This window comes from Limnohabitans parvus II-B4, assembly GCF_003063455.1.
GTDB classification, from domain to species: Bacteria; Pseudomonadota; Gammaproteobacteria; order Burkholderiales; family Burkholderiaceae_C; genus Limnohabitans_A; species Limnohabitans_A parvus.
The window spans coordinates 283,430-340,024 of sequence record NZ_NESN01000005.1; the positions used below are offsets into that span (position 1 = coordinate 283,430).

Annotated in this window: 53 protein-coding genes (2 of these 53 only partly in view); 36 read left to right on the forward strand and 17 right to left on the reverse strand. The window is 60.4% G+C overall.

The features are described from left to right. The 10 genes from B9Z37_RS13755 to aspS form a co-directional block, all read left to right on the forward strand. On the forward strand, positions 1–534 hold the final stretch of the coding sequence (locus tag B9Z37_RS13755) for a DUF3683 domain-containing protein (RefSeq protein ID WP_108313583.1). It extends 3,357 nt beyond the left edge of the window; 534 of the gene's 3,891 nt are visible here — the last part of the coding sequence; its start codon lies off the left edge, out of view; its stop codon occupies positions 532–534. Between the two features lie 42 nt (positions 535–576). After that, positions 577–993, forward strand: coding sequence for a gamma-butyrobetaine hydroxylase-like domain-containing protein (locus B9Z37_RS13760; protein ID WP_108313584.1), 417 nt, complete (start codon positions 577–579; stop codon positions 991–993). Positions 994–1,002: 9 nt separating this feature from the next. Continuing rightward, complete coding sequence (ubiE, locus tag B9Z37_RS13765) at positions 1,003–1,734, forward strand: bifunctional demethylmenaquinone methyltransferase/2-methoxy-6-polyprenyl-1,4-benzoquinol methylase UbiE (protein ID WP_108313585.1); 732 nt, start codon at positions 1,003–1,005, stop codon at positions 1,732–1,734. Positions 1,735–1,774: 40 nt separating this feature from the next. Then, a complete protein-coding gene (locus B9Z37_RS13770) occupies positions 1,775–2,755 on the forward strand; it encodes a Tim44 domain-containing protein (RefSeq protein ID WP_108313586.1) in 981 nt (326 codons plus the stop codon). Positions 2,756–2,801: 46 nt separating this feature from the next. Beyond that, positions 2,802–3,359, forward strand: coding sequence for a hypothetical protein (locus B9Z37_RS13775; protein WP_167394394.1), 558 nt, complete (start codon positions 2,802–2,804; stop codon positions 3,357–3,359). Further along, positions 3,356–4,921, forward strand: a complete 1,566-nt coding sequence (gene ubiB, locus B9Z37_RS13780; RefSeq protein ID WP_108313587.1) for a ubiquinone biosynthesis regulatory protein kinase UbiB — start codon at positions 3,356–3,358, stop codon at positions 4,919–4,921. The genes B9Z37_RS13775 and ubiB overlap by 4 nt, the downstream gene beginning before the upstream one ends. A gap of 38 nt (positions 4,922–4,959) precedes the next feature. After that, positions 4,960–6,405: a sodium:solute symporter family protein gene (locus B9Z37_RS13785; protein ID WP_108313588.1), complete on the forward strand. Its 1,446-nt coding sequence runs from the start codon at positions 4,960–4,962 to the stop codon at positions 6,403–6,405. Positions 6,406–6,491: 86 nt separating this feature from the next. Further along, positions 6,492–6,824, forward strand: coding sequence for an FmdB family zinc ribbon protein (locus B9Z37_RS13790; protein WP_108313589.1), 333 nt, complete (start codon positions 6,492–6,494; stop codon positions 6,822–6,824). A gap of 24 nt (positions 6,825–6,848) precedes the next feature. Continuing rightward, positions 6,849–7,520, forward strand: coding sequence for a DUF502 domain-containing protein (locus B9Z37_RS13795; RefSeq protein WP_108313590.1), 672 nt, complete (start codon positions 6,849–6,851; stop codon positions 7,518–7,520). A 66-nt stretch (positions 7,521–7,586) separates the two neighbouring features. After that, positions 7,587–9,401 carry an aspartate--tRNA ligase gene (gene aspS / locus B9Z37_RS13800; RefSeq protein WP_108313591.1) on the forward strand — a complete coding sequence of 605 codons (1,815 nt, stop codon included), beginning with the start codon at positions 7,587–7,589 and terminating at the stop codon, positions 9,399–9,401. Between the two features lie 247 nt (positions 9,402–9,648). Here aspS and B9Z37_RS13805 read toward each other — a convergent pair whose 3' ends face one another. Next, on the reverse strand, positions 9,649–10,062 hold the full coding sequence (locus B9Z37_RS13805; RefSeq protein WP_108313592.1) for an RNA recognition motif domain-containing protein: 414 nt from the start codon (positions 10,060–10,062) through the stop codon (positions 9,649–9,651). 166 nt (positions 10,063–10,228) lie between these two features. Next, complete coding sequence (locus tag B9Z37_RS13810) at positions 10,229–10,837, reverse strand: ABC transporter ATP-binding protein (protein WP_108313593.1); 609 nt, start codon at positions 10,835–10,837, stop codon at positions 10,229–10,231. A gap of 41 nt (positions 10,838–10,878) precedes the next feature. On the opposite strand from B9Z37_RS13810, the gene nudB reads away from it, so the two are divergent. From nudB to B9Z37_RS13840, 6 genes are all read left to right on the forward strand, one after another. After that, positions 10,879–11,346 carry a dihydroneopterin triphosphate diphosphatase gene (nudB, locus tag B9Z37_RS13815; protein ID WP_108313594.1) on the forward strand — a complete coding sequence of 156 codons (468 nt, stop codon included), beginning with the start codon at positions 10,879–10,881 and terminating at the stop codon, positions 11,344–11,346. Continuing rightward, complete coding sequence (locus B9Z37_RS13820) at positions 11,346–12,098, forward strand: endonuclease/exonuclease/phosphatase family protein (protein ID WP_108313595.1); 753 nt, start codon at positions 11,346–11,348, stop codon at positions 12,096–12,098. Before nudB ends, B9Z37_RS13820 begins: the two co-directional genes overlap by 1 nt. 2 nt (positions 12,099–12,100) lie before the next feature. Next, the gene (clsB, locus tag B9Z37_RS13825; protein WP_108313596.1) at positions 12,101–13,330 is read left to right on the forward strand and encodes a cardiolipin synthase ClsB; all 1,230 of its coding nucleotides are present in this window, start codon (positions 12,101–12,103) and stop codon (positions 13,328–13,330) included. 85 nt (positions 13,331–13,415) lie between these two features. Continuing rightward, entirely contained in the window at positions 13,416–14,144 is a 729-nt protein-coding gene (gene folE / locus B9Z37_RS13830) for a GTP cyclohydrolase I (protein ID WP_108286028.1), read from the forward strand. 2 nt (positions 14,145–14,146) lie between these two features. Beyond that, positions 14,147–14,569, forward strand: coding sequence for a BLUF domain-containing protein (locus B9Z37_RS13835; protein WP_108286027.1), 423 nt, complete (start codon positions 14,147–14,149; stop codon positions 14,567–14,569). 4 nt (positions 14,570–14,573) lie between these two features. Further along, positions 14,574–15,389, forward strand: a complete 816-nt coding sequence (locus tag B9Z37_RS13840; RefSeq protein WP_108313597.1) for a DUF429 domain-containing protein — start codon at positions 14,574–14,576, stop codon at positions 15,387–15,389. 23 nt (positions 15,390–15,412) lie between these two features. Here B9Z37_RS13840 and B9Z37_RS13845 read toward each other — a convergent pair whose 3' ends face one another. Continuing rightward, positions 15,413–16,693 (reverse strand): Y-family DNA polymerase, encoded by a 1,281-nt coding sequence (locus B9Z37_RS13845; protein WP_108313598.1) that lies wholly within the window; start codon positions 16,691–16,693, stop codon positions 15,413–15,415. A 322-nt stretch (positions 16,694–17,015) separates the two neighbouring features. On the opposite strand from B9Z37_RS13845, the gene B9Z37_RS13855 reads away from it, so the two are divergent. The 3 genes from B9Z37_RS13855 (at position 17,016) to B9Z37_RS13865 (ending at position 18,919) form a co-directional block, all read left to right on the forward strand. Continuing rightward, complete coding sequence (locus B9Z37_RS13855; RefSeq protein WP_108313600.1) at positions 17,016–17,354, forward strand: antibiotic biosynthesis monooxygenase family protein; 339 nt, start codon at positions 17,016–17,018, stop codon at positions 17,352–17,354. A gap of 130 nt (positions 17,355–17,484) precedes the next feature. After that, a complete protein-coding gene (locus B9Z37_RS13860; RefSeq protein WP_108313601.1) occupies positions 17,485–18,441 on the forward strand; it encodes a putative transporter in 957 nt (318 codons plus the stop codon). Between the two features lie 34 nt (positions 18,442–18,475). Beyond that, positions 18,476–18,919: an SRPBCC family protein gene (locus tag B9Z37_RS13865; RefSeq protein WP_108313602.1), complete on the forward strand. Its 444-nt coding sequence runs from the start codon at positions 18,476–18,478 to the stop codon at positions 18,917–18,919. A 6-nt stretch (positions 18,920–18,925) separates the two neighbouring features. Here the strand turns inward: B9Z37_RS13865 and B9Z37_RS13870 are convergent, their stop codons facing one another. The 4 genes from B9Z37_RS13870 to B9Z37_RS13885 are packed head-to-tail and all read right to left on the reverse strand — an operon-like array spanning position 18,926 to position 23,954. Then, positions 18,926–20,611, reverse strand: a complete 1,686-nt coding sequence (locus B9Z37_RS13870; protein WP_108313603.1) for a SulP family inorganic anion transporter — start codon at positions 20,609–20,611, stop codon at positions 18,926–18,928. Positions 20,612–20,634: 23 nt separating this feature from the next. Continuing rightward, a complete protein-coding gene (locus B9Z37_RS13875; protein ID WP_108313604.1) occupies positions 20,635–21,969 on the reverse strand; it encodes a sulfatase family protein in 1,335 nt (444 codons plus the stop codon). Positions 21,970–21,979: 10 nt separating this feature from the next. Beyond that, positions 21,980–22,951 (reverse strand): Bug family tripartite tricarboxylate transporter substrate binding protein, encoded by a 972-nt coding sequence (locus B9Z37_RS13880; RefSeq protein ID WP_108313605.1) that lies wholly within the window; start codon positions 22,949–22,951, stop codon positions 21,980–21,982. A 28-nt stretch (positions 22,952–22,979) separates the two neighbouring features. Beyond that, positions 22,980–23,954, reverse strand: a complete 975-nt coding sequence (locus B9Z37_RS13885) for a Bug family tripartite tricarboxylate transporter substrate binding protein (RefSeq protein ID WP_108313606.1) — start codon at positions 23,952–23,954, stop codon at positions 22,980–22,982. 115 nt (positions 23,955–24,069) lie between these two features. Here B9Z37_RS13885 and B9Z37_RS13890 point away from each other — a divergent pair, with 115 nt between their 5' ends. Further along, entirely contained in the window at positions 24,070–24,594 is a 525-nt protein-coding gene (locus tag B9Z37_RS13890) for a MarR family winged helix-turn-helix transcriptional regulator (protein ID WP_108313607.1), read from the forward strand. After that, complete coding sequence (locus B9Z37_RS13895; RefSeq protein WP_240606736.1) at positions 24,591–25,088, forward strand: thermonuclease family protein; 498 nt, start codon at positions 24,591–24,593, stop codon at positions 25,086–25,088. The genes B9Z37_RS13890 and B9Z37_RS13895 overlap by 4 nt, the downstream gene beginning before the upstream one ends. A gap of 80 nt (positions 25,089–25,168) precedes the next feature. Here B9Z37_RS13895 and B9Z37_RS13900 read toward each other — a convergent pair whose 3' ends face one another. From B9Z37_RS13900 to gpmA, 3 genes are all read right to left on the reverse strand, one after another. Further along, the gene (locus B9Z37_RS13900) at positions 25,169–25,927 is read right to left on the reverse strand and encodes a HesA/MoeB/ThiF family protein (RefSeq protein WP_108313608.1); all 759 of its coding nucleotides are present in this window, start codon (positions 25,925–25,927) and stop codon (positions 25,169–25,171) included. 30 nt (positions 25,928–25,957) lie between these two features. Beyond that, complete coding sequence (locus B9Z37_RS13905; protein ID WP_108313609.1) at positions 25,958–27,409, reverse strand: S41 family peptidase; 1,452 nt, start codon at positions 27,407–27,409, stop codon at positions 25,958–25,960. A gap of 106 nt (positions 27,410–27,515) precedes the next feature. Then, positions 27,516–28,259, reverse strand: a complete 744-nt coding sequence (gpmA, locus tag B9Z37_RS13910) for a 2,3-diphosphoglycerate-dependent phosphoglycerate mutase (RefSeq protein WP_108313610.1) — start codon at positions 28,257–28,259, stop codon at positions 27,516–27,518. Between the two features lie 125 nt (positions 28,260–28,384). Here gpmA and B9Z37_RS13915 point away from each other — a divergent pair, with 125 nt between their 5' ends. The 4 genes from B9Z37_RS13915 to B9Z37_RS13930 all read left to right on the forward strand — a co-directional run bounded on the left by B9Z37_RS13915 (position 28,385) and on the right by B9Z37_RS13930 (position 30,683). Further along, the gene (locus B9Z37_RS13915; RefSeq protein WP_108313611.1) at positions 28,385–28,786 is read left to right on the forward strand and encodes a rhodanese-like domain-containing protein; all 402 of its coding nucleotides are present in this window, start codon (positions 28,385–28,387) and stop codon (positions 28,784–28,786) included. A gap of 17 nt (positions 28,787–28,803) precedes the next feature. After that, entirely contained in the window at positions 28,804–29,064 is a 261-nt protein-coding gene (grxC, locus tag B9Z37_RS13920; protein ID WP_108313612.1) for a glutaredoxin 3, read from the forward strand. A gap of 137 nt (positions 29,065–29,201) precedes the next feature. Then, positions 29,202–29,663 (forward strand): protein-export chaperone SecB, encoded by a 462-nt coding sequence (gene secB, locus B9Z37_RS13925; RefSeq protein ID WP_108313613.1) that lies wholly within the window; start codon positions 29,202–29,204, stop codon positions 29,661–29,663. Between the two features lie 18 nt (positions 29,664–29,681). Continuing rightward, positions 29,682–30,683 (forward strand): NAD(P)H-dependent glycerol-3-phosphate dehydrogenase, encoded by a 1,002-nt coding sequence (locus B9Z37_RS13930; RefSeq protein ID WP_108313614.1) that lies wholly within the window; start codon positions 29,682–29,684, stop codon positions 30,681–30,683. 4 nt (positions 30,684–30,687) lie between these two features. Here the strand turns inward: B9Z37_RS13930 and B9Z37_RS13935 are convergent, their stop codons facing one another. From B9Z37_RS13935 to metG, 5 genes are all read right to left on the reverse strand, one after another. Further along, positions 30,688–31,524 carry a segregation and condensation protein A gene (locus B9Z37_RS13935; RefSeq protein WP_240606739.1) on the reverse strand — a complete coding sequence of 279 codons (837 nt, stop codon included), beginning with the start codon at positions 31,522–31,524 and terminating at the stop codon, positions 30,688–30,690. A gap of 83 nt (positions 31,525–31,607) precedes the next feature. Further along, positions 31,608–31,811, reverse strand: coding sequence for a DUF3460 family protein (locus B9Z37_RS13940; RefSeq protein WP_108313662.1), 204 nt, complete (start codon positions 31,809–31,811; stop codon positions 31,608–31,610). A gap of 75 nt (positions 31,812–31,886) precedes the next feature. Beyond that, a complete protein-coding gene (locus B9Z37_RS13945) occupies positions 31,887–33,566 on the reverse strand; it encodes a SulP family inorganic anion transporter (protein WP_108313616.1) in 1,680 nt (559 codons plus the stop codon). A 42-nt stretch (positions 33,567–33,608) separates the two neighbouring features. Continuing rightward, positions 33,609–34,346, reverse strand: a complete 738-nt coding sequence (locus B9Z37_RS13950) for a YoaK family protein (protein ID WP_108313617.1) — start codon at positions 34,344–34,346, stop codon at positions 33,609–33,611. Between the two features lie 27 nt (positions 34,347–34,373). Next, complete coding sequence (metG, locus tag B9Z37_RS13955; RefSeq protein WP_108313618.1) at positions 34,374–36,467, reverse strand: methionine--tRNA ligase; 2,094 nt, start codon at positions 36,465–36,467, stop codon at positions 34,374–34,376. Between metG and apbC the strand changes: the two genes are divergently transcribed. Then, positions 36,466–37,659 (forward strand): iron-sulfur cluster carrier protein ApbC, encoded by a 1,194-nt coding sequence (gene apbC / locus B9Z37_RS13960; protein ID WP_276308869.1) that lies wholly within the window; start codon positions 36,466–36,468, stop codon positions 37,657–37,659. The genes metG and apbC overlap by 2 nt on opposite strands. Before the next feature lie 122 nt (positions 37,660–37,781). After that, positions 37,782–40,193 (forward strand): response regulator, encoded by a 2,412-nt coding sequence (locus B9Z37_RS13965; protein WP_108313620.1) that lies wholly within the window; start codon positions 37,782–37,784, stop codon positions 40,191–40,193. A gap of 90 nt (positions 40,194–40,283) precedes the next feature. On the opposite strand, the gene B9Z37_RS13970 is transcribed toward B9Z37_RS13965, so the two are convergent. Next, positions 40,284–41,849, reverse strand: a complete 1,566-nt coding sequence (locus tag B9Z37_RS13970; RefSeq protein WP_108313621.1) for a benzoate-CoA ligase family protein — start codon at positions 41,847–41,849, stop codon at positions 40,284–40,286. 146 nt (positions 41,850–41,995) lie between these two features. Continuing rightward, positions 41,996–43,567 (reverse strand): 3,4-dehydroadipyl-CoA semialdehyde dehydrogenase, encoded by a 1,572-nt coding sequence (locus B9Z37_RS13975; RefSeq protein ID WP_108313622.1) that lies wholly within the window; start codon positions 43,565–43,567, stop codon positions 41,996–41,998. 192 nt (positions 43,568–43,759) lie between these two features. Between B9Z37_RS13975 and B9Z37_RS13980 the strand changes: the two genes are divergently transcribed. The 9 genes from B9Z37_RS13980 to B9Z37_RS14020 form a co-directional block, all read left to right on the forward strand. Continuing rightward, the gene (locus B9Z37_RS13980; RefSeq protein WP_108313623.1) at positions 43,760–44,674 is read left to right on the forward strand and encodes a helix-turn-helix transcriptional regulator; all 915 of its coding nucleotides are present in this window, start codon (positions 43,760–43,762) and stop codon (positions 44,672–44,674) included. Between the two features lie 144 nt (positions 44,675–44,818). Beyond that, the gene (gene boxC / locus B9Z37_RS13985) at positions 44,819–46,477 is read left to right on the forward strand and encodes a 2,3-epoxybenzoyl-CoA dihydrolase (RefSeq protein WP_108313663.1); all 1,659 of its coding nucleotides are present in this window, start codon (positions 44,819–44,821) and stop codon (positions 46,475–46,477) included. Positions 46,478–46,564: 87 nt separating this feature from the next. After that, positions 46,565–47,992, forward strand: a complete 1,428-nt coding sequence (boxB, locus tag B9Z37_RS13990) for a benzoyl-CoA 2,3-epoxidase subunit BoxB (RefSeq protein WP_108313624.1) — start codon at positions 46,565–46,567, stop codon at positions 47,990–47,992. Between the two features lie 303 nt (positions 47,993–48,295). After that, positions 48,296–49,618, forward strand: coding sequence for a benzoyl-CoA 2,3-epoxidase subunit BoxA (gene boxA / locus B9Z37_RS13995; protein WP_108313625.1), 1,323 nt, complete (start codon positions 48,296–48,298; stop codon positions 49,616–49,618). Between the two features lie 6 nt (positions 49,619–49,624). Beyond that, positions 49,625–51,346: an NADH-ubiquinone oxidoreductase-F iron-sulfur binding region domain-containing protein gene (locus tag B9Z37_RS14000; protein WP_108313626.1), complete on the forward strand. Its 1,722-nt coding sequence runs from the start codon at positions 49,625–49,627 to the stop codon at positions 51,344–51,346. A 96-nt stretch (positions 51,347–51,442) separates the two neighbouring features. Next, entirely contained in the window at positions 51,443–51,835 is a 393-nt protein-coding gene (locus tag B9Z37_RS14375) for a hypothetical protein (RefSeq protein ID WP_146179742.1), read from the forward strand. Then, positions 51,795–54,605 (forward strand): formate dehydrogenase subunit alpha, encoded by a 2,811-nt coding sequence (gene fdhF / locus B9Z37_RS14010; protein WP_108313628.1) that lies wholly within the window; start codon positions 51,795–51,797, stop codon positions 54,603–54,605. Before B9Z37_RS14375 ends, fdhF begins: the two co-directional genes overlap by 41 nt. Before the next feature lie 78 nt (positions 54,606–54,683). Then, positions 54,684–56,168, forward strand: coding sequence for a sensor histidine kinase (locus B9Z37_RS14015; protein WP_108313629.1), 1,485 nt, complete (start codon positions 54,684–54,686; stop codon positions 56,166–56,168). Between the two features lie 87 nt (positions 56,169–56,255). Beyond that, a protein-coding gene (locus B9Z37_RS14020; RefSeq protein WP_108313630.1) for a formate dehydrogenase accessory sulfurtransferase FdhD crosses the window boundary here: on the forward strand, positions 56,256–56,595 show its start. Its footprint extends 539 nt past the window's final position; only the first 340 of its 879 coding nucleotides appear in the window; its start codon is at positions 56,256–56,258; the stop codon falls past the right edge of the window.

Sequence of the window (56,595 nt, forward strand, 5' to 3'; positions counted from 1 at the left end):
TACGACCAGTTGCAGGGTTACGAGTTCGACAAGATCTTCCCCGGCTGCCGCATCATCGACATCCACGAGTTTTTGCTGGAAAAAGGCATGAAGCTCGACCCGGGCGGGGCTTATCTCTACCACGACCCTTGCCACAGCCCGATGAAGCTGCAAGACCCGATGAAGACGGTCAAAGGCTTGTTGGGTGAGCAGGTGCTGAAATCAGACCGCTGCTGCGGCGAGTCGGGCACTTTGGGCGTCACACGTCCCGACATTGCGACCCAGGTTCGTTTCCGCAAGGAAGAAGAACTGCTCAAGGGCGAGGCCGTTTTGCGTGCCAGCGGTGCCCTGGCCCCGCAAGCCAACGTCAAGATCCTGACCAGCTGCCCCAGCTGCCTGCAAGGCTTGTCGCGCTACGGCGATGACATGAAAAATGGCCTGCTCGAAGCCGATTACATCGTGATCGAAATGGCCAAGCACATTCTGGGCGAGAACTGGATGCCTGAATACGTTAGCGCAGCGAACGCCGGTGGCATTGAACGTGTTCTGGTTTAAGCCTGAACGCACACCTCGACATCAAGATTTCGAAAGCAAAAGATGGCCGGATTGAAAAAAGAAACCCCCACGCCCGAGTCATTGACCGTGCATGGCCAGACCAAGGTGCTGGAAATTGGTTTTTCTGACGGGGCGCAGTTTCGCATCCCATTCGAGCTGATGCGCGTGTACTCGCCATCGGCCGAGGTGCAGGGCCATGGCCCGGGCCAGGAAGTGCTGCAAACAGGTAAGCGCGACGTGACGATTGCCGAGATCGAGCCCGTGGGCAATTACGCGGTAAAACCCACGTTTTCAGACGGCCACGAGTCGGGCCTGTTCACTTGGGAATACCTGTACTTTCTGGGCGACCAGCAAGCTGCCTTGTGGCAACAGTACGAAGAGCGTCTGCAAGCTGCAGGCACCAGCCGCGATGCGCCCATGCCCGAAAAAGCAGGCAGCAGCTGCGGCCACAACCATTGAGAAGGTCGCATGAGCACCACCCATTTCGGTTTCAAGACCGTCGACGAAAAAGAAAAAGCCCAACACGTCCGTGGCGTGTTTGATTCGGTGGCGTCCAAATACGACGTCATGAATGACCTGATGTCGATGGGCCTGCACCGCGTGTGGAAGGCCTACACCGTGCAGCTGGCCAACCTGAAAGAGGGCGATCAGGTGCTGGACATCGCGGGCGGTACAGGCGATTTGTCGATGGCATTTGCCAAAAAAGTGGGCCCCACAGGTCGCGTGGTGCACACCGACATCAACGAAGCCATGCTGTCCACTGGGCGTGACCGCTTGGTGGACCACGGCCTGGCGCTGCCCACCCTGGTGTGCGATGCCGAAAAACTGCCTTTCCCTGACAACCATTTCAACGTGGTCAGTGTGGCCTTTGGTTTGCGCAACATGACACACAAGGATGTGGCGCTCAAAGAGATGTGCCGCGTGCTCAAGCCGGGTGGCAAATTGTTGGTGCTGGAGTTTTCCAAAGTGGCCAAGCCGCTGGAGAAGGTCTACGACTGGTACAGCTTCAAGATCTTGCCGCACATGGGCAAGCTGGTGGCGGGGGACGCCGACAGCTATCGCTACCTGGCCGAATCCATCCGCATGCACCCGGGCCAGGAAGAGCTGAAAACCCTTATGAAAAATGCAGGATTTGGCCATGTGGACTTTCACAACTTGTCGGCTGGGGTGGTAGCCTTGCATATGGGTATCAAATGTTGATGCCCAACTGATCAATTTTTGGACCGAAGTTGGAGACACCATGAACAAGTTGATGACACTGATGCTCGCAGGCGTGTTGGCCCTGGGCAGCCTCAATGCCGAAGCCGCCCGCCGTATGGGCGGTGGCAAGTCGATTGGTCAGCAATCGGGTCAGGTCACCAAGCGAGAGGCAGCAGCGCCCGCCGCGCCTGCCCAGAATGCGGCAGCCACCAATGCCGCCAAACCCGCTGCTGCGCCAGCCGCCGCTGCACCCAAGAAACCTTGGGGTGCCATGCTGGGTGGTTTGGCCGCAGGTTTGGGTCTGGCCTGGCTGGCCAACTCCTTGGGCATGGGCGGCGCCTTTGGCAACGTCCTGATGGCTTTGTTGATCGGTGTGGCTGTGATGGCCGTGATTGGCGTGTTCATGCGCTCGCGGCGCAATGCGGCATCGGGCAACCAGGGTGGTTTTGCTTACCAAGGTGCCGGTGCATCTGCCGATCAGCCTGCGTCTTTCAAGCAATACAACCCCGAAAAAGTCGGCAATGATGCTTCTGCCCGCCCATGGGAATCCCAAAACACCCGTTTTGACAGCTCGGGTGTCGAGGCCAGCAGTGGCTCCATGATCGGCTCCGCTTTGGAGGGCAGCCAGACCTGGGGCATTCCTGCCGGTTTTGACGTGGACAGCTTCGTGACAGCAGCCAAGCGCAATTTTGTGACTTTGCAAGACGCTTGGGACCGTTCGGATATTTCCACACTGCGCTCCATGATGACCGACACCATGGTGTCAGAGATCCGCAGCCAGCTGGCCGAACGCGAAAGCCAGTTCCCCGGTCAGCCCAACAAGACTGAAGTGGTCATGCTGGAAGCCCAACTGCTGGGCATCGAAGAGCAGGCCGATGCTTATTTGGCCAGCGTCGAGTTCAACGGCATGATCCGCGAAGACGCTTCGGCAGGTCCCAGCTCCTTCCGCGAAGTCTGGAACATGACCAAATCCAAGCAAGGCGGCGGCTGGTTGGTGGCTGGCGTGCAAGCGCTGCAATAAAGCCTGGCCCCGGATGGGGCTCCGCTTTCGGGAATAATCGGGGACTATGGCAACACAGTCCCCTTTTTCTTGGGCCGCTCAGGCGCTGCCCGACATGGTCAACCAAATGGCCGCGAATTTTCAGCCCCCAGCCTGGGTGGTCGACGAGTCGGTCAACCGCCTTGTCCTCTTCCTGAACCATGTGCTGATGAGTGAGCCCGAGGCCATGGCCCGTTTGGCCCGGCAAAAAGGCCAGCGCATCGAGCTGGTCTGGGACCGCATGCAACTCCAGCTCACACCCACCCCGGCGGGCTTGTTGGAGCGGGGTCGTTTTGACGGCTTTGATCTGCGCCTGTCGGTGACCGAAGAGTCGCCTGTGTCCTTGGTCTCGGCCTTGGCCAAGGGTGACAAGCCCAAGGTGCGCATCGAAGGCGATGTGCAATTGGCCGCCGAGGTCAATTGGTTGATCGACCATGTCCGTTGGGACGCTGAAGAAGACCTGGCCCGCTTGATCGGTGATGCACCGGCCCACACGCTGGCCCAAGCTGCCCGCAAAGCCATGGAAGCCCTGCGCGGTTTTGTGGCCCAGCGTGCACCTGGCACGTCGGTGGGTACCGCAGCATGAGCCGCATCGGTCGCGGCGCGTTCATCGTCTTTATTGTCCTGCGCTACGGCCTGGACGAGTTGGTGCTTTCGAGCTTTCAAAAACCCTGGATTCGCCTGCTTGCCCGCATTTTGTCGGTGGGCCGTGACCTGAGGTCTCCCCGTGCCGTGCGTTTGCGCGAGGCGTTGGAGCGCTTGGGACCGATTTTTGTGAAGTTTGGCCAGGTGTTGTCCACCCGGCGCGACCTGCTGCCGCTCGACATTGCTGAAGAGTTGGCCAAATTGCAAGACCGTGTGCCACCGTTTGCCTCGGACATTGCCGTGGCCACCATTGAGCGGGCGTTTCGCAAGCCGGTAGACGACATTTTTGAAAGCTTTGAGCGCCAGCCCGTGGCCAGTGCCTCGATCGCGCAGGTGCACTTTGCCACCTTGCGCAGCAAATCGGGCGCGCTGCGCGAAGTGGCCGTGAAGGTGTTGCGCCCTGGCATGCTGCCCGTGATTCAAAAAGACCTGAGCCTGATGCGCATGATGGCGGGTTGGGTTGAAAACCTGAGCGCCGACGGCAAACGGCTCAAGCCCCGTGAAGTGGTGGCGGAATTCGACAAATACCTGAATGACGAGCTGGACCTGGTGCGCGAAGCGTCGAATGCAGCGCAGTTGCGTCGCAACATGCAGGGCTTGGATCTGGTGCTGATTCCCGAGATGATCTGGGACTTTTGTCAGCCCGAGGTGATTGTGATGGAGCGCATGCACGGCGTGCCGATCAGCCAGGTTGATCGCTTGCGCGAAGCCGGGGTCGACATCCCCAAGCTGGCGCGCGATGGTGTGACGCTGTTTTTCACGCAGGTGTTCCGCGATGGTTTTTTCCATGCCGACATGCATCCGGGCAACATCCAGGTCAGCCTGGCCCCCGAGACATTTGGCCGTTACATCTCGCTGGACTTCGGCATCGTGGGCACCCTCACCGAATACGACAAAGAGTATTTGGCGCAAAATTTCACGGCTTTTTTCCGCCGCGACTACAAGCGCGTGGCCGAGCTGCACATTGAATCTGGCTGGGTGCCCGCAGACACCCGTGTGGATGAGTTGGAGTCGGCCATTCGTGCGGTCTGCGAACCGTACTTTGACCGCCCCTTGAAAGAAATTTCGCTGGGCATGGTGCTGATGCGCCTGTTCCAGACCTCGCGGCGCTTTCAGGTCGAGATCCAGCCTCAGCTGGTCTTGCTGCAAAAAACCCTGCTCAACATCGAAGGCCTGGGCCGCCAGCTCGACCCCGAGTTGGACTTGTGGAGCACCGCCAAGCCCTTCCTTGAAAAATGGATGCTGGACCAAATTGGCCCTAAAAAGTTGCTGGAGCAACTGAAGGACCAAGCACCTCATTACGCCAAGTTGTTGCCTCAGCTGCCGCGTCTGTTGCACGAGTACCTCAAGCAACCGCAACCCAGCGAGCATCGTCAGATCGCGCAATTGCTGGCCGAGCAAAGACGCACCAACAACCGGCTGCAAATTTTGCTTTATGTGGGCATCGGATTTGTCCTGAGCCTGCTGGCTTTGCAGGTCTGGTCGCACATGCAGCTGTATTGATTCCCCGCTTTTTTAAAAAATAAACAGGAGACATTGTCATGTTGCTGACTCTCGTGATCGCCTACCTGCTGGTGACCATCGCGATTGGCCTGGTGGCTGCCAAGCGCGTTAAAAACACCGCCGACTTCGCCATCGCCGGAAGGCATTTGCCTTTGGCCATGATCGTGACCACCACGTTCGCGACCTGGTTCGGCTCCGAGACGGTGCTGGGCATTCCGGCCAAATTCGTCAACAGCGGCTTGAATGGTGTGGTCGAAGACTCTTTTGGTGCGGGCAGTTGCTTGATCCTGGTGGGGCTCTTTTTTGCGGCCAAGCTCTACCGCATGACCTTGCTGACCATCAGCGATTACTTCCGTGAACGCTATGGCCGCAGTGTCGAGGTCATTTGCTCCGTCATCATCATGGTCAGTTACCTGGGCTGGGTGTCTGCTCAGGTCACGGCTTTGGGGCTGGTGTTCAATTTGCTGTCCGATGGGGTCATCAGCATGCCCTTGGGCATGGTGATTGGCGTGTTTTCCATCTTGGCCTACACCTTGTTCGGTGGCATGTGGTCGGTGGCCATCACCGATTTCATCCAGATGATCATTTTGGTGGTCGGTTTGGCGGTGCTGGCGGTGTTTGCCGGCAACCAGGCTGGTGGTGCAGACAAAGTGCTGGCACTGGCCGTGAGCCAGGACATGTTCAAGTTCTGGCCCGAGCCGAATTTCAAAGACATTCTTTTCTTTTTTGCCGGGGCCATCACCATCATGCTGGGCTCCATTCCTCAGCAAGACGTGTTTCAACGCGTCATGTCGGCCAACAGCGAGTACGCAGCCACCCGAGGCCCGGTGATTGGCGGCGTCTTCTACATCCTGTTTGCCTTTGTGCCCATGTTTCTGGTGGTCAGTGCCATGATCATCATGCCCGAGCAAGCGGCGACGCTGATCAAGGACGACCCCCAGAAAGTCTTGCCCGTCCTGGTCATGACCCAGATGCCTTTCATCATGCAGGTGCTGTTTTTCGGCGCCTTGCTGTCGGCCATCAAATCCTGCGCATCGGCCACTTTGCTGGCCCCCAGCGTCACGTTCACGGAGAACATCTGGCGCCAGTTTTTTCCACACCAAAGCGACAAACAAGAGCTCAAGGCCATGCGGGTGACCGTGTTGGTGTTCAGCATCTTGGTTCTGGGCTATGCCATTGCCATGCAGGGCACTTCGATTTACGAAATGGTCTCCGGGGCTTACCAGGTCACCCTGGTGGGCGCGTTTGTGCCTCTGGCCTTCGGGCTTTATTGGAAAAAAGCCACCACCCAGGGGGCCTTGTTGGCGATTGTTTTGGGCTTGATCACCTGGCTGGTGTTCATGTTGACGCCTGCCGGAGAGCAGTTCCCGGCCCAATTGGCGGGGGTGTTGGCCAGTTTGACCGGCATGGTGTTAGGCTCATTGGGCCGGCAGGCCATTCGCAACCAGCATGGCTCGCACCACAAAGTGGTCGGCCTGGCCTGAGCGGCCGTCAAGGCAGGGGGCTTGAAGCGGTGGCCCCCGCCTATAATTGAGGGTTTTGTGTTTCCAACCTGAAAAGAGCCCTCTTCATGCCCATTTACGCCTACAAGTGCGACGCCTGCGGCCATGCTAAGGATGTGCTGCAAAAAATGTCCGATGCCCCGCTGACCGAATGCCCCGCCTGCGGTGCGCCCAAGTTCAGCAAACAACTGACAGCCCCTGGTTTTCAGCTCAAGGGCACAGGCTGGTATGCGACCGATTTCAAGGGCGGTGGTGCCGCCAGCGCCCCCGCATCCACGGCAGCGGCCTCTGATGCCGCAGCACCAGCCACATCTGACGCCCCAAGCGCCAGTGCAGGTGCTGCCGAGTCCAGCGCACCCGCCGCCGCTGGTGGCTGTGCGCCGTCTTGCGCCTGCCATTGACCTGTCCACCTTGATCGTTCCCTCATGAAACAACGCAGCTTCAAACAGTATTTCATCACCGGTCTCCTGGTGTGGCTGCCCATGGGCATCACGGTTTGGGTGCTGAATTGGTTGGTGGGCTTGCTGGACGGCATTTTTCTGGCCGTGCTGCTGGCTGCCGACACCCTGATTCCCGGCATGCACAAGGTGGCCGAACTCCTGCGCGGAGTGCCTGGCCTCGGCGTGATGTTGGTGGCCTTGGTGATTTTTGCCACCGGCGTGTTTGTGGCCAACATGTTTGGTCAATGGTGGCTGCGCCAGTGGGACAGCCTGATGAACCGCATCCCGGTGGTGCGCAGCATCTACACCAGCGTCAAGCAGGTGGCCGACACCCTGTTTTCGGGCAGCGGCAATGCTTTTTCCAAGGCCTTGCTGGTGCAGTACCCGCGTCAAGGTTCATGGACCATTGCCTTTTTGACCGGCACGCCCGGCGGTGAGGTGGCCAAACACCTCGGCCAGCCCATGGTCAGTGTCTATGTGCCCACCACACCCAACCCGACTTCGGGCTTCTTTTTGATGATGCCTAAAGCCGATGTGATCGAACTCGAGATGAGCGTTGACGATGCACTCAAATACATCATCTCCATGGGGGTCGTGGTTCCAGTCGGACCCGATGCCTTGCCTGTCGTCCCGGCCGCCACCCAGCCGTCTTTGTGAGTTGATCGGTTCATTGCCCTTTAGCTTGCACGCCAAACGATTTCAGAATTAAGAAAGTCCAACAACATGTCCATGCGTTCCCACTATTGCGGTCTGGTGACCGAAGCCCTGTCTGGCCAAACCGTGAGCTTGTGCGGTTGGGTCAACCGTCGCCGTGACCACGGCGGCGTGATCTTTATCGACCTGCGTGACCGCGAAGGCTATGTGCAGGTGGTGTGTGATCCTGACCGCCCCGAGATGTTCAAAGTGGCCGAAGACGTGCGCAACGAGTTTTGCGTGCAGATCAAAGGCGTGGTGCGTGCCCGCCCCGACGGCACCACCAACGACAACATGAAAAGCGGCAAGATCGAAGTGCTGTGCCACGAGCTGATCGTGCTCAATGCCTCGGTGACGCCCCCTTTCCAGATCGACGAAGAAAACCTGTCCGAGACGACCCGCCTCACGCACCGCGTGCTGGACCTGCGCCGTCCGTACATGCAAAACAACCTGATGCTGCGCTACAAAGTGTCGATGGAAGTGCGCAAGTACTTGGATGAGAACGGTTTCATCGACATCGAAACGCCCATGCTGACCAAGAGCACACCCGAAGGTGCGCGCGACTACCTGGTGCCCAGCCGCGTGCACGACGGTCAGTTCTTTGCGCTGCCCCAGTCGCCCCAGCTGTTCAAGCAGCTGCTCATGGTGGCAGGCTATGACCGCTACTACCAAATCACCAAGTGCTTCCGTGACGAAGACCTGCGCGCTGACCGCCAGCCTGAATTCACCCAGATCGATATCGAAACATCGTTCCTGACCGAAGAAGAAATCCGCGACATGTTCCAAAGCATGATCAAGCGCGTGTTCCAGAAAACCATCGGTGTCGACCTCGGCGAGTTCCCGGTCATGACCTACCAGGACGCCATGCACATCTACGGCTCCGACAAGCCCGATCTGCGCGTGAAGCTGCAGTTCACCGAAGTGACCGACGTCATGGGCGATGTGGACTTCAAGGTGTTCTCGGGTGCCGCCAACATGAAAGGCGGCCGCGTGGTCGCTCTGCGCGTGCCCAACGGCTCGGTCGAAGGCGGCGGCATCAGCCGTGGCGAGATCGACGCTTATACCGAGTTCGTCAAAATCTACGGCGCCAAGGGCTTGGCCTACATCCGCGTCAACGACCTGTCCAAAGGTCGCGATGGTTTGCAGTCGCCCATCGTCAAGAACATCCACGACGCGGCTTTGACAGCAGTGCTGGAGCGCTCGGGTGCTCAAAACGGCGACCTGATCTTCTTCGGTGCCGACAAAGAAAAAATCGTCAACGACGCCATCGGTGCTTTGCGCATCAAGATCGGTCACAGCGAATTCGGCAAGAAAAACGGCCTGTTTGAAGACCGTTGGGCCCCGATGTGGGTGGTGGACTTCCCGATGTTCGAATACGACGATGAAAACCAGCGCTACACCGCTGTGCACCACCCCTTCACCGCGCCTAAAGACGGTCACGAAGACTGGATGGTCACCGCCCCTGAGAAGTGCATCTCCAAAGGCTACGACATGGTCTTGAACGGTTGGGAAATGGGCGGCGGCTCAGTCCGTATCCACCGCGCCGACGTGCAGCAAAAAGTATTTGACGCTTTGAAGATCACACCCGAAGAAGCCCAACTCAAGTTCGGCTTCCTGCTCGACGCCCTGCAATACGGCGCGCCTCCGCACGGCGGCCTGGCCTTCGGTCTGGACCGCATCGTCACGCTGATGACCGGCGCCGAGTCGATCCGCGACGTGATCGCCTTCCCCAAAACCCAACGCGCTCAGTGCTTGCTCACCCAAGCCCCAAGCCCTGTTGACGAGAAGCAATTGCGCGAACTGCACATCCGCTTGCGCAATCTGGATGCTGCCAAGGCTGCTTAACCAGCGCTGAACCTGCAAAACGACAACGCCACCCTCGGGTGGCGTTGTCGTTTGTGGATCAGATGTGGCGGCCTTCGTCGTCACAAACCGGAAGTCGGCGCAAACGCCTTGCGGGTGTGACCGTTGTGGAACGCCCACAAAAAAAGCTTCAAAACCGAAGTCTTGAAGCCTTTGATGTCTGCGCTCAACCGTGAGGCTGAGCCAGGAATTTGACAACGGCATTCAAGCCGTTGAAAGGGTGCAGGGCTTAGTAGCCGCCGCGACCGCCGCCGTAGCCGCCACCGCCGGAGCGATCGCCGCCACCGTAGCCGCCACCACCGGAACGGTCACCGCCGCCGTAGCCGCCGCCACCGGAACGGCCACCGCCGTAACCGCCACCACCACCGAAACCACCGGTACGTGGAGGGCGTGCCTCCATCGGACGGGCTTCGTTCACGGTGATGCTACGGCCACCCAACGACTGGCCATTCATGCCAGCGATAGCAGCTTGCGCTTCGGCATCGCTGCCCATTTCGACAAAGCCGAAACCTTTAGAACGACCGGTGTCGCGTTCCATCATGACTTTGGCGCTGGTGATGGCGCCGAATTCGCCGAAAGCCTGTTGCAGGTCTTCGTCGCGAACGGTGTACGGCAGGTTGCCGACGTAAAGTTTATTGCCCATGGGGGACTCCTCAGAAATACAAAAAAACAAAGCGATGGGGTCCCGAAAGCACAACAAACTGAAAACTGCCGCCGTAGCGCGCGAAACTGACCGATCACCTGACTTGTGCCGTTTTTTATGACGTACACGCACGCATTATGGGGCATAGATCAGCCGGCGGGTATTTTTATGCCATTTGCAGCACCGAAGCCCGTGGCAAATCATCCGGCGCTTCGTAGTCCGCCACGATCCAGGCGCGTCCGGGGGCTTCGGCCGCTTCACGCAGAAAAGCCTTGATCATTTGGATCGAGTTCTGGTCAAGCGAGACAAAAGGCTGGTCAAGCAAGGTGACGGTGGCGCCCGATGCCAGGGCCGCAATCAGCATCACTTTGCGGCGGCTGCCGGTGGACAGCATGTACAGCGGTTTGTGTCGGTGCCTTTCCATGTCCAGTGCTTCGGACAGGTCTTGCAGCAATGCGTTATCCCAATGGGGGCACCGGGTTTGCAGTGGGTCCCAGCAGGCTTGCACGGTGGTCTGGTCGTGCTCGGCACCTTTCAGGTCGGCCCAAAACACGCCGCCTGGCGGCGTTTGGACGGTTCCACCAAGCGGCTGCAAATCGCCCGCCAACAGACGCAACAGGCTGGTTTTGCCGCTGCCTTCGTCGCCGCACACCCAGTGCAAGCCCGCAGACCAAGAAAAATTCAGACTTTGGACGGCCTTGTGACCCGCAGGTCCCCCACTCAAGTGGTGGGCTTGCAGCAAAAAAGGCGCGAAATGGGCGGGTGAAGACGACATGGCTCAATCCTAGCAAGACCGGGGCTGCCTAGAATGCCTGCGTGACCTCAACGCTTTACAAAATTCCCCAATCCGTTCTGGTGGTGATCTACACCCCCAGCGGTCAGGTGTTGCTGATTCGCCGGGCCGACGCAGGCACTTGGCAGTCGGTCACGGGCAGCAAGGACTTTGAGGACGAAGACTGGGCCGATACGGCCGCGCGTGAGGTGTTTGAAGAAACCGGCATCGATGCGCGCCACCCCCAATGCCGCTTGCAAGACTGGCAGCTGGAAAACGTGTACGACATTTACCCCGCCTGGCGCTGGCGTTATGCCCCCGAGGTGAGCCGCAACACCGAACGCGTGTTTGGCCTGAGCGTGCCGGAGCAAACGCCCATCACCTTGAGCCCCGCCGAGCACACCGACTGGCAATGGCTGCATTGGCAGGCTGCGGCGGACCATTGTTTTTCGCCGTCCAACGCCGAAGCCATTTTGATGCTGCCGCGTTTTGAAAACCGGATCGGCCTTTGATGCCCCAGCGACACGAACACCCCCTCTTGCGCGTGGCCACCTACAACATTCACAAGGGTGTGCAGGGTTTGGGGCCTGCGCGGCGGCTGGAGATTCACAACTTGGGCCACGCCGTGGAGCAACTGGACGCTGACATCGTGTGCCTGCAAGAGGTGCGCCGCATGCACCGCCGCGAAGAGCGCTACTTTGCGCACTGGCCCAGCCAGCCGCAAGCCGATTATTTGGCCCCTGAAGGTTACGAGTCGGTGTACCGCACCAACGCCATTACCCGCCATGGCGAGCATGGCAATGCCTTGTTGTCGCGCTGGCCCGTGTTGTCGCACCAGCACCAGGACATATCGGACCATCGTTTTGAGCAGCGGGGCCTGCTGCACACCACCGTTCAGGTGGTTGACCGTGTGGTGCATGTGATCGTGGTGCATCTGGGCCTGGTGCCTGCCAGCCGGGTGCGTCAGGTGTTGCAGTTGCTGGCGTTCATTGACCAGACCATTCCGGCCCACGCGCCGGTTTTGGTGGCGGGCGACTTCAATGATTGGGGCACGGGCCTTGGGCGGCGCATGGCCGGGGCAGGCTTTCGCGAATGGCGCGAGCAGCCCACGCCCACCTACCCATCGCGCTTGCCCTTGAACCAGCTTGACCATGTGTATGCGCGGGGCCTGAAGCCTGTGCACGCCATGGTCCCGGCAGGGCGCATCTGGCAACGCATGTCGGACCACCTGCCTTTGATCGCCGAGTTCGCCTGGACGGACTGAGCATGCGCCACAGCCCGCCCTTGCGAGACGGTCATCAGATCCGCTTGATCGAAGGCGGGCAAGCCTATTTCGAGGCGCTGGTCTCTGCGCTGGAGCAGGCCCGGTCGCAGGTCCACATCGAAACCTATATTTTTGATTTTCATGGCGCTGCGGCCATGGTGGCCGAGGCCCTGGAGCGGGCCGCCTTGCGCGGCTTGCGTGTCTGGGTGGTGGTCGATGGGGTTGGCACCCCCGGCCTGCCGCCTGAGTGGCGTGACCGTTTTACCCGTGCGGGGGTGGACTGGCGCGTGTACTCCCCTTTGGGCACTTTGGGCCTGCTGATCCCCAGCCGTTGGCGGCGCTTGCACCGCAAGCTGTGCGTGATCGATGGTCAGCTGGCGTTTTGCGGTGGCATCAACATCCTGGACGACTGGTACGACCCCCACCACGGCACACTGGCCCAGCCGAGGCTGGACTTTGCCGTGTGTGCCCGAGGCGCTTTGGTGCAGCAAATGCAGGAAACCATGGCGCAGCTCTGGTGGCGCATCCAGGGCGTGCGCCATGTCCGGCAACAGCAGTTTCCGGAGGCGTTCAGCTCATTTCGGGCGGCGGGCCTGCATTTGCCCTGGACGCACGAAGACGCACACGCGCTGGATGGCCGTTTGGTGGCCAAGGCGGGGCTGCTGCTGCGTGACAACGTGCTGAACCGCAGCCAGATTGAACGCGCTTATTTGAAAGCGATTGGCGCTGCACGGCACGAAATCGTCATAGCCAACGCCTATTTTTTGCCCGGACGCCGCTTGCGCAAAGCCCTGATCCACGCGGCGCAGCGTGGCGTGCGTGTGCGCCTGTTGCTGCAAGGGCGCTACGAATACTTCATGCAGTACCACGCGGCCCGACCGGTTTATGGAGCCTTGCTGGCCGCTGGCATCGAAATCCACGAGTACACCGCCAGTTTTTTGCATGCCAAAGTGGCCGTGGTGGACCCGGACAACGACCGGCCCTGGGCCACGGTGGGTTCGTCCAATCTGGACCCTTTGAGCTTGCTGTTAGCGCGTGAGGCCAATGTGGTCGTGGCCGACAAAGCGTTTGCCAAGCAGTTGCACCAGCGTTTGCACCTGGCCATTGAGCAGCAAAGCACCCCGGTGCTGGCCGCCATTTACACCCAGCGGCCTTGGCACCAAAGGTTGCGCGACCGGGTGGCGTTTGGTTTGATGCGATTGGCGCTGTTTTTGAGCGGCAACCGCTACTGAGCGCCAGATCCCCCGGACCGGGCATGGGCGTTCTGTCTCGACCAAGGTGGGCGGCTCAATCGCTGTTACGATCCTTGCCATGTTAATGAAAGCCCCAGACGCCATGACTGCTTCTGCCGCCACGCCCGAAGACGAAGGCGTACCCGTTTCCGTCAAGATCCGTGAGCGGGTTTTGGCTGCTCGCAAACGCTTCCACGCCAACGACAACATTGCCGAATTCATCGAACCCGGTGAACTGGAAAAGCTGCTCGACGAAGTCACGACCAAGATGGAAGGCGTGCTCGACTCGCTGGTGATCGACACCGTGAATGACCACAACACGGGTGACACCGCCCGCCGTGTGGCCAAGATGTACCTGAAGGAAGTGTTCAAGGGCCGCTATGTGGAGGGCCCCGAGATCACCGAGTTCCCCAACGCTGAGCACCTCAATGAGCTGATGATCGTCGGCCCCATCACTGTGCGCAGTGCCTGCAGCCACCACTTTTGCCCGGTGATTGGCAAGATCTGGATCGGCGTGTTGCCCAACGAGCACACCAACGTGATTGGCTTGTCCAAATACGCACGCCTGGCCGAATGGATCATGGGCCGCCCCCAAATCCAAGAGGAAGCCGTGGTCCAACTGGCCGACCTGATTCAGCGCAAAACCCAGCCCGATGGCCTGGCCATTGTCATGGAGGCCAGCCACTACTGCATGGGCTGGCGCGGCGTGAAAGACATGGACAGCAAGATGATCAACTCGGTCATGCGTGGTGCCTTCTTGAAGGACCCGAACCTGCGCCGTGAATTCCTCTCCCTGATTCCTGGAAAGAACTGACCATGTTGGTACGCCTGCTTTACGCCAGCCGCGCTGTGGACACCCGTGCGGAGACCATCGAATCCATCTTGGCGCAGTCCCGCCAGTTCAACCCGTCCAGCGGCATCACCGGCATCCTGTGCTACGGCGGCGGCATCTTCTTGCAAGCCATCGAGGGCGGGCGCAATGCCGTGAGCGACCTGTATGGCCACATCCAGAAAGATGTGCGCCACAAAGACGTGGTCTTGTTGCACTACGAAGAAATCTCCGAGCGCCGCTTTGGCGGCTGGACCATGGGCCAGGTGGACGCCTCGCGTGTGAACACCAACATTTTGCTCAAATACTCTGAGCGTGCCGAGCTGGACCCTTACAGCGTCTCGGGCAAAGTTTCACTGGCCCTGCTCGAAGAGCTGATGGCCACTGCCTCCATCATCGGGCGCGCCTGATCCGATGCAGCTCATCGGCTGCGACTTTTCCAGCAGCCCCAGCAAGCGCAAACCCATTGTGCTGGCGCTGGGCCAAGCCCGGCAGGGCAGGGTGCAACTGCAGGCCCTGCAGACCTTTGACACCCTGAGCGCTTTCGGCCAATGGCTGGTGCAGCCTGCCGATTGGGTGGGCGGTTTTGACTTGCCCTTTGGCCTGCCGCGAGAGCTGGTCGAGACCTTGGGCTGGCCCACCGACTGGGCCGCCTGCATGGACCATTACTGTGCCTTGGAGCGCCCCCAAATTCGCGAGCAGTTTGCCGCGTTTTGCAACGCCCGCCCGGTGGGTGGCAAATTTGCCCACCGCGCCGCCGACAAGCCTGCAGGCTCCAGCCCGTCCATGAAATGGGTCAACCCGCCCGTGGCCTACATGCTGCATGCGGGCGTGCCCCTGCTGCGCCAGGCGGGTGTGCACCTGCCCGGCCTGCATGCAGGCGACGTGCGCCGCGTGGCGCTGGAAGCCTACCCCGGCTTGCTGGCCCGAGAGGTGCTGGGCAACACCAGCTACAAAAGCGACGACAAAGCCAAACAAACGCCCGAACGCCTGCTGGCCCGGCGCGAACTGCTGAGCGCCTTGGAGCGCGGCCAAACCCGCCTGGGCCTGCGCCTGGTGGCCAGCAACGCGCTGCTGGGCCGCCTGGCCGACGACGCCAGCGGCGACGCGCTCGACGCCACCTTGTGCCTGATGCAAGCGGCCTGGGCGCAGCAACAGCACGAAGCCGGGCACCCGCAATACGGCTTGCCGCCGTGCGACCCGCTCGAAGGCTGGATCGTCACGGCCTGAACGGCGGAGCGTGCCCTGCCGCCTCAGCGCTCTGTCTCCAGATCCGGAATCCGGTTGAACGCGATGCGCATCGGCGCGGCATCCAGCGCATGGTGTGCGCTGGCAAAGTACACCGCGTTTTTGCCATGTGTGCGGTTGAGCGCGTCCATGGCCGACATCAAGCGGGCCCGGTCGCGGTGGACTTCGTGGTTTTGTCGCGTCTGCGCAGCGCGGGCGGTGGGGGCTTCTTCCAACGAGTCAAACAAATCGGGCGTGTGCTGACTCGCCAGCACCAGCCCACACAGCTGCACACCCACGGCCTGTGGGCGCTGCAGCAGGTGCAGACCGCTGAACCACAGCTGGTCCAGCGTGTGCAGCAAAAAACCCGTGTCTTGTGTCTCGCCCACATGGGCATAGCGCTCGCCACCCGACTCGCGCTGCCAGCGGTGGTCGCAGCGCACAAACACCTGCATGGCCGTGGCATAAAAGCCCTGTTTGCGCAGCCGCATGGCGGCCTTTTGCGTTAAGCGGTGCAGCACCTCGCGGGCACCTGTGGGGTGGCGCAAGTCAGGCGGCAGCACATGCGAATGCCCAAGCGACCGCGCCACCGTCGCGCGTGGCCCGTACCACCGCCCGCGCAGCCTGTCATACATGTCGTCACCCGCCAGACCGCCCCAGGCCGTGTGCAGCAAATCACGCGGCGCGGCATAGAGTTGCGCCATCGTCTCGATGCCGCAACGCGACAGGCGCTCACGCATGCGCGGCCCAATGCCTTGCAAGGCCGAAAGCGGCAGGTGCAACAGCCGCTCGGGCAACTCGTGCAGCTCGATGACCGTCAGGCCATCGGGCTTGTGCATGTCAGACGCCAGCTTGCCCAAAAGCGTGTTGGGCGCAATGCCAATGGACGTGCGCATGCACTCGCCCACCTCGGCCAGCAGCGCCGCTTTGATCTGCTGGGCCAGCGCCACGGCGCGATCACGCTCGCGCCAGCGGCCGGTCAGCTCGCACTCCATCTCGTCAATGCTCACCACCTGCCGCACTTGTGCCAGCCGGTCCACCACGGCCACGGCCTGCTGGTGCACCTCCACATACTTGGCGTGGTCGGCCAGCACCAGCGCAATGCCCGGGCACATGCGTTTGGCGTCAGACACCCGCGTGCCGGTCTTCACGCCAAAGGCTTTGGCCTCGTAACTGGCTGCAATGCAGCACGAGGAATCGGCCATGACCGGCACGACCCCCACCGGCCGCCCACGCAAGGCCGGGTTGAGCTGCTGCTCCACCGAGGCGAAGTAGCTGTTGAAGTCGATGAAAAGGGAGCGGAGCATGGCTTGATTAACTGTATTTTTATACAGTATATTCTTAAGCATGTCACATGCTTGGTGTTCTGCAGCTAGCACGCATCAAAAATGCCGCAAGCTCGGTTGCCCCTCAATGGGTTCAGTCAACCAGGGGGATTACCATGTAGTTCAAAAAGAAGGGTCGTTCATGCACACCGCTGTTCTGGTCATCAACGTACAACAAGTCCTGTGCGAGCCCCGATGCTGCGCATGACTGCCCCGGCACGATCGCGCGCATCAACGTGGTCACGCATTGGGCACGCGCTGCGTGCTTTCGCAAGCGTTCAAATATTGGCCATGGAGTCATCTAATGTTTGCTCAAACCCCTGAACCCCCTTATTTCGCCGTCATCTTCACCAGCCAGCGCACAGCGGCTGACGAGGGTTATGGCCACATGGCCGAACGCATGGTGGCGCTGGCCGCGCAGCAACCTGGCTTTCTGGGGGTAGAGAGCGTCCGTGGTGCAGATGGTTTGGGCATCACGGTGTCGTATTGGGTCAGCGAAGAGGCCATTCTTGCCTGGCGTAACGATGCAGAACACAGCCTGGCCCGCGAGCAGGGGCGCAAGAGCTGGTATGGTCAATTCCAAGTGCGTGTGGCGAAAGTGGAGCGGGCATATGGCATGGCGCCCCAAGGAGTTCAACCATGATGCTACGCTCTCGCTCTGCCATCCTCAGGCGATCAAACCCATCACGATACGGCCAACTTTTTGGATGTTAATTGGATGGGGCAGCAGGGCAGGCGTGTTTGTTCTTTCGACACAAGGGTGAGGATTTTTGATGTACCGCAGTTTCTTTCTTTCGCGCCGCTGGGCCTTGTGGGCTTGGGGTGGATTGTTGGTTTTGTTGGCCTTGGTGTTCATCACGGTGCAGCAAACGGTCAAGCTCAACACTTGGTATGGCCAGTTTTATGACTTGTTGCAAAAGCCAGAGCAGGCGGGTGGGCTGGCCATGTTTTGGGGCTTCATGCAGCAGTTTGCGTGGATCGCGTTTCCCTACATGCTGCTGCGCAGCCTGGAGACTTATCTGGCTTCCCACTATGCCTTTCGTTGGCGTCAGGCCATGACCGAGGTGTATTTGCCGCGTTGGCAAAAGACCAGCGAGACGGTCGAGGGCGCTTCGCAGCGCATTCAGGAAGACTGCATGCGCTTTGCCCGCCAGACCGAAAACCTGGGGCTGGGGCTGGTGCGCGCGCTGCTCACACTGGCTTCGTTCATTCCGATTTTGTGGGCGCTGTCCAAGGGTATGGCCATTGCCTGGTTGCAGTTTGAGGGTTCGCTGTTCTGGGTGGCTTTGACCGCCGCTTTGGGCGGCACCGTGTTGTCGTGGTTTGTGGGCATCCGCCTGCCGGGGCTGGAATACAACAACCAAAAGACCGAGGCCGCATTGCGCAAGGATCTGGTCTATGCCGAAGACGACCGCAGCCGCATGGATTTGCCCACGGTGCTGAATTTATTCACTGGGGTGCGGCTGAACAACTTCCGTTTGTTCAACCACTATGCTTACTTCAATCTCTGGAGCAATTTCTACAGCCAGACGATGGTGATCTTTCCTTACCTGCTGATGGGGCCTTCGTTGTTCACCGGGCTGATCACGCTGGGTGTGATCCAGCAGGTCAGCAATGCGTTTGGCAAGGTGAACGAGGCGTTTTCTTACCTGATCGAGCGCTGGACCGACATCACCGAATTGCGCTCGATTCACAAGCGCTTGACTGAGTTTGAAAAAGGCTTGGCCTGAACATTGGCAAAATGTTCGCTTTGGAGGAGAGCACATGCCGCATACCGTTAGATTTCAACGCGTCTTTCGCGCCCCCGCCGAGCGTGTTTTCCGTGCTTTCATCGATCCCGATGCCATGGCCAAATGGTTGCCGCCACATGGCTTTACGGGCCGCGTGCATGAGATGGATGCCCGCGTGGGGGGCGGCTACCGGATGTCGTTCACCAACTTGAGCAACGGTCAATCACACAGTTTTGGGGGGCAGTTTCTGGAATTGCGCCCCGCTGAACTGCTCTGTCATACCGACCGCTTTGATGCTTCGGATTTGCCGGGGGAGATGGTTACCACCATCCGTTTTCAAACGGTTTCAGTGGGCACCGAGGTGAACATCGAGCAGGCGGGTATTCCCGATCCGATCCCGCCAGAGGCTTGCTGCCTGGGCTGGCAGGAGTCCTTGCAATTGCTGGCCCTCTTGGTTGAGGCCGACATTCCCGATTGATCTGCCTCAGATGGCGGCAGCGCCCATATCTGCCGGTAAGGGGTCAAGTGCCGTGATCGATTGAAGGGCTTCGGCGTCGGTTCGGTACATCTTGAGGAACGGACCCTCACCGAGTTCACCGGCACGGCGCAAAGCCGTTTCGACGGGCAACTTGATGCCGCTGATGTGCAAAGTGATGCCCCGCGTTGTCAATTGGCGATGCAGTTGCCCAAATATTTCAACGCCTGTGGCATCGATCCTGTTGATGGGTTGCGCAAACAGGCACACGTGTTTCGTGTCGGGGTGACGCGCCAGATGATCGGCGATGGCACGCTCAAAATCGCTGGCGGCGGCAAAGTCCAGTTCGGCATCCATGCGCAGTGCATAGAGTTGTTGTGCCAAGGGGGGCAGCTTCCACAAATGCCGGTCGCGAAGACTGCCGTCAGCGTGCAGGCCCACTTCGATGATGCGCGGGTGCAAGCGGGTGTGCAAAAAGTGGCTCAAGCCCACCAACACACCGGTCATCACACCCCAGTAAATCCGCGGTGCGGTGGCCAAGGTGATGGCAAAGGTCACGCCAGCGGTCAGGGTCTCAATGCGATCAATGCGCCAGAGCTTCAGGAACTGGCGCGGTTGGAACAAGTTGAGCACGGCCACGATGACCGCAGCGGCCATGACCGAGCGTGGCACGTATTGCAAGGCGGGCATGAGGATCAACAACGCCAGCAGCACGAACGCGACCGAGGCCACCACGGCCCAGCCCGACCGTGCGCCGGAATACAGCATGAGCGCTGAACGAGAAAACGAAGTGCTGGTGGGGAAGCTGCCTGAAAACGCCGAGGCCAGTTTGGCCAGCCCTTGGCTGAAGAGTTCGGTGCTGTCGTCCCAGCGTTTGCCGTCACGCTGGCATTCAATGCGGGCGCTGGAGGCGGTTTCCAGAAAGCTCACCAGCGCAATCACCATGGCCGGAACCCACAGCTGGTTGAGCACATCCAGGCCGGGCCAGTGCGGCCAGTAAAGGCTGGGCAAGCCCGAGGGCAGCAGGCCCACAATGTCACCGTGGTCTGCATAGCCCGTGGCATAGCCCACAGCCGAGGCGGCGCCCATCACCAGCATGATGCCTGGCCAGCGGGGCTTGAGTTGGCGCAGCACCAACAAGGCGGCCAGACTGGTCAAACCAAACAGCGCAGGCCAATGGGTGAGCCAGGTGGACCATGTGGTCACGTCCCAGCTCCAGGTCTTGACGCCCAACAAGGCCGGCACCTGCGAGGCCATGATCAGCAAGGAAGCCGCTTGGGTAAAACCCATCATGACGGGGGCACTGACCAAGTTGATGAGCCAGCCGTAATGGCCCAAACCCAGCAGCAACTGGATCGTGCCCGACAACAGCGACAGCCACACCGCCAGCGCGACCCATTCGGGAGAGCCAGGTTCGGCCATGCCGGTCAGCGATGCACCAATCAGGACGCAAGTCAGCGCGGCCGGGCCAACCGACAGGCGTGAGGCGCTGCCAAACAGCACGGCCAAAAGGGCGGGAATCAGGCAGGTGTAAAGCCCGGTCACCAAGGGCATGCCGGCCAAGCCCGCATAGGCCACGGCTTGCGGCACCATGACCAAGGCCACGGTCAGACCCGCCAGCACTTCGGTGCGGGCCAGTGGGCCAGTCAGGCGGGGCCACTCACGGAAAGTGAGGAATCGATCGATGTAAGCCATGCCCGATCTTAGCTGCCTGCGTCTCAGCGCTGAGGCATGTCCTTGACCGAGTAACCCAGGCTGATGGTGGCGTCTTCGGGAATGGCGGGCACGGTGCTGTCCCAGGCTTCCCATGCGGCACGCAGGCTTTGCAGCTTCTCGGGCTGGTGCTTGGCCAAGTTGGCACGCTCACGTTCATCGGCCGGGATGTTGAACAAGTAGTCGTTGCCGTCCACCCGCAGGTATTTGTAGTCGCCCATGCGCAGGGCGCGTTGGCCCCGGTGGTTCATGCGCCAGTACAAGGGCCGTTCAAACTGGTGTTTGGCGTCGTGCAGCACGGGGAGCATGGACACGCCGTCAAACGGGTGCTCGGCATCGGCCTGTGCGCCTGCCAGCTCGACCATCGTGGCCGACCAGTCCATGGTCATGCAGTGTTGGGCCGATGTGCCGCCGGGTGCGATGACGGCGGGCCAGTGGGCGATCCACGGCACGCGGATGCCGCCCTCGGTCAGGTCCATCTTGCCGCCCACCAGGGGCCAGTTGTCGCTGAAACGCTCGCCGCCGTTGTCACTGGTGAAGACGATCAGAGTGTTGTCGAGCTGGCCTGTTTTTTTGAGTGCGTCCACCATCCAGCCAATGCCTTCGTCCATGTGGTGGATCATGCGGTGGTAGGTGTGGATGTTGCCGCCATGCAGGTGGAACAGGTTGTCTTTGACCTCTTGCGCCAGCGCATGGTCTTCGCGCGTTTCCCAGGGCCAGTGCGGCGCGGTGTAGTGCAGGCTCAAAAAGAAGGGTGTGCCCTGCGCAGCGCCCGGAGCCATGCGGTTCACAAAGTCCACCGCCTTGTGCGAGATCAGGTCGGTCAGGTAGCCGTCTTCGTGCTTTTCTTCTTCGTTGGTGTAGAGGTCGTGTGTGCCGTTGTTGCTGGCGTGGGTGAAGTAGTCCACGCCACCCGACATGGGGCCAAAAAACTCTTCGTAACCCGATTTGAGGGGGCTGAAGTGGGGCGGGTAGCCCAGGTGCCATTTGCCAATCAAGGCCGTGCGGTAGCCGCTGGCCTTGAGCAGCGAGGGCAGGGTGGGGTGCTCAGGCGGAAGGCCCAGCACCTTGCTGCCTTTGCTCTTGCTGTTGATGGGCTCGTCGGCACCGCCGCGCAGGCGGTACTGGTAGCGCGCCGTCATGAGCGCAAAGCGGGTGGGCGAGCACACGGGCGAGTTGGAATACCCCTGTGTGAACTTGAGGCCTGCTGCGGCCAGCCGGTCGAGCACGGGCGAGACCTTGCCGAACTTCGCGTCGCGCCCGCCGTAGCAACCGAGGTCGGCAAAGCCGAGGTCGTCGGCCACGATGAAGATGATGTTGGGGCGTTGTGGGGTGGTCATGCGAGAGCGGTCAGTCGACCTTCATGCCTGTGGCGCGGATCACGCGGCCATATTGGTCGGAAAGTGTTTTCAGGCGTTGTGTGGCAGCGCTGCCGCTCAGGCCTTCATAGGCCATGTCCAGATCGTTCAGTCTGGTTTGCAACTCGGGTCGGGCCAAGGCATCGGTGATGGCTTTGGCCATGGTTTGCATCAGGGGTTCGGGGGTGTTGATCGGTGCCATAACCACGTAAAGCACTTCGCTTTCCAGATCCTTGAAGCCCGCTTCGGCCACGGTGGGCACTTCGGGGGCCAAGCGAGAACGCTTGCGACTGGTCACGGCCAGTGCGGTGACTTTGCCGCCTTTGACTTGCGGCAGCATGCCCGGGGTGGCCAAAGTGCCACCATCGACTTCGCCCGAGACCACGGCCATCACGGCGGGAGAGTTGCCTCGGTAGGGGATGTGTGTCAGCCGCGTGGCGGCCGAGATGTTGGCCATGTTGACCCACAGGTGGCCGGGCGAGCCGTTGCCGCCCGAGCTGAAGTTCAGGCTGCGCTCGCGAGCCGCCTGCAAGAAGTCTTTGGCGGTTTTGAACCCCGTGCTCGGGTGCACGCCCAGCAACAGGCCGGAGCTAGAGATCACCACCAAGGGCTTGAGGTCGGCCTCCTTGAAAGGCATGGCCTTATAGATGTGCGGGTTGATGGTGTGGGTGGTGTCGATGCCCCACAGCAAGCTGTGGCCATCGGGCGCGGATTTGGCCACCTGATCAGCCCCCACATTGCCTGCAGCCCCAGGTTTGTTGTCCACCACAAAAGGCTGGCCGAATTGCTTTTGCAGCACATCGCCCACGGCGCGTGCCAGGATGTCGGATGGACCGCCCGCCGGCCAGCTGTTGACGAATTTGACCGGCTTGCTGGGCCAGGCTGCGGTTTGGGCCAGTGAACAGGTCCCCAGCAGCAGGCCGAGGCTGCCGATCAGGCAAGTGCGTATAAATGAATGTGTCATGTGTGTTTGCGTTCGGATTTACAGGGGGTCAGTCGAGCTGCACGCCAGTGGCCTTGATGGGCTTTTCCCAGCGGTTGAGGTCTGCTTTTTGCGCCGCAGCCAGATCGGCCGAATTGGAGCCAATCGGCTCGTAACCGAGCTTGAGCATCTTGTCTTTCATGACCGGGTCGCGTGCGATTTTCATCATGGATTTTTCAAGGCGGGTGAGTGCATCGCCTTTCATGCCAGCGGGGCCATACATGGCAAACCATGCCGTGGCGTCCATGTTGATGCCCGATTCCTTGAGGGTGGGCACTTCGGGCACTTGCGGGTCGCGCTGGCTGCCGGTCACAGCGATGATGCGGACTTTGCCGGCCCGGTGCATTTCGGCGGTTTCGGACACCACGTCAAATTTGTAGCCGATGTGGCCGCCCAGCAGGGCGTTGTTGGCCGGTGCGCCGCCTTGGAAGGGCACATGGTTCAGGCTGATGCCGGCTGACTGCTCCATCAACACGCCCATGAAGTGCGGCAAGGTGCCAGCGCCGGGCGTGCCATAACTGGCGTTGCCCGGGTCGCTCTTGGCCTTGGCCACCATGTCGGCCACGTTTTTCGCGTTGCTGGCGGGGCCAGACACCACGCCGAACTGGAAGCGGGCGATTTGCGAGACGGGCGTGAAATCTTTCACCGCGTCGTAGTCGAGCTTTTTGTAGACGTGGGGAAACAGCACCATGGGGCCGCTGGGCAGCACGATCACGGTCTGGCCATCGGGCTTGGCAGCCTTGACCGCATTCAGGGCAATGCGTCCGCCTGCGCCGGGCTTGTTGTCCACCACGATGGTGCCAAAGTCCTCGCGCAGGGCGTCGGCCACCATGCGGGCCAGGATGTCGGCCGAGCCACCGGGCGGAAAACCCACCACGATCTTGAGCGGTGGTTTGTCTTGTGCGTGCAGGTTGGGCGAGAACGCTGCCAGAGAAAGTGCCAGCAGGCCCAGTGTGCGGCGGTTGAAGAGGTGAATGGGATTCATGAAAGTCTCCGGTGGTACGGGATTTGGGGGGCCCTTGTTGAAAGCGCAAGTCCAGTCAGAATGTAGCGCCTTGACGGACAATTGATCTAATCAACCATCCCCCCGGAAAACCCTGATGTCCTTGTCTCCTTCTCAGCGTCTGGCTTCGATTGATGACCTGCTTTTGTACAGGCTGGGCCGTTTGTCGAGCGTGGCGGGGGCCATGGTGGTGCGCTTGTGTGAGGGCGGCTACGGCATCACGCGGCGCGAATGGGCCGTGGTGGCCCAACTGTATGAAAACGGCAGCTTGCCGCCGTCGGCTCTGGCCGAGCGCATGCACCGTGACCGCGCCCGCACTTCGCGGACCTTGACGGCCTTGGGCCACAAGCAGCTGGTGCTGCGCACCATCCTCGCCAACGACCGGCGCAGCGCGTTGGTGAGTCTGACCCCGGCAGGGCGGCAGCTTTATGACGTGTTGATGCCCCAAATTCAAGCCATCAACAGTCAAATCTTGAGCGCACTGCAGCCCGAACAAGCTGCCCAATTTGACGAAGCACTGGAGCGCTTGCAAGCCCGTACCCAAACCTTGCTCACCGAACTGAGCCCCGACTTGCCCAGGGCCAATCGCCGCCAGGGGCGGCGCGGCAAGGGCGTGGCATGAGGGTTTGGCATTCGTGGTGCTGTCTGCTTGCCTTGGCGCTGCCTTGCGCTGGGCAGGCCGCTGAGGTCTGGTCGGCTTGGGTCAGTTGGGTCATGGATGGTGACACGGTGCTGTTGGTGCGTGAAGGCCAGCACGAGCCTGTCAAATTTCGCATCGAAGGCATTGATGCCCCCGAGACCTGCCAGCCCGGCGGCAGTGAAGCCCGCGATGCATTGATTCGGCTGGCATTGCGCAAGCCGGTGCAGGTGGTGGATCACGGCCACGACACCTATGGGCGTCAGATCGGACGTTTGTCGATTGAAGGTGTGGATCTGGGTGCTGAAATGGTGCGCTCCGGCATGGCTTGGGCGTACCGGTTTCGCACGGGCAAAGGCCCGTATGCGGGGTTGCAACGTCAGGCACAAAAACAAAAAAGAGGTGTTTTTGCAGCAGACGAAGTCGCCATGTCGCCACCCGTTTTCAGAAAATTCCACGGCACTTGTCATGGCAGCTGACTGAGGCAAAAGACTTGGCGTACCCGTCCTTTGTGGGAGGTCGCCCCTGCGGCCGAATGGTGGTTTGACCGGGGGCCGGATCAATCCTGGCGGTGCGCTGCGCACACCGGGCAGGCCGGGTTGCGTTGCATGCGAATGTCGGTCCACGACAACTCGCGCCCGTCGAGCATCAGCAAACGTCCGGCCATGTGGCTGCCCATGCCACTCAAAATTTTGAGAGCCTCGGCCGCTTGCACCGTGCCGATGATGCCCACCAAGGGAGCGAACACGCCCATGGTGGCGCAGCGGGTTTCCTCGGGCTGTTGTTCTGGAGGGAAGATGCAGGCATAGCAGGGTGCTTCGGACCGCGTGCTGTCAAACACCGAGACCTGCCCGTCCATGCGGATGGCCGCGCCGGATACTAGGGGTTTGCGGTGCTTCACGCAGGCGAGGTTGACGGCTTGGCGGGTTTCAAAGTTGTCGCAGCAGTCCAGCACCACGTCAGCTTGCGCCACCAGGGTGTCGAGCAAAGCCGCATCGGCCCGCTGGGTGATGGCGGTCACTTGCACATCGGGGTTGATTTGCGCAATCGCCGTGCGCACCGATTCGGCTTTGGGCTGGCCGACCCGGTCCAGCGTGTGGGCAATTTGTCGCTGCAAGTTGGTGGCGTCCACTTCATCGTGGTCGACCACGGTGATGTGGCCGACCCCGGCACTGCCCAGATACAGGCTGACCGGAGAGCCCAGTCCGCCCGCACCGACGATGAGTGCGTGGGAGGCCAGAAGATTTTCCTGGCCGTCGATGCCCAGCTCATTGAGCAGAATGTGCCGCGAATAGCGCAGCAACTGTGCGTCATCCATGCGCGTTATCCATGCGCGTTTCCATGGCGCTCAGTCGTCTTTCTTCTCAATCTTGCGTTCTGCCAGAGTCGTGCTGGCTTTGACAGGCAAGCCTTTGAGTTGATTCAAAGCTTGGATCAGCTGGAAGTCTTTATCGGAGCCGAACTCGGGCAAACGGCGTTCGGCCACGGGCTTTTTGGACTCTTCTTCCAGTTTTTTGAGCGCTTCTTCACGGGCTTTTTCGCGGGCTGGGTCTTTCTTCTCTTCGGCTTCCTTGCCGTTGGAGAGGTGTTTCTCCAGATCGGCTTCGCGGGTGCGCAAAGCAGAGAACACATTGCCGTTTTCGGTTTCGTCCAGCATCACTTCGGGCACGATGCCTTTGGCCTGGATGGCACGACCATTGGGGGTGTAGTAGCGGGCGGTGGTGATCTTGAGCGCCGTGTCAGGGCCCAACTGGCGCACCGTTTGTACCGAGCCCTTGCCAAAGGTCTGGCTGCCCATCAGGGTGCCGCGTTTGTAGTCTTGCAGGGCACCCGCCACGATTTCACTGGCCGAGGCAGAACCTTCGTTGACCAAAATCACCAAAGGCACTTTTTTCAGTGCGCCGCCTGTGGCCAGTGTCATGCGGGTGATGGGGTCGTTGCTGCTGTTGCGACGCCAGAACTGGGGCGTGGCCTTGTAGGTGAATTTGCTCTCTTCGAGCTGGCCATTGGTGGTGACCACCGTGACGTTTTCCGGCAAGAAGGCGGCAGACAGGGCCACCGCTGCATCGAGCAGACCACCCGGGTCGTTGCGCAAGTCGAGCACCAAGCCTTTGAGCTTGGGGTCTTCCTTGTACATCTCTTCGATCTTGCGCGCGAAGTCGTCCACGGTGCGTTCCTGGAACTGCGACACGCGAATCCAGCCGTAACCCGGCTCGATGATTTTGGATTTGACCGACTGGGTCTTGATTTCTTCGCGGACGATGGTGACCGGGAAGGTGCGGTTTTCGGACTTGCGGAAAATGGTCAGCAGCACCTTGGTTTTGGGCTCACCACGCATGCGCTTGACCGCCTCGTTCAGGCTCAGCCCCTTAACGGCGGTGTCGTTGATCTTGGTGATCAGGTCGTTGGTTTTGAGGCCAGCGCGGTCGGCAGGAGAGCCCTCGATGGGCGAAACGATCTTGACCAGCCCGTCTTCCTGGCTGATCTCGATGCCCACACCGACAAACTTGCCGGTGGTGCCTTCCGAGAATTCCTTGAAGCTCTTTTTGTCGAAATACTGGGAGTGCGGGTCCAGGCTGGCCACCATGCCGGAGATGGCTTCGGAGATCAGTTTTTTCTCGTCGACAGGCTCGACGTAGTCACTTTTGACCATGCCAAAGACGGCGGCCAGTTGCTGCAGCTCTTCGAGCGGCAAAGGGGCCATGCTGCCGCGTGCCACAGTTTGCAGTGACACGGTGGTCAGTGCGCCTGCCAATGCGCCTACGCCGATCCAGCCCGCGATCTTGAGTTTGTGTCCCATGTGCTTGTGTGTTCCCAGTCAGAAGCGGGTCAATATACACCCGCCAGCGGGGTGACTTGGGTGACAGGCATGTAAATGCCTTGTCACGCCAGGGCCGATCAAAAAGTCAGGCCTTGCCCTGGCTGGCCACGGCAGCAGCAGCAGCGGCGGCAGCTTCGGCATCGCCCAGGTAGTAGTGGCGGATGGGCTTGAGGTTTTCGTCCAGCTCGTACACCAGCGGGATGCCGTTGGGGATGTTCAGGCTCACGATGTCACTGTCCGAGATGCCGTCCAGGTACTTGATCAGGGCGCGGATCGAGTTGCCGTGCGCGGCGATCAGCACGCGTTTGCCCGCCTTGATGCTGGGGGCGATGCTGTCGTTCCAGGCCGGCAGCACGCGGGCCACGGTGTCTTTCAGGCACTCGGTCAACGGCACGGACTGGGTGTCCACGTTGGCATAGCGGCGGTCGCTGCGCTCGCAGCGGGGGTCGGTGGCTTCCAGCGCCGGAGGGGGCGTGTCGTAGCTGCGACGCCAGATGAGCACCTGCTCGTCACCAAATTGCTTGGCCATGTCGGCCTTGTTCAGGCCCTGCAAGCTGCCGTAGTGGCGCTCGTTCAGGCGATAGTCCTTGACCACGGGCAGCCAGGTGCGGTCCATCTCGTCCAAGGTGTACCACAGGGTGTGGATGGCGCGTTTGAGGACCGAGGTGTAGCACAGGTCAAAGTCCCAGCCTTCGGCCTTGAGCAGTTTGCCGGCCGACATGGCCTGGCTCACGCCGGTAGGGGTCAGGTCGACATCGGTCCAGCCGGTGAAGCGGTTTTCGAGGTTCCAGGTGGATTCGCCGTGGCGGATGAGGACGATTTTGTACATGGTGAGGAAACAGCAGGGACTGTCAAAAACAAGGGTCAAAACAGAGGATAAGGTCGTCATTTTAGAATCGAGACTTGGCGGCCCGCTGACGGGCCGGTATTTTGTGGCTTACAAAGGTTTGATTCGTGAAATTTCTCCTCGACAACTGGATGCTCATCACCGTGGCCGTGGCCTCGGGTGTGGCTTTGCTTTTTCCTGCCTTGAACAAAGGCACCGGGCTCAGTCCTCAGGACATGGTGCAGCTGATGAACCGCGAAAAAGCCATCGTCATTGATGTGTGCGAGCCCGACGAATTTGCCCGCGGCCATGTGATTGGTGCCAAAAACCTGCCATTGGGTCAATTGGAAGAAAAGCTGGCCCAAGTCGTTAAAAGCAAATCGTCGCCTGTGGTGATGGTTTGCCAGGTGGGCGCGCGCTCAGCCCGTGCTGCGGCCACGGCCCGGAAACTCGGCTTTGAGAATGTGCAGTCCTTGGCCGGTGGCCTCAAAGCGTGGCAAGCCGCCAGCATGCCCGTCGAAAAAGCCTGAACCCCAAGGAAGCTTCTATGCAAAACGTCAAGATGTACACCACCGCCGTTTGCCCTTATTGCATTCGGGCCAAGCAGCTGCTCAAAGCCAAAGGCGTTGAGCAGATTGAAGAAATCCGCATTGACCTGGACCCGGCTCAGCGCGACCACATGATGCAAATCACAGGTCGCCGCACGGTGCCGCAAATTTATGTGGGCGATACGCACGTGGGCGGCTGCGACGACCTGATGGCCCTGGATGCCCAAGGTGGTCTGGTGCCTTTGTTGCAGGCTGCTTGAGCTTCGGGCCTCCCAAGCCCCTAGGGTTTTCACAAACCGAGCCTGGCTCAAAGCCGGTTTCTGATCCCTGATAATCCATTTGTTTCATCCTTGGGCAGTCCTTCGCGGGCTGCCCGTCTTTTTCTCGAGAGAATTTCATGACCGATACCGCTGTCAACACCGAAGCCCAAGCCCCTGTTTTCCAGATCCAACGTGTGTACCTGAAGGAGGCTTCGCTGGAGCAGCCCAATTCGCCTGCCATCTTGCTGGAACAGCAACAACCCAGCGTCGATATCCAGCTGGGCGTGGAAGCCACCCCTGTGGCCGAAGGCGTTTTTGAAGTTTGCGTGACTGCCACCGTGCACACCAAAATCGCTGACAAGACCGTGTTTTTGGTGGAATGCAAACAAGGCGGCATCTTTGAAATCCGCAACGTGCCCGAAGACCAGATGGGCGCGATCATGGGCATCGCTTGCCCGCAAATCGTTTACCCCTATCTGCGCGGCAACGTGGCCGACGTGATCACCCGCGCGGGCTTCCCGCCCGTGCACTTGGCCGAAATCAACTTCCAGGCCATGTACGAGCAGCAGCAAGCCCAAGCTGCCGCTACCCAGCAGTAAAGCGAGAACCCGCCCGGCATGCAGATCACCATCATCGGTGCAGGGGCTTGGGGCACGGCCCTGGCGATCGCCGCCAGCCGCCAGTCACCCGCCCACCAGGTGAGTCTGCATGCACGCGATGCGGCACAGGCCAGGGCCATGCAGCAGCAGCGCCGCAACGAGCGCTATTTGCCTGGCATTGAATTGCCTGCAGCCCTCAGCATCACTTCTGGTCCTATCGAGGCTCAGTTGCAGTCCACCCGGGCCGAAGACCTGTTCATCATCGCCACGCCCATGGCGGGCTTGCGCGCCACCTTGCAAGCTCTGCAAGGCGTGCCTGCCTCGGTCGCCTGGTTGTGCAAGGGCTTTGAAGCCGACACCGGCCTCATGCCGCACGAAGTGCAAGCCCAGGTGGCCCCGCAGTTGCGCGCCGGCGCGCTCAATGGCCCCAGCTTTGCGCAAGAAGTGGCCCGCACCCAACCGACGGCCTTGGTGGCGGCCAGCCCTCATGCTTCAGTGCGTGACGCCCTGGTCAAGGCCTTTCATGGCGGGGCCCTGCGGGTGTACGCCAACGACGACATCGTCGGGGTCGAGGTGGGTGGTGCCGTCAAAAACGTGCTGGCCATTGCCACGGGCCTGTGCGACGGGCTGGACTTGGGCCTGAACGCCCGCGCAGCCCTTATCACCCGTGGTTTGGCCGAAATGACCCGGCTGGGTGTGGCGTTGGGTGCCAAAGCTGAAACCTTCATGGGTCTGTCGGGCTTGGGTGACTTGGTGCTGACGGCCACAGGTGACTTGAGCCGCAACCGCAAGGTCGGCTTGCTGTTGGCCCAGGGTTTGAGTCTGGAGCAAGCCGTGACCTCGCTCGGCCATGTGGCCGAGGGCGTGTACAGCGCCCGCACGGTTTGGCAACGCGCTCAAAGCTTGGGTGTGGACATGCCGATCACAGAAGCGGTGGTGGCATTGCTTGATGGCCGCTTGCAAGCCCGTGAGGCGGTTCAAGTCTTGATGGGCCGTGGGCCTCGGGGCGAGGCGGTTTGATCGATCAGTTGGGCGTGTAAGCCAGCCGAACATAAATCGGCGCAAAGGCTTCCGCCTGGGTGATCTCGATCAGCGTTTCTTTGGCCAGCTCGAGCAGGGCAATGAAGGTCACCACCAGCACAGGGGTGCCCAAAGTCGGATCAAACAGGTTCTCGAACTCGACAAACTTGCGGCCTTGCAGGTGCTTGAGCACGATGGTCATGTGCTCGCGCACGCTGAGTTCTTCGCGGCTGATCTTGTGGTGCTGGACCAGATTGGCCCGTTTGAGAATGTCGCGCCACGCCGATTGCAGCTCGTCCATGCTCACGTCCGGGAAACGGGGCTGCAGACTTTGCTCGATGTAGACCTGTGCTTTGAGGAAGTCGCGTCCGTAATGCGGAATGTCGTTGAGCTGCATCGAGGCCAGCTTCATTTGTTCGTATTCGAGCAAACGCCGCACCAGCTCGGCCCGTGGGTCTTCGGCTTCTTCGCCTTCGGCCACTTTCTTGGGCGGCAGCAGCATGCGTGACTTGATTTCGATCAGCATCGCCGCCATCAGCAGGTATTCGGCGGCCAGCTCCAGGTTGTGCTGGCGTATCTCATCGACATAGCTCAGGTACTGGCGCGTGACGCCGGCCATGGGGATGTCGAGGATGTTGAAGTTCTGCTTGCGGATCAAATACAGCAGCAAGTCCAGTGGACCTTCGAACGCCTCCAGAAACACCTCCAGCGCATCTGGCGGGATGTAGAGGTCTGTTGGCATCGAAAACAGCGGTTCGCCGTAAAGGCGGGCCAAAGCCACCTGGTCCACCACCACAGGCATGCTCGCAGGCGCGCTGTCCGCTGGCTGCGGCAGGGCCATGGGATCGGTGTGCTCAGGGGTCATGGAGGGGGTAGTTTGGCGCTCAGCAGCGCGTTGCAGTTATCACAACGAAGGGCTGTGGCTCAAGCCTTGGTCTGGTAGACGTAGGGCTTTTGGGCCACGCGGCCTTGGCTGAATTCGGCTTGCACGGTGCGGTCCACCTGCTTGTCCCACAACAAAGCGCGGCCTTGGCGCTGCTCGGCTTCGAGTTGAGGGTGCTGTGCTTTGAGCTGATCGATGAATTGGGTCGTGTCTGATGCGTAATCAGGGCGGCGGAAAAAAGACATGAGCGGCATCCGGACAAAGTGTAAGAAAGAGTGGCGTCAGACTGGAAAGGCTATCTGGACCGAACTGATGGCATTTTACCGGGCCTGAGCAGGCGACCAACTGACAGCACGGGACAGGCCGGTGGCCAAGTCAGGTTGCAAGTGCCCTTCCAGATGTTCCAGCAGGCCACTTCGTCGGCAGATGTCCAGCGGCTGGTGAGACAGGCCGCAGATGATCAGATGGGTGTTCTTTTTTCGGCAAGTCTCGATCAGATTCATCAAGGCGTCCGCACCAGACGAGTCGATGTAAATCACGTTTTTCAAATCCAGGACAAGGACGGGCGTCTGGATCTTGTCTTCAATTTCCTCGATCAGTTTGACGGCGCCGAAAAACAAGGCCCCATACAAACGCCAGGCTTGTACCTGGTGTTCAAATTTGCCCAGACCCGGGTGGTCCAGTTGGTTGACTGGTTCGCACCGACTGAGGCTGGAGATGCGGTAAATGAAGGTCAGGCAGGCCGCGATCAGGCCGACTTCTACGGCGACAGTCAGGTCAAAAATCACCGTGAGAAAGAAGACCGCCAGCAAGGTGATCCGGTAAGGCAATCGGTACTGGCGCAGGTGCCAAAATTCACGCCATTCGCCCATGTTCCAAGCCACAAACATCAAGATGGCCGCCAAACAGGCCAAAGGGATGTGGCCAGCCCACGGTGCAGCGACCAGCACCACAGCGAGCAAGGTCAGTGCATGGACCATGCCCGAAATGGGGCTGGAGCCGCCGCTTTTGATGTTGGTGACCGTGCGGGCGATGGTGCCTGTCGCGGGCATGCCGCCAAAAAATGGCGTCACAAAATTGGCCACACCTTGCGCCATCAGCTCCTGGTTGGGGTTGTGGCGGTCGCCGATCATGCCGTCGGCAATGCGGGCGCAGAGCAAGGATTCAATGGCGCCCAGCAGCGCCAACGTGAGGGTTGGCATCAACAAAAAGCGGGCACTGCTCCAGCTGAACTCAGGCCACTGAAAAGAGGGCAAGGCGGCAGGAATGCCGCCAAATTTGCTGCCGATGGTCTCCACGGGCAAGGACAACATCCACGTAGCCAACGTGGCAAACACCAAGGCAATGATGGAGCCCGGAATCATGCTGATCCAGTTGTAGCGGGTTTCGGCCAGTCGGCGGCTCATGCGCAGCCAACCGATCAGCAAGGACAGGGATGCCAAAGCCAAAAGCAGCGCAGCCAAATTGGTGCTTTGCAGGTTTTGCCACAGGGCGTTGACGATGCCGAAAAAGTCGGCAGGCATGCTGCTCACCTTCAAGCCCAACAAATCCTTGATTTGGGACAGCATGATCAGCACCGCAATGCCGTTGGTGAAGCCAATGACCACCGCCACCGGAATGAATCGGATCAGGTTGCCCAGTCTGAACAAGCCCATCAAAAACAACAAAACCCCGGACATGGCCGTGGCCAGAATCAGGTTGGCCAAGCCATAGTGTTCAACGATGCCGTAAACAATGACGATGAAAGCCCCCGCGGGGCCGCCAATCTGAACTCGGCTGCCTCCCAAGGCTGAAATGAGGAAGCCTGCAATGATGGCTGTGAAAAGTCCAGCTTCGGGTTTGAGGCCAGAGGCAATGGCAAAGGCCATGGCCAGAGGCAGGGCCACCACCCCGACGGTGAATCCGGCGCCCATGTCCTTGGCAAGCCGTTGGCGGGTGTATCCCTCCATGCTGGTCAGCAATCGGGGTCTGAAAAAGTGGGTTGCTTGCAACCAGTTCATGGGATTTTGAAGTGAGGAAACATTCAGCAAGGCACCGATAAATTATGCGGCACGCTGGCGCAGGTCATCCAGCAAAGGGCGCAGACTCAGCAACCACAGCAGGCCAGCCAATGGCACGGTGGTCACATAGCCCCAATGCTTGAAGCCCATGGCTCCCAGCAGTCCACCCAGCAAAAAGCCCATCACCAGACCCGTTTGAATGCGCAGGCGTTCGCGGTTTGCCCTGACGGGCGATGGCTCATGCAAGCGGTTGAGGTAAACCCATTTGCCCAACTCAATGCCGATGTCGGTCACCAGGCCTGTGATGTGGGTGGTGCGGATTTCGGCTTTGGAAATTTTGGTAATGACCGCGTTTTGCAAACCCATGATGAAGCACAGCAACACCACCGTGACGGGCAAAAACACCTGAGACCATGCGGCAATGGCGGCACCAAACAAACCAAACACCAGCAAAGCAACAGATTCGAGCATGAGTGGCAGGCTGTAGCTGCTGCGCAAGTGCTGGCGCAGGCCCCAGTTGACCATGATGGCGGTGCACATCGCGCCGAGCAAAAAGGCCACCAGACACGCCAAGCCGGCCAGCGCCAGATCCAGATGACCCAGCACCACATCGTCGGCGACCGACGACACAATGCCCGTCATGTGCGAGGTGTAGCGCCCCACCGCCAAAAAACCACCCGCATTGGTGGCCCCTGCCACAAAGCTCAGCACCAGCCCTAGGCGCAAATTAGCCCCAGGGCTTCGCTGCACATCGGTCCATCCGTGGATCAGGGGAAACATGTGCAGCGTTTTTCAGGGGCAAGGGAATCAGTGAATGCGCATGCCGGGCTTTGCGCCGGGCCAGGGGTGCAACACATAGATGCCGGGCTCGGCCTTCTCGTCGGCGTGGCTGGCGGCCAGCACCATGCCTTCACTGACACCAAACTTCATCTTGCGTGGGGCCAGGTTGGCCACCATCACCGTGAGTTTGCCGACGAGGTCTTCGGGCTTGTACATGCTGGCGATGCCTGAAAAGACATTCCGTGTGCGGCCTTCGCCCACATCCAGCGTCAGGCGCAGCAACTTGACCGAACCTTCAACGGGTTCGCAGTTGACGATCTCGGCGATGCGCAGGTCGACTTTGGCAAAGTCGTCGATGGAAATGGTCTCTGCAATCGGCTCGCCACCGGGGACGAGCACAGGCACGACGGGCTCTGGCGCTTCAAAGAGTGATTCCAGTTGTTTGATGTCCACGCGCTGCATCAGGTGCTGGTAGGCGTTGATGGCATGGCCCCCGCCCAGCAGGGTCCGGGCCGCATCAAAGCTGAAGGGCGGCACATTCAGGAAGGCTTCGACCTGCGCGGCCAGTGCGGGCAGCACCGGCTTCAATTGCAGTGTGAGCAGGCGGAAGGCTTCGATGCAGGCGGTGCACACGTCGTGCAGGCGTGCATCCATGCCCTCTTGTTTCGCCAGGTCCCAGGGCTTGTTCTGGTCCACATAGGCGTTGACCTTGTCGGCCAGCAGCATGACTTCGCGCAGGGCCTTGCCGTATTCGCGTTCTTCGTAGAAGGCAGCCACGGTGGGGGTGGCGCTTTGCAGAGCCGCCAGCAGGGCTTGACCGTCGGCACTCACGGTGCCCAGTTTCCCGTCAAAACGCTTGGCGATGAAGCCCGCCGAGCGCGAGGCGATGTTGATGAATTTGCCCACCAAGTCGCTGTTTACGCGGGCCATGAAGTCTTCAGCGTTGAAGTCGATGTCTTCATTGCGGCCCGACAGCTTGGCGGCCAAATAGTAGCGGAGCCACTCGGGGTTCATGCCCAGGCTCAGGTACTTGAGTGGGTCCAGGCCCGTGCCCCGGCTCTTGCTCATTTTTTCGCCGTTGTTCACCGTCAGGAAGCCGTGCACGTTCACCTTGTTGGGCGTCTTGCGGCCTGAAAAGTGCAGCATGGCCGGCCAAAACAGGGTGTGGAAAGTGACGATGTCCTTGCCGATGAAATGGATCTGCTCCAAATTCGGGTTGGCCATGTAGGCGACGTAGTCTTCACCGCGCTTGTCGAGCAGGTTCTTGAGCGAGGCCAGGTAGCCCACAGGCGCGTCGAGCCAGACATAGAAGTACTTGCCAGGCGCGTCGGGGATCTCGATACCGAAGTAGGGCGCGTCGCGCGAGATGTCCCAGTCGCCCAGGCCTTCGCTGGTCGTGCCGTCGGGGTTGGTGCGCACGCTGAACCATTCCTTGACCTTGTTGGCCACCTCGGGTTGCAGCTTGCCGTCTTGTGTCCACTGGGTCAAAAATTCGACGCAACGCGGGTCGGACAGCTTGAAGAAGAAGTGCTCGGAAGTCTTCAGCTCGGGCTTGGCCCCGGACAAGGCCGAAAACGGCTTGATCAGGTCGGTGGGCGCGTAGACCGCACCGCAGACCTCGCAGTTGTCGCCGTACTGGTCTTTGGCGTGGCACTTGGGGCACTCGCCTTTGATGAAGCGGTCGGGCAAAAACATGTTCTTTTGCGGATCAAAGAACTGCTCAACCGAGCGCACCTCGATCAGCGAGCCGCCGTCGGCCTCGGAAATATCGCGCAGGTCGCGGTAAATCTGGCGGGCCAGCTCGTGGTTTTCGGTCGCGTCGGTGCTGTGCCAGTTGTCAAAGGCGATGTGAAAACCGTCCAGATAAGGCTTGCGGCCGGCTGCGATGTCGGCCACGAACTGCTGGGGCGTCTTGCCCGCCTTTTCGGCGGCAATCATGATGGGTGCGCCGTGCGTGTCGTCCGCGCCCACAAAATTGACCTGGCTGCCCTGCATGCGCTGGAACCGCACCCAGATGTCGGCCTGGATGTACTCCATGATGTGGCCGATGTGGAAGTTGCCGTTGGCATACGGCAGGGCGGTGGTGACAAAAAGCTGGCGCGGGGCGTTGGGGGCAGACATGGTGGGGCAACTTGTAGGGGAATCGGTGATTTTAGGGTGTACCGGGCCGCATGTCGGTAAACTGCCCCCCATTCTTGGACAGCTCAGAAAGCATCAGACCCCCATGGCGACCCCCGAACAACTCCTGCAAGCCCTGCAAACCGTCATCGACCCCAACACGGGCAAAGACTTCGTTTCGACCAAGACCCTGAAGAACCTGCAGGTGGAAGGCGGTGATGTGTCTTTTGACGTGGAGCTGGGCTACCCCGCCAAGAGCCAGATCCCGGCGCTGCGCCAAGCGCTGATCGCGGCCGTCAAAGGTGTGGCGGGCGTGTCCAATGTGTCGGCCAACGTGACCAGCAAGATCACGGCTCACGCTGCCCAGCGCGGCGTGGCCCTGCTGCCGCAGGTCAAAAACATCGTGGCCGTGGCCTCGGGCAAGGGCGGCGTGGGCAAGAGCACCACCGCCGTCAACCTGGCGCTGGCACTGGCCGCCGAGGGCGCCAAGGTGGGTCTGCTGGACGCCGACATCTATGGCCCCAGCCAGCCCATGATGATGGGCATCGAAGGCCGCCCCGAGAGCGAAGACGGCCAGACCATGGAGCCACTCGAAAACTACGGCGTGCAGGTCATGTCGATTGGCTTTTTGGTGGACCAGGACGAGGCCATGATCTGGCGCGGCCCCATGGCCACCCAGGCGCTGGAGCAGTTGCTGCGCCAGACCAACTGGAAAGAACTCGACTATTTGATCGTCGACATGCCGCCTGGTACAGGCGACATCCAGTTGACCCTCTCGCAACGTGTACCCATGACAGGAGCGGTGATCGTCACCACCCCGCAAGACATCGCCCTTTTGGATGCCAAAAAAGGCGTGAAGATGTTCGAAAAAGTGGGCGTTCCGATCTTGGGACTCGTTGAAAACATGGCGGTGCACGTGTGCACAAACTGCGGTCATGTCGAACACATTTTTGGCGCCGATGGCGGCAAAAAGATGGCCGCCGAATACGGCATGGACTATCTGGGTGCACTGCCGCTGGACATGCAGATCCGCCTTCAGGCTGACAACGGAAAACCGACGGTGGTGTCCGACCCCGATGGCGAAGTGGCCCAGATCTACAAGGCGGTGGCCCGCCAGGTGGCGGTCAAGATCGCGTCCAAGGCCAAGGACTTTTCGTCCAAGTTCCCAACGATCAAGGTCAGCAAAGACACTTGAGCGGCAATTCCGCCAACTTGCTTGGCGGTCTTGGCCTGACAGCACCTGCATGGGATGCAGGCGCTAAAAATGAACACCTAGGTGTTCATTGATATCATTCGCTTTGCATACCGGGAAACAAAGTGAATGTTTTAAACCGTCTGATTTTGTCGATTCGCACATTGCTGCTGCGCTGGCCCATGGAGTGGCTCGGAGGGGTGCTGATCGTCACGGGGCTGTGGGTTGTTTTTTACACCTACCAGTCGAGCGAGGTGGTGGTGCAGCAATACGCCGCCGAAAGCGCTCAAACTCATGCCGCTTCGGTCACGCAATTCCGAAATTTTTACGCCCAGGAACTGGTGCCTCGGGCGGTCCAAAGCGGCATGACGGTCACGCACGACTACAAATCGCAAGACAACGCTTTGCCCTTGCCCGCCACCTTGACGATCGATTTGGGCCATTACCTGTCCAAAGTGGATGGGGGTACGCAGGTCCGCTTGTACAGTGACCTGCCGTTTCCGTGGCGTGAGTCCGAGCGTTCGCTCGATGATTTCCAGAAACAGGCATTGCAGCACCTCAAAGAGCACCCGAACAAGCCTTACGTGCGCGAAGAGGTCATGAATGGCAACCGTGTTTTGCGCTTTGCGCAGGCCGACCGCATGCTGCCCAATTGTGTGGCCTGCCACAACAGCTATCCCGGTTCACCGCGCACGGACTGGAAGGTGGGTGATGTGCGTGGTGCACTCGAGGTGGTGTTGCCGGTCTCGCAGTGGCAGCTTGCCAGCACGGGCGTGCTCAACCGCACTTTTGTGGTGTTGTTGGCGCTGTTGTTCTTGGGTTTGTTGTTGATCTGGTTTTCCGTCAAACGGATTCGTGTGGCCTTGATGACCTCACGCCAGTTATCGACAGAGCGGCAGTTGGCCATTCGCCAACTCAGCGATGAAATTGCCGAGCGCAAACTGGTCGAGGGACATTTGCGCTTGAGTGAGGGCAAGCTACACAGCATTTTCAAATCGGTCCCCGAGGCGATTGTGGTGGCCGATTCAAAAGGCCAGATTGTGCAATGCAACGATGCCACAGCCGCCATTTTTGGCTACAGCATGGAGGCGTTGATGGGCCAGCGCATTAATTTGCTGATGCCTGCGGCAGAAAACGAGCAGCATGACCAGTACATGCAAGCCTACCTGACCACCGGGCGTAAGAAGTTGATGAACCAGCCTCGGGTCATGCGCGGACGAAGGCATGACGGCAGCATGTTTCCGGTGCGTTTGACCATCAGCGAAACCCACCTTGAAAACGAACATTTTTTTGTCGGTGTGATGCAGGATTTCACAGCCATCCAGAGTGCGCAGGATCTGCTGGTCGAGGCCAAAGACAAAGCCGAGCAAGCCAACCGCATGCGAGGGGAATTCTTGGCCAACATGAGCCATGAAATCCGAACCCCCATGAATGGCATTGTGGGCATGACCGAGTTGGCGCTTGAGACGGCATCACCTGAGCTTCAAAAGGAATATCTGACGTTGGCGCGCGATTCGGCCAACCATCTTCTTCAAATCATCAACGAGATTCTGGATTTTTCCAAGATTGAAGCCAAGGCGCTGGAGCTGGAGCTGCTCGAAGTCAGTCCGGCTCAGTTGATTCGCCACACGGTCCGGTCGCTTGAGCAATTGGCGCGTGTCAAAGGTGTCGCGTTGTTGCTGGAAACTTCGGACGCTGTCCCTGAGCTGGTCTGGATGGACCCGGTACGCATGCGCCAAGTGCTGACCAATCTGATCGGCAATGCGATCAAGTTCACCGATCAGGGGTCTGTGACCGTTAAAACCGAAGTGTTGTCCGCGGTTGATGACCAGACGGTGTTGCTGCGCATCAGCATCATCGATACGGGCATTGGCTTCGATCCAGAGCGCACAGAAGCTTTGTTCAGCCCCTTCACGCAGGCCGATGGCTCGGTGACGCGGTCGTTCGGTGGCACGGGGCTCGGTTTGGCGATCACGCGCAGTTTGTTGCAATTGATGGGCGGGTACATCACGGCCGAGGGCCATCCAGGCAAAGGCGCGAGTTTTGTAGCGACTGTGCCCGTTAAAACAATCAGCCCGTCGAGTGTTCGTGCCTTGGCCTCGATTCCCTCAGACAAGTCAGAGCCGCTTTCGCCAGCCATGGCGGGTGCGCCGAACTGGTCTGTTTTGCTGGTCGAAGACCACGAAATCAACCGCAAGTTGGCCGAAATCATGCTCCAACGCATGGGCTATCGCTATGCCGTCGCAGCGGATGGACAAGAGGCGTTGGACCGTTTGGCTGAAGAGCGTTTTGATGTGGTTTTGATGGACGTGATGATGCCTGTGATGGACGGCGTCACCGCCTTGCGGCAATTGCGAATCCAGGAGGCCACCACGGGTCACCGAACGCCTGTACTGATGGTCACGGCACACGCCATGACGGGTGACAAGGAGCGTTTCATCGCCGCAGGTGCGGATGGCTATGTTTCCAAGCCCATGTCTCAGGCGGCCTTGCAAAAAGAAATCACGCGGGTGCTCACACCTGCCAACGGTGCCTGAACCGTGTCTTGAATGGGGTCGCTGAGCCGCACGCCAGCAACGACAGCCGATTCATCGCCAACGGTGGGCGGGTGAGTCGGCTGTTTGTTTTCAGTGGGCTGATCTTTCCAGGTCGCGCAAACGGAAACGCTGGATCTTGCCGGTGGCGGTCTTGGGCAGCTCGGCCACAAACTCGATGAAACGCGGGTACTTGTAAGGCGCCAGGCGCTCCTTCACAAAGGCCTTGACCTCGTCTTGTGTCAGGCTCTGACCGGCTTTGAGCACGATGAAGGCTTTGGTCTTGGTCAGTCCATCGGTGTCTTCCTTGCCGATCACGGCTGCTTCCAAAATGGCCGGGTGCTGCACCAGTGTGGCCTCGACCTCGAAAGGCGAGACGTAGATGCCGCTGACTTTCAGCATGTCGTCGTTGCGCCCGGCATAGGTGTAGTAGCCATCGGGGTCGCGGGTGTACTTGTCCCCGCTCTTGGTCCACACGCCCTGGAAGGTGTCGCGGGTCTTTTCGCGGTTGTTCCAATACATCAAGGCACTGCTGGGCCCCTGGATGTAGAGGTCGCCGATTTCGTTGTGGCCGGTGACCACGCTGCCGTCTTCGTTGCGCAGCTGCACTTCGTAGCCGGGCACGGCTTTGCCGGTGGTGCCGTAGCGCACATCGCCCGGGCGGTTGGACAAGAAGACGTGCAGCATCTCGGTGGAGCCGATGCCATCGATGATTTCGCAGCCGAAATGCTGCGTCCAGCGCTCACCGATGTCACGCGGCAGCGCTTCACCGGCCGACGAACACAGGCGCAGCGAGACTTGATTTTTCTTGGGCAGATCGGGGCTGGCCAGCATGCCGCCGTAGCCGGTGGGCGCGCCATAAAACACGGTGGGCTGGTGATCGACCATGCGCTTGAAGGTCGCTTGCGGGGTGGGGCGCTCGGCCATCAACACCACGCTTGCACCTGCGCTCAAGGGGAAGGTCAGGGCGTTGCCCAGGCCGTAGGCAAAGAACAGTTTGGCGGCTGAGAACACCACATCGCTTTCGCGCAAGGCCAGCACGCCCTTGCCATACAGCTCGGCCGTCCAGTACAGGTTGCCCTGGCTGTGCACCGTGCCTTTGGGCTTGCCCGTGGAGCCCGACGAATACAGCCAAAAGGCCGGTTCATCGGCCAGGGTTTGTGCGGGCAACACGGGGTTGTTTTGTGCCACAAATTCGGCCATGTTGAACTGGCCTTGTGTCAGTGCGCCCGTGGGGCGCGAGACCACCACGTGCTGCACCTCGGTTTTGACCAAATCCATCGCCGCTTGCAGTGTGGGCAGCAAGGCGCCCGACACCAGCGCAGCTTGGGCGCGGCTGTTGCTCAGCATGAAGGCGTAGTCTTCGGCCGTGAGCAAGGTGTTCACCGCCACGGGCACCACGCCCGCATAGAGCGAGCCCAGAAAGGCCACGACCCAGTCGCTGCTGTCTTGCATGAGCAAGAGCACGCGTTCTTCGCGTTTGAGCCCCATGGCCTTGAGGCCACCGGCAAAGCGGCGGATTTGCTCCGTCAGTTCGCCATAGCTCAGGCGGCCCACATCGTCGATCAGGGCGGTTTTGCCGGAGCGGTTCGCGTTGGTGGCGATCAGGTGCTGGGCGAAGTTGAAGTCGGTGGATGGTGCATTCACGGTGTGGGTCATGTTTGTCTCCTCGAGGTGTCAGTCATGTTGTCTGGTGTGTGGCAATGGGGCTGTGTGGGAGGCCGCCCCTGCGGCCGAATGTCAGTTCATCCATCATCCATCATTCGGCTGCGGGGGCAGCCTCCCACAAAATGACAGGGCCAGATTTACAGGGCCAGTTGGCTGCCTTGTGCAGCCAGCACGTCCAGGGCCAGCGAGCTGCCCTGCACCGCTGAGCGGCGGTGGTAAAAGTTGAGCGCCCTGAGGCCGCCCAGTTCTTCGCCACCACCAGCGCGTCCGGGGCCGCCATGCAGACTCATGGGCATCACGTTGCCGTGGCCGCTGTGCAGGGCCGCCACATCGGGCGAAATCGCGTGCACACGGCCATGGCTGCTCGCCAATTCGACCGAAGCCTGCGCGGTGAAGAGGTGGTCCTCGCTGTAGACCGAGCACACCAGCGAGCCTTCGCCGCGGCGGATCATGGCGTAGGCCTCTTCAATGCTGTCGTAAGGCATCAGGGTGGACACGGGGCCAAACACCTCGACCGCGTGCAGCACCTTGGCGCTCATGGGTGACTCGGTGCCCAGCAGCACCGGGGCCACGCAGGCGCTCGATGCGTCGGCATCGACCCAACCAGCCGCGCTGCCATCGAACAACACGGTGGCTTCGGTTTTGAGTTGGGCCAAGCCCGCCAGCACGCTGGCTTTTTGTTCCTGGCTCACCAGCGCGCCCATGCGCACGGTCTCGTTGCGCGGGTTGCCCACGGTGGTTTTGGCCAGGCGCGCACCAATGGCTTCGGCAGCGGCTTTGTACAAGGCACGCGGCACAAAAATGCGGCGAATGGCGGTGCACTTTTGGCCGGACTTGACGGTCATCTCGCGGGCGACTTCGGCCACCAGCAGCTTGAAGGCTTCGCTGTCTGCCGTGGCGGCGGGCGAGAGCAGGGCGCTGTTGAGGCTGTCGGCTTCGATGTTGCAGCGCACCGACAACTCGGTCACGGCGCGGTGGCTGCGGATGATTTGGCCGGTCTCAGCCGAGCCGGTGAAGCTGACCACGTCAAAGGCCTGCAGCTGGTCCATCAGGCCTGCGGACGAACCGCAAATCACCGACAAAGCACCCACAGGCAGCACGCCCGCATCGACCACGTCTTTCACCATGCGCTGGGTCAGCCAAGCGGTGGCGGTGGCGGGTTTGATGATGACCGGCACCCCCGAGAGCAGGGCGGGTGCGGCTTTTTCCCACAAGCCCCAGCTGGGGAAGTTGAAGGCGTTGATGAAGAGCGCCACGCCTTGGGTGGGCACCTGGATGTGCTGGGTCTGGAAGGCCGGGTCTTTGGCCATGCGGATGCGTTGGCCGTCGAGCAGCAGCTTGGCATCACCCAGAGCGTGGCCCTGTTTGGCGTAATAGCCCAGCGTGAAGACCGCGCCGTCGATGTCCACGCCCGAGTCTTTGGCCACGGTGCCGCTGTTGGCGGTGGCGATCTCGTAATAAGCGTCGCGGTTGGCTTGCAGCACTTCCGTGATTTGGCTGAGCAGGGCGGCACGTTGGCCGTAACTCAGTGCGCGCAGTGCCGCGCCGCCTTGTTCGCGGGCAAAGGCAAAGCCTTCTGCCAAGTCGATGCCTGCACTCGACACGCGGGCCAGCTCGGTGCCCAGTACCGGGTCAAACATCGGCGTGCCTTCGCCGGTGCCGGTTTGCCAGCGACCTGCGAAGAAGTTGGGGAGTAGTGCGGTGGTCATGGTGAACTTTCCAAGGGTTTGTGAGGGCCTGCATGCAATGGCATGCACAAAAAAAACTGTTCTTGCTGTCCAGTTGGCGGTATAAACACCGGTTGATGCATTATTGTGCTTGCCTGCAAGTATGCAATAAAGTGCATGTTTTGGGTTTACTGAAATCAAAGGGTTTTCCCTAGTTTTGAGCAGAGGTTGAGCATGACATCTCAAGAGTCCACGTTGATGGAACCGTCCGAGCAGGAGACAAAGCGCAGTCCGTTCCTGGAAGCGTTGGGCGAGCGTGTGCGCACCCTGCGTTCGCGCAAAGGCATGACCCGCCGCGCCGTGGCCTTGGCGGCCGATGTGTCCGAGCGCCACTTGGCCAACCTCGAATACGGCACGGGCAACGTGTCGGTGCTGGTGTTGTTGCAGGTGGCCAATGCCTTGCAGTGTTCACTGGCCGAATTGTTGGGTGATGTGACGACCACCTCGCCCGAGTGGCTGCTGATTCGTGAGCTGTTGGCTCAGCGCAGCGAAGCGGATTTGCGCCGTGCACGTGTGCAACTGAGCGACATGTTGGGCGAAAGTGGCAACGCACAAGAGCGCAAGAACCGCATCGCCTTGATTGGTTTGCGGGGTGCAGGCAAGACCTCTTTGGGTCAGCGCTTGGCCAACGATCTGGGTTTTCCATTCATTGAGCTGAGTCGCGAGATTGAGCAGTTTGCCGGTTGCCAGATCAGCGAGATCCACAACCTGTATGGTGCCAATGCTTACCGCCGCTACGAGCGCCGTGCGCTGGAAGAAGCGATTCAGATCTATCCCGAAGTGGTGATCGCCACGCCCGGGGGGCTGGTGTCGGACTCAGCCAACTTCAATTTGCTGCTGTCGCATTGCACAACGGTGTGGCTTCAAGCCGATGCAGCCGACCACATGGGCCGGGTGGCTGCCCAAGGTGACATGCGCCCGATGGCGGCCAGCCGCGAGGCGATGGAAGACCTCAAGCGAATTTTGGAGGGGCGTTCTGCCTTCTACTCCAAAGCCGATCTGGCCATCAACACCAGTGCCCGCACGGAAGATCAAGCGTTTGCGGCTTTGCGCTCTTCGGTGCGTCAACACGTTGGCTTGCCCGCTTGAATTGCTATTTCCTAGGGTAATTACCTATAAAATGAATTAAAGTGCATGTTGTGGGTGCTTGAAAGCTGCAATAAAATTCGTGCAACATGCAGTGAAATGCATTTTTAGACCCACCCCATCACTTTCACCGACGGAGACATGACCATGACGCAAGCTTTCCAGGTTGACTACCAGACCAACCCCGCTCAATACAAACACATCAACCTGGCCTTTGAGGGCGAGATCGCGACTTTGTCGATCAACATCAACGAAGACGCTGGCATCCGCCCCGGCTACAAGCTCAAACTCAACAGCTACGACCTGGGTGTGGACATCGAGTTGCACGACGCATTGCAGCGCATCCGCTTTGAGCACCCCGAAGTGCGCTCGGTGGTGGTGACCAGCCTGAAGGACCGCGTGTTCTGCTCGGGTGCCAACATTTTCATGTTGGGTGTGTCCACCCACGGCTGGAAAGTGAACTTCTGCAAGTTCACCAACGAAACCCGCAACGGCATCGAAGACTCCAGCAAACACGACGGCCTGAAATTCGTCGCTGCCCTGAACGGTGCTTGCGCAGGTGGCGGCTACGAATTGGCCTTGGCCTGCGATGAAATCGTGCTGGTCGATGACCGCTCCAGCGCCGTGTCTTTGCCCGAAGTGCCTTTGCTCGGCGTATTGCCTGGCACCGGCGGCCTGACCCGCGTGACCGACAAGCGCCACGTGCGCCACGATCTGGCCGACATCTTCTGCACCAGTGTGGAAGGCGTGCGCGGCCAAAAAGCCGTGGACTGGCGTCTGGTCGATGCGATCGCCAAGCCGGCTGTGTTCAAAGAAGCCGTCAAAGCACGCGCCACAAAATTGGCCGCTGGCAGCATCCGCACCGCAGGCGTCAAAGGCGTCGAGCTGACCCCTTTGAACCGCACCATCGCTGCTGACGCGCTGACTTACACCAACGTCACGGTCGAGATCGACCGCGCCAAGCGCATCGCCACCTTCACCGTCAAGGCACCTGCCTCGGCCCAGCCCACCGACATCGCGGGCATCGAAGCCGCAGGCGTGAACTGGTGGCCGCTGCAGATGGTGCGCGAACTGGATGACGCCATCCTGCACATGCGCACCAACGAACTCGACATCGGCACCTGGGTGCTCAAGACAGCCGGTGACGCCGCTGCCGTGCTGGCTTCTGACGCGACCTTGCTGGCCCACAAAGACCACTGGTTGGTGCGTGAAACCATCGGCCACCTGCGCCGCACACTGGCCCGCATGGATGTGTCTTCGCGCAGCCTGTTCGCCTTGGTCGAAGAAGGGACATGTTTTGTCGGCACACTCGCCGAGCTGGCTTTCTGCGCTGACCGCGCTTACATGCTGGCTTTGCCCGACGATGCCGCCAAGGCCCCCAAGATCCAGTTGAACGAAATGAACTTCGGTTTCTTCCCCATGGTCAACGACCAGACCCGCCTGCAGCGCCGCTTTTACGAAGAAGTGCCTGCCATGGAAGCCGCACGTGGCGCCATTGGCAAGGCGCTGGATGCTGACGCTGCCTTGGCCTTGGGCCTGGTGACTGCTGCACCTGACGACATCGATTGGGCTGACGAAATTCGCCTGGCACTGGAAGAGCGCTCTTCCATGTCGCCAGACGCGCTGACCGGTCTGGAAGCCAACCTGCGTTTTGCCCAGAAAGAAAACATGGCCACCCGCATCTTTGGCCGTTTGACCGCCTGGCAAAACTGGATCTTCCAGCGCCCCAACGCCGTTGGCGAAAAAGGTGCCCTGAAGGTTTACGGCAAAGGCGAAAAAGTCCAGTTCGACATGAACCGCGTTTGATGTTTTTGCGTTGTGCAGCAGGCTTCCCGGTGGTGTCTGCTGCAACCGAAATTTGACCCCACCGTTGCTTAATTTCTGGAGACTCTCATGTCCGGTATCAACTACAGCGAAAAAATCCCCAACAACGTCAACCTGAGCGAAGACCGCACCCTGCAGCGCGCCTTGGAGCAGTGGCAGCCCAACTTCATCAACTGGTGGGACGACATGGGCCCCGAAGGCTCGACCGACATGGACGTGTACCTGCGCACGGCCGTGAGCGTGGACCCACAAGGCTGGGCCCAGTTTGGTCACGTCAAGATGCGCGACTACCGTTGGGGCGTTTTCTTGAACCCCGGCGAGCAAGACCGCAAGATCCACTTCGGTGACCACATCGGCGAAAAAGCTTGGCAAGACGTGCCTGGCGAGCACCGCGCCAACCTGCGCCGCATCATCGTGACGCAAGGCGACACCGAGCCAGCGTCTGTTGAGCAGCAGCGCCACCTGGGCCTGACCGCGCCCAGCATGTACGACCTGCGCAACCTGTTCCAGATCAACGTCGAAGAAGGCCGCCACCTGTGGGCCATGGTGTACCTGTTGCACAAATACTTCGGCAAAGACGGCCGTGAAGAAGCCGACGCCCTGCTGCAACGCAACAGCGGCAACGAAGACAACCCCCGCATCTTGCAGGCCTTCAACGAGAAGACGCCTGACTGGTTGTCGTTCTTCATGTTCACTTACTTCACCGACCGTGATGGCAAGTTCCAGTTGTGCGCTTTGGCCGAGTCGGCTTTCGACCCATTGGCTCGCACCACCAAGTTCATGCTGACCGAAGAAGCGCACCACATGTTTGTGGGCGAGTCCGGCGTGAGCCGAACCATCCAGCGCACCGTCGATGTGATGAACGAACTCAAGACCGACGACGTGGGCAAACTGCGTGCTGCTGGCGTGATCGATCTGCCCACCATCCAGCGCTACATCAACTTCCACTTCTCGGTGACCATCGACTTGTTCGGTGCCGACCAGTCGTCCAACGCCGCCACCTTCTACAGCTCCGGCTTGAAGGGCCGTTACGAAGAAGGCAAGCGCGGTGATGACCATGTGCTCAAGGGCAACAGCTACAAGATCTTGTCCGTCGAGAACGGCAAGCTGGTCGAAAAAGAAGTGCCAATGCTCAACGCTTTGAACGAAGTGCTGCGCGACGACTACATCACCGACTCCAAAGGCGGCATCGACCGTTGGAACCGTGTGATCTCCAAGGCGGGCATTCCTTTCACATTGAAGGCTCCGCACAAAGCGTTCCACCGCAACATCGGTTCTTTGTCCGGTGCCAAGATCACGCCCGATGGTCAAGTGGTGACCGACGAGCAGTGGATGGCGCAAGTGGGCGAGTGGTTGCCCACCAACGAAGACCGCGCTTATGTGGCCAGCCTGATGGGCCGTGTCGTCGAGCCCGGCAAGTTCGCCAACTGGATTGCCCCACCCGTCATGGGCATCAACCGTCAGCCAGTGGACTTTGATTACGTCCGCTTCAACTGATGAGTCTCTGATTTGACTGCTGCCTCCTTCATGGGGCGGCAGTCGTCAAAGGCAGGGGCGGGTTCCTCATACTGGGGTACCAGAAATCGTCACCCGCCCCTGCCTTTGACGACTGCATGGTGTGCGCAAAGCACACCCAATGCCGGTAGACTGCATTGTTTGCACGGGTGCTGAGCGACGGTATGGCTTGGGGCCGGGCACCGATTTTCCGGTACCCCGTATGAGGTGTCCGGCCCCAAGCCATAGCGTTGCGGACCTTGCAGACCAAAGACAGAAAACGACAAAACACAAGAGAGCCAAGACATGAGCACAGAAGCGACGCTGATCAAACAACACCTGATTGACCCGGAAATCTGCATCCGCTGCAACACCTGCGAAGCGATTTGCCCGGTCGGGGCCATCACCCACGACTCGCTCAACTACGTGGTCAAGGCCGACATCTGCAACGGTTGCATGGACTGCATCTCGCCATGCCCGACCGGTTCGATTGACAACTGGCGCATGATGCCCAAGGCCAAGGCCTACAGCATTGAAGAGCAACTCAAGTGGGATGAATTGCCCGCCGAACTGAGTACTGAAGAACTCGCTGCTGCCGGCGGTGACATGGGGGGGGGTGCCAGTGCCGCACAAGAAGAAGCACAAGCCGCCGTGCAAGCCGTTGCGTCATCTTCATCGGCCGTCAGCACCGCCAACGCTTCCGGTTTCAACTCCGCCCAGTTTGGCGCGACCATCCCGCCTTGGTCTGCGGCACACGCCTACACCAACCTGTATGGCCCCAAGGCCACAGAAAAAACCATCACCGCCACCGTGACCGGCAACCTGCGCGTGACCGAAGTCGGCAAGCAGGATGGCCAACGCGATTACGACACCCACCACATCGTTCTCGACTTTGGCAACCTGCCTTTCCCGGTGCTCGAAGGCCAGTCGATTGGCATCTTGCCTCCCGGCGAAGACGCCAAAGGCAAGCCGCACCACGCCCGCCAATACTCGATTGCCAGCCCGCGCAACGGCGAGCGCCCCGGTCACAACAACCTGTCGCTGACCATCAAGCGCGTGCTCGAAGACCACGACGGCCAAGCCGTGCGCGGCGTCGGCTCCAACTACATGTGCGACCTCAATGTCGGTGACAAGGTTCAAGTGATTGGGCCGTTTGGCGCGAGCTTCCTCATGCCCAACCACCCCAAGAGCAACATCGTCATGATCTGCACCGGCACGGGCAGCGCGCCCATGCGTGCCATGACCGAGTGGCGTCGCCGTCTGCGGGCCAGCGGCAAGTTCGAGGGTGGCAAGCTGATGCTGTTCTTTGGTGCCCGCACGCCCGCAGAGCTGCCGTACTTTGGACCGCTCAACAACTTGCCCAAAGACTTCATCGACATTGAATTCGCTTTCTCGCGTGAAGCAGGCAAAACCAAGCGCTATGTGCAAGACGCCCTGCGCGACCGCGCGGCCGATGTGGCGGCGCTGCTCAAAGACGGCAACACCTGTTTCTATGTGTGTGGCCTCAAAAGCATGGAAGAGGGCGTGGTCATGGCGCTGCGGGACATCGCACAAAACGCCGGTCTGGACTGGGAAGCCATCGGTGGCGCGCTCAAGAAAGAAGGCCGTCTGCACCTCGAAACCTACTGAGCCAGTATGGCGAACGCCACCCACATCGGCCTGGACCAGGTTCGCCAGCAACTGCGCCAGCCGCGTTCGCAGCTCAAAGGCCGACAGGCCACGGGCGAAGCCCGTGCCGAGGTACGGGCCTTGATCGGTGAGTCACCCACAAACGGCCACCGCCGTGACTTGCTGATCGAGCACCTGCATCTGCTGAATGACCATTTCCATGGCCTGTTTGAGCGCCACATCGTGGCGCTGGCGACCGAGATGCGCTTGTCGGTGGTGGAGGTGTTCGAGGTCGCTTCGTTCTACCACCACTTTGAGATCCTGAAAGACGATCAAGCTGCACCGCGCATCACCGTGCGGGTGTGCGACAGCCTGAGCTGCAGCTTGGCTGGCAGCGACAGCTTGCTGCGCCAATTGCAAAACGATTTGCAAAACAAGGGGTCGGGTGTGAAGGTCGTGCCCGTGCCTTGTCTGGGCCGCTGCGAGCAGGCCCCAGCCGCGCAGGTGGGCCAGCAGGCCGTCGCGCATGCAACGGCTGAAGCCGTGGCCGAACGTGTGGCGCAAAACCAGACGACCCCCAACGCCTTGCCTGATGCGATTCGCATGAACGCGTACGTGCAAGCCGGGGGCTACCAGTTGGCGCAGCAAGTGACCTCGGGCGAGCGCGAGGCCGAATCAGTGATCCAAGTCTTGGAATCCTCGGGTTTGCGTGGCCTGGGCGGCGCGGGTTTCCCGGCCGGGCGCAAATGGCGCATTGTGCGCAGCCAACCCGGGCCGCGCCTGATGGCCGTGAACATCGACGAGGGCGAGCCCGGCACCTTCAAGGACCGCACCTGTCTGGAAGCCGATCCGCACCGCTTTTTGGAAGGTGTGTTGATCGCCGCCAGCGTGGTGGGCTGCGAAGCGGTCTACATCTACCTGCGTGACGAATACCACGAAGCGCGTGCGCTGCTCACGCAAGCACTGGCCGAGCTGCACGCGAACCCGCCTTGCACGCTGCCACGCATCGAATTGCGCCGGGGCGCGGGGGCTTACATCTGCGGCGAAGAGTCCGCCATGATCGAAAGCATCGAAGGCAAGCGCGGTGAGCCGCGCCTGCGCCCGCCCTACATCGCCGAGGTCGGTCTGTTTGGTCGCCCCACGCTGGAGCACAACTTCGAGACGCTGCACTGGATTCGTGAACTGCTGGAGCAGGGCGCAGACAGTTTTGCAACGCATGGCCGCCATGGTCGCCAAGGCCTGCGCCGTTTCAGCGTGAGCGGGCGCGTCAAGCAGCCGGGCGTCAAGCTCGCGCCTGCCGGCATCACCTTGCGCGAGTTGGTGGACGAATACTGCGGCGGCATGGCCGAGGGGCACACGCTCTACGCTTACTTGCCCGGTGGGGCCAGCGGCGGTATTTTGCCCGCGCGCTTGGCCGATGTGCCGCTGGACTTTGACACGCTGCAGCCACACGGCTGCTTCATCGGCTCGGCCGCCGTGATGGTGCTCAGCCAACACGACAGCGCCCGCGAAGCGGCCTTGAACGTGATGCGCTTTTTTGCGCACGAGAGCTGCGGCCAATGCACACCTTGCCGTGTGGGCACCGACAAAGCGGCTCAGCTCATGAGCGCTGAGGTCTGGGATGCCGACACCTTGCAAGATCTTGCGCAAGTCATGGGCGATGCGTCCATCTGCGGTCTGGGTCAGGCCGCGCCCAACCCGATCCGCTGCGTGCTGCAGTATTTCCCGCACGAAGTGGGGGCGGCATGAGCAACCTTGGTGTGTTGTGGGAGCGAGCCCCTGCTCGCGAATGTCAGCCCGAGCTACAGCGCACGGCAACACCATGGATGCCCGATCAAGTCGGGCATGACCGTCGTTTTGTCATGCCCGCGCATGCGGGTAACCAAGCCCGCAAACCATGGATGCCCGATCAAGTCGGGCATGACAGCCTTTGTGTCATTGCCCATCAAGTCGGGCATGACAGCCTTTGTGTCATTACCCATCAAGTCGGGCATGACAGCCTTTGTGTCATTACCCATCAAGTCGGGCATGACAGCCTTTGTGTCATTACCCATCAAGTCGGGCATGACAGCCTTTGTGTCATTACCCATCAAGTCGGGCATGACCGTCGTTTTGTCATACCCGCGTACGCGGGTATCCATGCATTCAAAACCGGGATGCCCGATCAAGTCGGGCGTGACAACCAGGGATGTGGTGCATGAAAACTGTTCAATTCACCCTCAATGGTCAAGCGGTTGAAGCGCCCGCTGGCAAAAGCATCTTCAACATCGCCAAAGACCTTGGCATCGCCATCCCGCACCTGTGCCACAAGGAAGGCCTCGCGCCCGACGGCAACTGCCGCGCATGTGTGGTTGAAATCCATGGCGAGCGCACGCTGGCCCCCAGCTGCTGCCGCAGCGCCACGCCCGGCATGCAGGTGCGCACCGACAGCGAACGTGCTGTCAAAAGCCAAAAGATGGTGCTGGAGATGCTGCTGGCTGACTTGCCCGAGCAGGGTCACAAATGGCTCGATGACCGCGCCGAAGCTCCACACGGCGAGCTGAGCCAGTGGGCTGAGCACCATGGCGTGCAGGTGCGCCCGCAACTGGCCGCGCTCAAGCGTGATGCCGTGCCCGCCGACCTGTCGCACCCGGCCATGGCCGTGAATCTGGACGCCTGTATCCAGTGCAACCGCTGCGAACGGGCCTGCCGAGATCTGCAGGTCAACGACGTGATTGGCCTGGCCTTTCGTGGTGCACACACGCAGGTGGTGTTTGATTTGGCCGATCCGATGGGCGGCAGCTCGTGTGTGGGTTGCGGCGAATGTGTGCAGGCCTGCCCCACGGGCGCGCTCATGCCCAAGAGCCACATGGGCCCGCAAAAAGTGGACCGCGAAGTCGATTCGGTGTGCCCGTTTTGCGGCGTGGGGTGCCTGGTCACCTACCAGGTGCGCGACCCGGACCCGACTGGGGCCGTTCCAGCCCGAATCATCAGCGTCAAAGGCCGCGAAGGCCCGGCCAACGAAGGCCGACTGTGCGTCAAGGGCCGCTTCGGCATGGACTACATCCACAGCCCGGACCGCATCACCAAGCCGCTGATCCGCAAGCCGGGCGTGGCCAAAGACTTGAGCCTGATCGACGGCCACACCGATTGGCGCGAGGTGTTCCGAGAAGCCACTTGGGAAGAGGCTTTGACGCTGGCCACCCAGCCGCTCAACACGCTGCGCCAACAACACGGCCCCAAATCGCTCGCTGGTTTTGGCTCAGCCAAGGGCAGCAACGAAGAGGCTTACCTTTTCCAAAAGCTGGTGCGCACCGGCTTTGGCAGCAACAACGTGGACCATTGCACCCGCCTGTGCCACGCGTCCAGCGTCGCGGCGCTTTTGGAGGGTGTGGGCTCGGGCGCAGTGAGCAACCCGGTGCGCGATGTCGAGCACTCAGACCTCATCATCGTGATCGGCTCCAACCCCACGGCCAACCACCCGGTGGCCGCCAGCTGGATGAAGAACGCGGCCCAGCGCGGCACGCGCATTGTGCTGGCCGACCCGCGAATCACCGACATCGGTCGCCACACCTGGCGCAACCTGCAGTTCAAGGCCGACACCGATGTGGCGCTGCTCAATGCGATGCTGCACGTCATCGTCACCGAGAACCTGTGTGATGAAAAGTTCCTGAGGGAACGCGCCGACAACGTGGTCGAACTCAAGGCCCATGTGCGGGACTACACGCCCGAGGTCATGAGCGCCGTTTGCGGCATCCCGGCCGACACCATCCGCGAAGTGGCGCGGGCCTATGCCAGCGCCAAAGCCGCCATGATTTTGTGGGGAATGGGCGTGAGCCAGCATGTGCACGGCACCGACAACGTGCGCTGCCTGATCGCGCTGGCCAGCATCACCGGTCAGATCGGCCGCCCCGGCACCGGCCTGCACCCGCTGCGCGGCCAAAACAACGTGCAAGGCGCGAGCGACGCGGGTCTGATTCCGATGATGTACCCCAACTACCAGCGGGTGACAGACCAGTCGGCACACGACTGGTTCGAAAAATTCTGGGACACGAAGCTGGACGACCAGCCCGGCTACACCGTGGTCGAGATCATGCACAAGGCGCTTGCGCCAGAGAGCGACCCGCACAAGGTGCGCGGCATGTACATCATGGGCGAGAACCCGGCCATGAGCGACCCCGACCTGAACCATGCCCGCCACGCCCTGGCCAGCCTGCAGCATCTGGTGGTGCAAGACATCTTCTTGACCGAAACAGCTTGGTTGGCCGATGTGGTGCTGCCCGCCAGCGCCTGGCCCGAGAAAACAGGCACCGTCAGCAACACCGACCGCACGGTCCAAATGGGCCGCCAAGCTGTGCAGCCGCCGGGTGATGCCAAGCCTGATTTGTGGATCGTCCAGCAGATCGCGCAGCGCATGGGCCTCGATTGGCCGTATGCTGGCGAGCACGATGGCGTGGCCGCGGTGTACGAAGAAATGCGCCAGGCCATGGCCTCGGCCATTGGCGGTATCGACTGGGCGCGGCTGAACGCAGGCTCAGTCACTTACCCTTGCGTGAGCGCCGACGATCCGGGCCAGCCCATCGTCTTTCATGACCACTTTCCGACCAAAGACGGCCGTGTTTGGCTGGTGCCTGCGGGCTTGATTCCGGCCGCCGAACAGACCGATGCCGAGTACCCGATGGTGCTGATCACCGGGCGGCAGTTGGAGCACTGGCACACCGGCAGCATGACGCGCCGCGCCACCGTGCTTGATGCGCTGGAGCCAGCGGCCACCGCCTCGATGTGCAGCGCCGATCTGGTGCGGCTGGGCTTGCAGGCCGGGCAGCAGGTTCGCATTGCATCGCGCCGGGGCGAAGTGCAGTTGCAAGTGCGTTGCGACGATGGCACGCCCCAAGGCGCTGTGTTCATGCCGTTTGCTTATGTCGAGGCGGCTGCCAATGAACTGACCAACGCCGCGCTCGATCCGTTCGGCAAGATCCCGGAGTTCAAATACTGCGCGGTTCGGGTCTCGGCCCTGCAGCCCTCATAATCCGGCGCTGTCCACCTCTTGTGCTGCACACCTTGCTGCACAGGGGATTCATACAGACCACTGACGGGGGAATTTCGCTTGAATATCGACGTGCAAACCATCTTCTGGATGGACGCCTTTCTTTACCTGATGCTGCATGCGGCCATCTGGTACGGCATGGCGCGCTACCGCAGTGGTCTGGTCGCGTTGTGGAGTGTCTCGGGCCTTTTCAGCGCGCTGGGGGTTTGGGTCTTGGGTTGCCGGGGCATCTTTCCCACCGATGCGGTGGTCTTCTGGGGTGTCTTGTTCATGGCACTGGGCAATTTGGGGCGTCAGGCAGCGCTGCGTTCTTTGGATGGACCTGCCGACCGCCATTGGTTGTGGGGCATGGGCCTGTTCAATGGGGTGTACCTGCTGGCCACCTACGGCTTTTATTTTTCGGGCGGTACCGAGGACGGTGTGATCCTGCTTTTTTACGGGTTTTACACCCTCAATTGCTTGGAATACGTGGTGTCAGGTCGGCGCATTGCCGCCACGCACGATCCTTTTGGCTCACGGGCTGTGCAGTCAGCAGGGTGGTTGTTGGTGGGCAGTCTGGGCGTCAAGACCGCAACTTTGCTGGGCGGCTGGGGTGCGGTGGATTTGTATGAAATGTCCTGGGACCAAGCGGTGGTGTTTGGGGGGCAGTTTGTGGCCATCACCATGCTCAGTGTGGGCTTCATGCAGATTTTTGTGGACCAAATGCACAAAGCCCAAATTCAGGCAGAGCAGGGCCTGGCGCGAGAACAAGAACGCTCGGCCTTGTTGCAGCAACACTCGGAAGATTTGTCGGTGTTGCTCAGTGAACGCGAAGAAATCATCCGCCAGCTGACGTTGTCCAACAAAAGCGCGGGCATGGGGGCGTTGGTGGCCAGCATTGCCCATGAGCTCAATCAGCCACTGACCACCATCGTGCTCAAGACCGAGTTGATCGAGGCCCACCTGAGAAAGAAGGGCGACCCTGCAGTGGCCGAGGCCGAAGCCAACAAATTGGCCGCCCTGATCCGTGACGACACCCGCCATGCGGCGGCCATCATCCGTACTTTGCGCAGCATGTTTGCCACAGGCAAGGGCGAGTTCGAACGCATGGATTTGGCGGCTTTGGTGCAGGATGTGATCGACATCGTGCGCGCCCGTGCAGAGCGTTGCGAGATTGAACTGGATGTCGATTTGAAAACCCCCTTGCCCTTGACGGGTGACGTGACCCAGCTCCAGCAGGTGGTGCTCAATTTGTTGAACAACGCGATCGACGCCTTGGTTGAAAAGCCTGGTCAGCCTTCGCGCATTGGGGTCACGGGTGTGCTTCGTCCCGGCTTTGTGGATTTGAAAATTTCCGACAACGGTTGCGGCATCGACCCTTCGCAACAAGCCGATGTGTTTGCCTTGTTCAAGACCTCCAAGTCACAAGGCATGGGTGTGGGTCTGTGGCTCAGTCAGTCCATCGTGGCGTCTCATCGTGGGCTTTTGGACTTTGAGAGCGAGGCCGGAAAAGGTACGGTATTCTTGCTCAGCCTGCCATCACACGAGTATGTTTTGGTCTCTTGATGTTCCATTTCCCCAGGGGTTTGGCTGTCCATGTCTACACGTCCGCAAATTGATGTGGCTGTCCTGATGCGTCGTTAGGCTCACGCCATGTCTGTCGTACTGAATGCACCCACCGCCGCGCAGGTCATGCCCAAACCCCGCATCACCCATGCACGCGCGCCACTCACCCGCTCGGTGTTGGTGTGCAATGAATTCGGTGAAAAATCCGAAACCCAAATTCCTGCAGAGCGCGCACTGACGCTCTACCTCGACAAAAAAGAGCTGGTGACCCTGATGACATTGGGTGGCCAGGCGGAATTGCTGGTCCTGGGCTTCCTGCGCAACCAGCGTCTGATCGACTCGGTCGATCAAATCGAATCCATCACCGTGGACTGGAGTGTGGGCGAGGGTGAAATGGGTGAGCCAGGTGTGGCTGCCATCAAAACCC

Bases quoted from the DNA above. Each gene is read 5' to 3' on its own strand.
- B9Z37_RS13760 (WP_108313584.1), top strand. From the start codon at position 577: ATGGCCGGATTGAAAAAAGAAACCCCCACGCCCGAGTCATTGACCGTG.
- ubiE (WP_108313585.1), top strand. From the start codon at position 1,003: ATGAGCACCACCCATTTCGGTTTCAAGACCGTCGACGAAAAAGAAAAA.
- B9Z37_RS13770 (WP_108313586.1), top strand. From the start codon at position 1,775: ATGAACAAGTTGATGACACTGATGCTCGCAGGCGTGTTGGCCCTGGGC.
- B9Z37_RS13775 (WP_167394394.1), top strand. From the start codon at position 2,802: ATGGCAACACAGTCCCCTTTTTCTTGGGCCGCTCAGGCGCTGCCCGAC.
- ubiB (WP_108313587.1), top strand. From the start codon at position 3,356: ATGAGCCGCATCGGTCGCGGCGCGTTCATCGTCTTTATTGTCCTGCGC.
- B9Z37_RS13785 (WP_108313588.1), top strand. From the start codon at position 4,960: ATGTTGCTGACTCTCGTGATCGCCTACCTGCTGGTGACCATCGCGATT.
- B9Z37_RS13790 (WP_108313589.1), top strand. From the start codon at position 6,492: ATGCCCATTTACGCCTACAAGTGCGACGCCTGCGGCCATGCTAAGGAT.
- B9Z37_RS13795 (WP_108313590.1), top strand. From the start codon at position 6,849: ATGAAACAACGCAGCTTCAAACAGTATTTCATCACCGGTCTCCTGGTG.
- aspS (WP_108313591.1), top strand. From the start codon at position 7,587: ATGTCCATGCGTTCCCACTATTGCGGTCTGGTGACCGAAGCCCTGTCT.
- B9Z37_RS13805 (WP_108313592.1), bottom strand. From the start codon at position 10,062: ATGGGCAATAAACTTTACGTCGGCAACCTGCCGTACACCGTTCGCGAC.
- B9Z37_RS13810 (WP_108313593.1), bottom strand. From the start codon at position 10,837: ATGTCGTCTTCACCCGCCCATTTCGCGCCTTTTTTGCTGCAAGCCCAC.
- B9Z37_RS13820 (WP_108313595.1), top strand. From the start codon at position 11,346: ATGCCCCAGCGACACGAACACCCCCTCTTGCGCGTGGCCACCTACAAC.
- clsB (WP_108313596.1), top strand. From the start codon at position 12,101: ATGCGCCACAGCCCGCCCTTGCGAGACGGTCATCAGATCCGCTTGATC.
- folE (WP_108286028.1), top strand. From the start codon at position 13,416: ATGAAAGCCCCAGACGCCATGACTGCTTCTGCCGCCACGCCCGAAGAC.
- B9Z37_RS13835 (WP_108286027.1), top strand. From the start codon at position 14,147: ATGTTGGTACGCCTGCTTTACGCCAGCCGCGCTGTGGACACCCGTGCG.
- B9Z37_RS13840 (WP_108313597.1), top strand. From the start codon at position 14,574: ATGCAGCTCATCGGCTGCGACTTTTCCAGCAGCCCCAGCAAGCGCAAA.
- B9Z37_RS13845 (WP_108313598.1), bottom strand. From the start codon at position 16,693: ATGCTCCGCTCCCTTTTCATCGACTTCAACAGCTACTTCGCCTCGGTG.
- B9Z37_RS13855 (WP_108313600.1), top strand. From the start codon at position 17,016: ATGTTTGCTCAAACCCCTGAACCCCCTTATTTCGCCGTCATCTTCACC.
- B9Z37_RS13860 (WP_108313601.1), top strand. From the start codon at position 17,485: ATGTACCGCAGTTTCTTTCTTTCGCGCCGCTGGGCCTTGTGGGCTTGG.
- B9Z37_RS13865 (WP_108313602.1), top strand. From the start codon at position 18,476: ATGCCGCATACCGTTAGATTTCAACGCGTCTTTCGCGCCCCCGCCGAG.
- B9Z37_RS13870 (WP_108313603.1), bottom strand. From the start codon at position 20,611: ATGGCTTACATCGATCGATTCCTCACTTTCCGTGAGTGGCCCCGCCTG.
- B9Z37_RS13875 (WP_108313604.1), bottom strand. From the start codon at position 21,969: ATGACCACCCCACAACGCCCCAACATCATCTTCATCGTGGCCGACGAC.
- B9Z37_RS13880 (WP_108313605.1), bottom strand. From the start codon at position 22,951: ATGACACATTCATTTATACGCACTTGCCTGATCGGCAGCCTCGGCCTG.
- B9Z37_RS13885 (WP_108313606.1), bottom strand. From the start codon at position 23,954: ATGAATCCCATTCACCTCTTCAACCGCCGCACACTGGGCCTGCTGGCA.
- B9Z37_RS13890 (WP_108313607.1), top strand. From the start codon at position 24,070: ATGTCCTTGTCTCCTTCTCAGCGTCTGGCTTCGATTGATGACCTGCTT.
- B9Z37_RS13895 (WP_240606736.1), top strand. From the start codon at position 24,591: ATGAGGGTTTGGCATTCGTGGTGCTGTCTGCTTGCCTTGGCGCTGCCT.
- B9Z37_RS13900 (WP_108313608.1), bottom strand. From the start codon at position 25,927: ATGGATGACGCACAGTTGCTGCGCTATTCGCGGCACATTCTGCTCAAT.
- B9Z37_RS13905 (WP_108313609.1), bottom strand. From the start codon at position 27,409: ATGGGACACAAACTCAAGATCGCGGGCTGGATCGGCGTAGGCGCATTG.
- gpmA (WP_108313610.1), bottom strand. From the start codon at position 28,259: ATGTACAAAATCGTCCTCATCCGCCACGGCGAATCCACCTGGAACCTC.
- grxC (WP_108313612.1), top strand. From the start codon at position 28,804: ATGCAAAACGTCAAGATGTACACCACCGCCGTTTGCCCTTATTGCATT.
- secB (WP_108313613.1), top strand. From the start codon at position 29,202: ATGACCGATACCGCTGTCAACACCGAAGCCCAAGCCCCTGTTTTCCAG.
- B9Z37_RS13930 (WP_108313614.1), top strand. From the start codon at position 29,682: ATGCAGATCACCATCATCGGTGCAGGGGCTTGGGGCACGGCCCTGGCG.
- B9Z37_RS13935 (WP_240606739.1), bottom strand. From the start codon at position 31,524: ATGGCCCTGCCGCAGCCAGCGGACAGCGCGCCTGCGAGCATGCCTGTG.
- B9Z37_RS13940 (WP_108313662.1), bottom strand. From the start codon at position 31,811: ATGTCTTTTTTCCGCCGCCCTGATTACGCATCAGACACGACCCAATTC.
- B9Z37_RS13945 (WP_108313616.1), bottom strand. From the start codon at position 33,566: ATGAACTGGTTGCAAGCAACCCACTTTTTCAGACCCCGATTGCTGACC.
- B9Z37_RS13950 (WP_108313617.1), bottom strand. From the start codon at position 34,346: ATGTTTCCCCTGATCCACGGATGGACCGATGTGCAGCGAAGCCCTGGG.
- apbC (WP_276308869.1), top strand. From the start codon at position 36,466: ATGGTGGGGCAACTTGTAGGGGAATCGGTGATTTTAGGGTGTACCGGG.
- metG (WP_108313618.1), bottom strand. From the start codon at position 36,467: ATGTCTGCCCCCAACGCCCCGCGCCAGCTTTTTGTCACCACCGCCCTG.
- B9Z37_RS13970 (WP_108313621.1), bottom strand. From the start codon at position 41,849: ATGACCCACACCGTGAATGCACCATCCACCGACTTCAACTTCGCCCAG.
- B9Z37_RS13975 (WP_108313622.1), bottom strand. From the start codon at position 43,567: ATGACCACCGCACTACTCCCCAACTTCTTCGCAGGTCGCTGGCAAACC.
- B9Z37_RS13980 (WP_108313623.1), top strand. From the start codon at position 43,760: ATGACATCTCAAGAGTCCACGTTGATGGAACCGTCCGAGCAGGAGACA.
- boxC (WP_108313663.1), top strand. From the start codon at position 44,819: ATGACGCAAGCTTTCCAGGTTGACTACCAGACCAACCCCGCTCAATAC.
- boxB (WP_108313624.1), top strand. From the start codon at position 46,565: ATGTCCGGTATCAACTACAGCGAAAAAATCCCCAACAACGTCAACCTG.
- boxA (WP_108313625.1), top strand. From the start codon at position 48,296: ATGAGCACAGAAGCGACGCTGATCAAACAACACCTGATTGACCCGGAA.
- B9Z37_RS14000 (WP_108313626.1), top strand. From the start codon at position 49,625: ATGGCGAACGCCACCCACATCGGCCTGGACCAGGTTCGCCAGCAACTG.
- B9Z37_RS14375 (WP_146179742.1), top strand. From the start codon at position 51,443: ATGACCGTCGTTTTGTCATGCCCGCGCATGCGGGTAACCAAGCCCGCA.
- fdhF (WP_108313628.1), top strand. From the start codon at position 51,795: ATGAAAACTGTTCAATTCACCCTCAATGGTCAAGCGGTTGAAGCGCCC.